Here is a 55,307-nt window from a genome sequence, read left to right as displayed (position 1 = left end):
CAGGTTCTCGCTCGGAGAGGAAAGGTCACCGGAGTACGCCATGGCCACCTCAGCAACGGTGGTATTGGTCTCGAGGACGGCATCGATGGCGGGGCGCATCTGGGAGACGTCGTTAAGTGCATCGAAAATACGGAAGACGTCCACGCCGGACTTGGCTGCTTCCTGGACAAAGCCGCGGCAGACCGAGTCTGGGTACGGGGTATAGCCCACGGTATTGCGTCCGCGCAGGAGCATCTGGATGTTCTGGTTCGGCATAGCCTCGCGCAGCATATCCAGGCGGACCCAAGGGTCCTCGTGGAGGAAGCGCATGGCGACGTCATAAGTCGCACCACCCCAAGCCTCGACCGAGAACAGGTTCGGGGTCATGCGGGCTACGGCTTCGGCTGCAGAAACCAGGGCGGTACTACGCACGCGGGTAGCAAGCAGGGACTGGTGAGCGTCGCGGAAGGTGGTATCCGTAACCATCAGCGCATTCTGCTGGCGGATCTTCTCCGCCCACTTTTGCGGGCCAAACTCGAGCAGGTCATCGCGGGAACCGCGCGGGAGCGGCTCGGAAAGGTCCAGCTCAGGGAGCTTATCAAACGGACGCAGAGCCGTCGGACGCTTACCGTTGGGCTTATTAACGGTGGTCTCTGCGATGTACTCGAGGATGCGACCAGATTCGTCGACTGCCGGCGGAGCCTTGAGCAGGTGCGGGTGTGCGTTGATGAATCCGGTGTCCACGCGGGTCTGAGTGAAGTCCGGTTCGCGCAGCAGGGCGCGCAGGAAGCCGATATTGGTGGCCACGCCGGAGACGGTGAACTCGTTGAGCGCACGCTGGGCGCGCTGCACGGCCTGCTCGAAAGTGACTCCACGGCAGGTCATCTTCACCAGCAGAGAGTCGAAGTTGGGCGAAACCTCAGCACCCACGGACGTTGCACCGTCCAGGCGCACGCCGGCGCCGCCCGGCGAACGATACGCGGTCAGCGTGCCGGTATCGGGACGGAAGCCGTTATTCGGGTCCTCGGTGGTGATGCGACACTGCAGGGCAGAACCGGTGATGGAAATCTTGTCTTGGGCGAGGTGAATATCTTCCAGCGATGCGCCGGCCGCGATATTCATCTGGGCCTTGACGATGTCTACGCCGGTGATTTCCTCGGTCACGGTGTGCTCCACCTGCACACGCGGGTTCATCTCGATGAAGACGTGATTGCCGCGCTCATCGACGAGGAATTCCACGGTGCCCGCGCCCTCGTAATTGATGTGCTCACAGAACTTCACCGCATCCTGGCAAATGCGGTCACGCAGCTCAGAATCCAGCGACGGAGCCGGCGCAATCTCTACCACCTTCTGGTGGCGGCGCTGCACCGAACAGTCGCGCTCGAAGAGGTGCACCACGTTGCCCTGGCTATCGGCGAGAATCTGCACCTCGATGTGCTGCGGGTTGATGACCGCGGTTTCCAGGTACACGCTGCCGTCACCGAACGCCGCCTCCGCCTCGCGCGAAGCCTCGGCCGCCTTTTCGCGCAGCTGATCCTCGGATTCCACGAAGCGCATGCCACGCCCGCCGCCACCGGCGACAGCCTTAACGAATACGGGGAAGTTAAAGTCCTTGGAGTATTCCACCAGCTTATCGACGTCCGTCGATGGCTCCGAGTCCTGCAACGTCGGCAGTCCAGCTTCCTTTGCCGCACTAACTGCCGCAGCCTTATCACCGGTCAGGTCCAACGTGCTTGGGGTCGGACCAATGAACTTAATGCCATTGTCCTCACACGCACGAGCAAGATCCGCGCGCTCCGAAAGGAATCCGTAGCCGGGGTAAATGGCATCCGCTTCGGCCTTCTTGGCGGCGCGGATAATCTCATCAATGTCCAAATATGCCTTGACCGGCTGCCCCTCGGCGCCGATGCGGACGGCCTCATCCGCGAAGGCGCGGTGGAAGGAGTTTCGGTCTTCGCGAGGATAGACCGCGACGGTCTTTGCCCCGGTCTCAAAGGCAGCACGGAATGCACGCACGGCGATTTCGCCGCGGTTGGCTACCAGAATCTTTTTGAACGATGGAAGCGCGGGATTAGCCACTTCGGTGTTCCTTTCAACTCGGAAGGTACTGCGATACAGCACCTCCTCTTGGGTGATCCGTATCTCAGTTTAGAGATCGAAACCTTTCTTGTCTGCCCATTTTCAAGCGGATTTTGCCACACTATCCAGCGCTTAAACCGTTGAACGGGTGGTTTCTGCAGCCCGACCAGTAATAACAGGGTTAGCCGGCCTGTAAATCTTGCAAATTTTTACCTCAACAAAATATGCAGCGGGGACACCTGCGCACCCAAGTGAATCGTTGTTGACCGAACGCCTTCCCGGCTATATGGTTACCCACATAGGTGGTAAACCCATACACCACGAAAGGAATCATATGCCGCATGCACGAGAGGCCGCACCATGAGCGATACCCGGCCCATTTATCAGCAACTAGCAGGAGGAATCAGGGACATGATTATTTCCGGTGAGCTCGCCGAGGGAGAACGCGCCCCTAGTACCAATGAGCTTTCAGCTTTCCATTCCGTCAACCCCACTACCTCCGCAAAGGCACTAACCGTCCTCTTCGAGGAAGGTCTGCTGGAAAAGCGACGCGGCCTGGGCATGTTTGTGCGTGAAGGCGCGCGCGACAAGGTACGCCACCAACGCCAAGAGGCGCTCAGGGAAGACTTCATCGTGCCTCTCCTCAAGGAAGGAGCCGCGCTGGGCTTAAGCGCCAGCGATATCGCCGACCTCATCGAAGCCGAAGGAGACCATCATGACGCACCTTAAGTTGCAGAACGTTACCTGCAAGCGCCGCTTGCACGTGCCGCACCTCGATCTCAACGCCGGCATGTACGGGCTGATCGGCCCCAATGGTACTGGCAAGACCACGCTCTTGCGCGCGGTAGCGGGGTTCCTACCCATTAAAGGCAGCATCGATACCCCACAGGTGGCGATCGCGCGCACCGGCGCCGATATTTTGCTCGCCGGTTCCACCGTGCGCCAGCACCTGCGCGCCGCACAGCATGTGCGCGAGGGATTCGACGTGGGGTATGCGGAGGAGTTGTTGGATAAGGTGGGCGTCGATAAGCGCAGCAAGAACCGCACCTTGAGCACCGGCCAGCGCCAATTGGTTGCCTGTGCCACTGCCCTGGCCGCGCGCACACCGGTCACCCTCCTCGATGAGCCTTTCAATGGCCTGGACGCGCCGACGCGCACCCGCCTGCGTGAGCTCATCATCGCTCATGCCGCAGAAACCCCGGATTGGCTGCTGGTGCTTTCTTCTCACCGCGCCGAAGACCTCGTCGGCTTGGTTGACCAAGTCATTACCGTGCACGACGGCACGGTCAATAAGCCCACCGACCTGGAATTCCAACGGCCGCACTACCCCGTGCTTAGCGGCAGCACCAAAGACGTGGAGCAAGCACTCGCGCTTGCCGACGCCCTCCCCCTCCACCGTTCCTCCCTTGGCTCCACCTCCAAGGTGCACGCCTGGTGCCCGGCCCCGTTCCCGGCCGATACCGCAGCCGCTGCCCACGTCACCGTCTCCTACCTCGACGACGGCCAGCTCATTGATTCCCTTGTCTCCCGCGCCCACGAATCCGCCCACACCTCACAAGAGGAGTCCTAGCCATGCAGACACTCAAGACCTTTAATCTCAACGCCACCAAGGCGCTCACCGTCATAAGCATCATCGTCGTGTTGCTGTGGGTTCTCCCGTATGCCGTCCCCAGTGATCCTTCTACCCTCGGTGCCAATCCGACCGGCTGGGGAATATTCGCAGTCTTCATGTGGGGACTCTATTGTGCCTTCGCCGCAACCGAATACCGTTCCTTGCGCGGCCTAGGGATGCACCCCCGGCAATGGCTTACCAGCATGCACGCGACTCTGTGGCTAGCCGCGCTCATTTTTGGTGCCGTCGCTTGGACCGCTTACTACATCGCACTGCAATCGGGTGCGTATGCGAATTCTTCGTGGGCAATCACCCCCGGCACAGTCGAAGCCAGCCTTCCTTTCTGCTATGCAGCAACCTTCGGTAGCTTCGCCTGTGGCCACCTCATTACCGGATACGTTGGCGCGCTCATCGGTGTGGTGGTCAGTAGCGCAAACCAAAGCTCCCTGTTTGTTCGGCTGCTACTTATCGCCGGCATCATCATCGGTCTATTCCTAGCGGATGGCATTCTCATCACGCTCGTGGAATCTTTTGGGGCTGCAGAAATCGGCGCACCATGGCCCGGCATGTTCTTCTTCGCTGGTTTAGCTGCCCTAATCTGCACCGCAGCAATTCACCTGCTCGCGCGGCGCATCCAGCCTTAACCTGCCCCGGTGTTAAATGCACCAATTCCCCCGGCCTCCAAGAAGACTGCAGTCTCTTGAGCCGGGGGAATTCTTGTCATACGCTGCTGCTGTACTAGTGGCGGAAACGGTGTGGTTTACTCCAGATCGTCGTGGGCAACGAGGCGTCGAGCAGCCTCGGTGATGGTGCCCGACAGGGACGGGTATACGGCGAAGGAGTCGGCCAGCTGGTTCACGGTGAGCTGGTTGGTCACGGCCATAGCAATGGGCAGGATGAGCTCGGAGGCGGTCGGCGCGACGATGACGCCGCCGATAACGCGGCCGGAGGTCGCGCGGCAGAAGAGCTTGACAAAGCCGTGCTGCAGGGAGCGCATCTTCGCACGCGGATTGGTATTCAGCGGCATGGTGATGGTGCGGGCGGCTACCTCGCCTGCCTCGATTTCTGCCTGGGTAAAGCCTACGGCAGCGATCTCTGGGCGGGTGAACACGGCGTTGGCCACGGTCTTCAGGCGCAGCGGAGAAACGCCCTCACCCAAGGCGTGGTACATGGCCACGCGGCCCTGCATTGCGGCGACGGATGCCAGCGGGAAGAGGTCAGAGCAGTCGCCAGCGGCGTAGATACCGGCGATATTGGTGCGGGAGACGCGGTCAACCTGAATATGGCCAGACTTGGCGGTTTCTACGCCCACGTTCTCCAGCTTCAAGTCCTGAGTATTCGGGATGGAGCCGATAGACATAATGACATGGGAACCGGTAATCTCGCGGCCGTCCTGAGTGGTCACCAGCACGTTGCCGTCCTCAGTGCGGTTGACGGTTTCCACGCGGCAGTTCTTTTCCAGCTCAACGCCGCGCTCGCTAAGCACGGTCTCGAGGACGTCGGCCGCGTCGGCGTCGTCATGCGGCAAAATGCGGTCACGGGAGGCAACCATGGTGACCTTAACGCCTAGCTCCGCAAAGGCAGAGACGAACTCCGCACCGGTCACGCCGGAACCGACGACGATGAGGTGCTCCGGCAGCTCGGTGAGGTTATAAACCTGCTGCCAGGTAAGGATGCGCTCACCATCCGGCTGAGCGCCAGGGAGAATGCGAGGGGTGGCGCCGGTAGCTACCAAGACGAGGTCTGCGTTAATGGTTTCTTCGTGGCCGTCCTCGTTGAATACGGCAGTGACCTTATGGCCGCCGAAGGCATCGGCTTCCTGATCCTCAGGGAAGTAGCCGCGGCCGTCGATAACGCGGGCTCCTAGGGATTCCACCGTGGCGCGGATATCGGAGGACTGGTTGCTTGCCAGGTCCAGCACACGCTTATTCAGCGCGGTTAGGGATAGGTCGGCTTGGCCAATGCCCTCGTTGAGCTTCATATCCTCGGCGCGGCGCAGGTCGGTCTTAATATTGGCGCCGGCGATAAAGGACTTGGAGGGAACGCAGTCCAAGATAACGCTGTTACCACCCATGCCCTGGTCTTCAATAATGGTGATTTCTGCACCATATTTGGCGCCTGCCAACGCGGCCTCATAGCCTGCTGGGCCACCGCCGATGATGACGATTCGCTTGGTCTGGTTCAACACGCACTTGCTCCTTTATCGGCTCCACTTTAAAAGTCGCCTACGAGTTTAACGTGTAGAACCTTTCAGCGCGTTAGTCTGTCTCCGCATTCTCCCCTATGAACTGCTCAACCACGGCGCCAAAGAGTTTGATGCCCACGCCGATGGCCCGCTCGTCGACGATAAGATCGCCCATGTGCAGGTCATGCTGTTCGCCCTCGCCGGACCAGCAGCCAAGCCGTGCCATGGAACCGGGGACCTTTTCTAGGTACCAGGAAAAGTCCTCGCCGCCGGAGGACTGCGGAGCTTGCACGACGGCCTGCGGGTCGATGGATTGGGCGGCGGAGGCAAGCAGGGCGGTGGCGACGTCGTCGTTAAGCACCGGCGGAACGCCGCGGTTGTAGGTCAGCTCATGCTCTACGCCTACCGGAGCGAGGATTTGCTCCACCAGCTCGGTAAAGAGGCTTTGCATATCGCGCCAGATGCCAATATCGGCCGTGCGCATGGTGCCGGTCAGGCTGCCGGTCTCCGGAATGGCGTTCGGGGCGTAGCCGGAATTGACCTGGCCAAAGACCAAAACGGTGCCGGTGCGCGGGTCAACGCGGCGGGAGAGCAGCGCGGGCAGTTCGGTGATTACCTTTCCTAGGGCATACACAACGTCGGCCGACAGGTGCGGCCGAGAGGTATGCCCGCCTGGGCCCTTGATATTGAGCTCCACCACGTCGGTAGCAGATGTGATCGCCCCGGCGCGGATACCGATGCGCCCCACGCGCAGCTTGGGCTCGGCGTGGATGGCAAAGATGGAATGCACTCCCTCCAGCGCGCCCCATTCAATGACATCGGTCGCACCGCCGACCCCCACCTCTTCGGCCGGCTGGAAGATGACGCGAATGCCCAGCGGCAGATCGTGGACCCGCTGAAAATCCGCCAACGCACAGGCCAGGCCGAGCGCCACGGTGGTGTGCACGTCGTGGCCGCAGGCATGCATTTTGCCGGGGACTTCGGAGGTATATTCCAGGCCGGTGACCTCGGTGACCGGTAGGGCGTCGATATCGGCGCGGAAGGCCAGCCGGCCTAGTTCCGTATCGGGGCCAATATCTACCATGAGACCGGTCTGTGGGAAGCGCTGTGGCTCCAGACCATAGTCCTGCAGGATAGAGGCGAGGAAGTTGGTGGTTTCCACCTCTTGGTTCGCGGTTTCCGGGTGGCGGTGGATATGGCGCCGCCACGCGATGACCTCCGCACGGTGGGCATTGAACCACTCGTTGATGAATTCCGAGATCATCCGCGTGCCTTCCCTGTCGTTGAAATACGTCTGGGTGCAAAGTCTACAACTAGACCATGCGGTTCAGTAACTCAGGTGGTGATGCGGGGTGCGCTAGCTCAAGGCGCCATTCCACGTGGCAGCAAACCGACGCCGATCCACATAGCCTTGCGGGAAAGGCGCGACGTCCTCGGCAACGGCCACCGCGGAATCAGTCAAATGCCCTTCCACCACGTCCCCGCCGGCCGGCAGCAGCACCGCCGGTGGGATTTCTAGTGCCAAGGCCAGCTTATATACCGTAGACAGCTGCGGATCGGCCATGGCGTGCACGCCATTTTCGTTGCGCTCCAGATTGGAAATTTGGCTGCGAGAGACCCCAGAAATCTCCGCCAGCGCCTGCTGCGAAATCCCCCGACGCTTTCGCACTCGCCGCAATTGTTGCGAAAATCCGTGGCCGTAGCTCGACCACATTAGATGAATGAAACTCATATTCTCCCCCTGGAAAGTGCGGTCGCCTTTCCAGGGAGAAGATTACCTTAAAGGTCGATATTGCGCGGGCCGTAGAGGCGGTCGCCAGCATCGCCCAAGCCCGGAACGATATAAGCATCCTCGTTGAGCGAAGGATCGATAGCGGCGGTGACTAGGCGCACCGGCAGACCGGATTCAGCCAGCGCATCCACACCCGGCTGCGCCGAAACCATGCAGATGGCGGTGATATCGGTAGCGCCACGATCGGCAAGCAGGCGCAATGCGTGCAGCAGGGAACCACCGGTGGCCAGCATCGGATCCACCACGAACACCGTGCGGCCGGTCAGGTCCTCCGGCAATGCCTCCAGGTACGGCACTGGCTCGTGCGTCTCTTCGTTGCGGGCCATACCGATAAAGCCCACCTGCGCATCCGGAATCATGGACAGGGCCGGGTCCACCATGCCCAGCCCAGCGCGGATGATCGGCACGATGATAGGCGGGTCCTGCAGGCGGGTGCCCTGTGCGGTAGAAACCGGGGTGGCACAGTCGAAGTTCTCCACGGCAAGGTTGCGGGATGCTTCATAGACAAGCATGGCGCCCAAGTCTTTCAGGGCGGCGCGGAACGCGGAGTTATCGCTGCGCGCATCGCGCATGAGGGTAAGGCGGGAGGCGGCAAGCGGGTGGTCTACAACGTGGATGTCCATGACCACCACTTTAAACTTTTTGGGAACCAAATGGGCCATCGGGCAGTCCAATAGGGCATGAGACCTTTCACGATCGATACTGACTATGCCCGCCACCTCGCCCGCGACCTGCACGCCCAGTCCCAAGGGGAGAATCCGCCCCACCCCGTTTTGCCTGAAGATTCCACATTCACCGCTTTCAATGAGGCTGTGCATGCCGCGCTCGATAATGTGGGCGCGCGCATGAGCGTGCTGCGCAACGATATGGGACAGGTTGCCCACTCCGGTTTCCAGATGTCGCGCGAGGCAGAAGACACCGATGCCTCGCTAGGCCAGCACCTTGGGGCGGCGATGTAGATGCTCGATACCGCGCTCAAGCAGATTGCCACCATGCAACCGGCGCAGCTTCCGGAGGTTGAGCTTCCCCGCGTGCCGGATCTCTCCGCCGCCGAGCCTTTGGCCGCTATCGCCCACGGCAATCCCGCTCCCCTACTCGAATCGGCGAAAAATATCGATCTCGATAATGCAACCATCTCTGCCGCGCTCGGACAGGCCCGCACCTTGGTGGCGGGCACCATCCGGGATCTGGTGGGCATCGCCACGCAGCTGGTGCGCCAGGCCCTGCCCACCGCGCTGGGTTTCCTGTCGCTGGATCCGTCGGCGCGTGCCGCCGCTCTGGCTCAGCTTCGCGCGCTTATCTCCCAGCACCTGGGCATGGCCACTGCCCGCGTGCAGCGCTTGATGGGCGATCTCAGCGCGGCTGCTCAGTCCCTGCAGCCGGTAGCGCAGCGGCCGGTGCACTCCGCGCTTGCCGACGCCCCCGCAAGCCCCACCGGTGCCCAGCACTCCACCGCTCTTCCAGAACAATCCGCCGCGGGCGCTGATGCTGGCGCCGACGCCACCGCACACGAGGTATCTTCTCCCCCGCCCGCACCAGAGCCTTCTGCCGAGGGCGGTTCGGCCGCCGGGCAGGCCGCGGTCGCTGCGGCGAAGAGCCAAGTGGGCCAGCCCTACGTATGGGGCGGCACCGGAAACGGTGGCTTTGATTGCTCGGGCCTTACCCAATGGGCGTATTCGCAGGCCGGAGTGAACTTGCCCCGCACGGCGGACCAGCAGACGGTTGGTCAGCAGGTCAGCGCGGATCAATTGCAGCCCGGTGACCTGGTGGTATGGGATGGGCACGTGGCAATGTATTCCGGCAATGGCGAAATCGTGGAGGCCGGCGATCCGGTGCAAACCAACCCGCTGCGCACCACAAATATGGGTATGCAATTCAAAGGCTTTTGGCGGCCCACGGCCTAAGGCCGGTGCGGCCTCGCGCGCTGCTTAGGGCGTTGGGTAGACTAAAACGCCATGAGCACCCGCGCAATTGTACCTGTAAAGCTCTCGCTGACCGAGGGCGATTTTTATACCCTCTGGGCACCCAAGTGGCGCCAACATGGCTCCGAGTGGCAGGCCTTTCTGGGCGATGACGAGGCCGTCCTAGCCTTCAACTCGCCCGCCGAGCTGCTGTGCTTCGTGGAGTCTGACACTAAGCACGATTTGCTGGACCACCCGCAGTGGGACCAGTTTGCCGGCCGCGATGCGGACCGCGTTACCCCGGCGGAGCGCGATGAGTATGACCTCATCGGCATGCCGGAGGCGCTGGCTGGTCGCCCGAGCCACCGGAACGTATCCACGGTGGCCCGCAACCTGGAGATGGCCTCCGCGCTTGCCGACGTCGCCGGCGCAGAGCACACCACCATCTTCTTCGCCTCCCACTCCATCCTGCGCAATGTCTCTCGCGGCGCCGACCACTACTCCGGCGAACAGGGCATGAGCGAGTGGTCCGGCGTGGGCCACGTCATCGCCGGCAACTGGAAGAAGGTCATCGAGGACCTGGATGAGCACGTCCGCGTGGTCTCCAGCGATGACTTTGATGCGGCCAAGGTCTCCGATGCCAAGGAGCGCATCTCTTCTGCTGCTGCCGCCTCCGCTGCAGCGGCCAAGGAAGCCGAGGAAAAGCGCAAGGCCGCCGCCGAGGCCGCTGACCCGTACGATAATTCCCCGTGGGCCGCCGCCGGCATCGATCCCATCAAGATCACCGCGCAGTCCAAGTCCGTCTACACCCTGCGTACCTACCTGGACGGCAAGCCCATCTTCTTGGGCAAGTGGGGCGAGATCTTCACCTTCGATTCCCCGAAGACCCTGGTGCGCTGGATCATGGACAACGATGACCACGACCTAGCCCGCGTATCCACCTGGGAAGAGGTTGTCGCCGCCGCTAATGCCGGCGAGCTAGAAGTTCAGGTCCACCCGGATAACCAGTACTCTTTCAACGGCATCGTGCGCGATATCGAAAAGGGCCCGGAGGCCGTCGATTCCGATCAGATGGCCCGCTGCTACGAGGTATGCGCCGATGCCGCTGACTGGGCCGGCGACGATTCCATTAACTCCTATATGCTGGCTCACCCGCGCCTGCAGGACTACTTGGGCTACATGCTCGGCTCCACCGAGCACGCCGGCTACGTACCGTCCAAGCCATATAACGAGCACGCTGAGTCCTGGAAGGGCTTGGAAGATATGCTCATCAAGCGCTTCTCCAAGTTCTAAACCCGTACCAGGTCGCGCGGCCCCGGCCGCGCGTGGCATCCGCCGCCCCGCGCCTTTGCCCCGCTGCACAGCAGCTGGGCGGAGCGGGGCGGCTTTTGCGTTTAATCGCCCGCTGCTTCTTGCTCCTAGCGTCGGCTCCGGGTCCGGTCGCGCATGTATTTGTCGAAAATCAGCCACACGACAAAGGCGCTGAGGCCAACAATGGATCGGCCCAGGGTTCCTATCCCAAAGACCCCGCCCAGAATCAGGCCGAGCACAATAAGGCTGATGAAAGTTACGACCCACGACACGTGCGTGTTGTATTTCATCGCTCGTCCTCCCTTAGTACGTGACTTTAGAGGTGGCGGCGAAGGTGGTCAATGAGGGCGTCGATAAGCTCGCGCGATTGCGGCGCCTTGGGTTTAATCTGGTCAAAGCCGTGATAGGCGCCGGCCCACACGTCGAGGGTGGTGTCCACGCCGGCTGCGTCGAGGGCTTGGGCAAAGGCCACGGATTCATCGCAGAAAAGGTCGATGCCGCCCACCCCGATCCACGTGGGCGGCAGTCCGGAAAGATCACTGCGCGTGGCCGGCGAAGCATAGGGCGGCAGGTCAACATCCAGGTGGTCATCTCCCAGGTACATGGACCACGCGCCGCGGTTCGGGCCCGCCGTCCAGATGAATTGGCCCACCGCACCGGACTTATCCGTGGTGCGGTGATCCAGCATGGGATAGACCAAGCCGAGCGCGCGGACCGGATGGCCCTCATCAAAGGCCCGCTGAACCAAGCCCGCGGCAAGGCCGCCGCCGGCGCTATCGCCGGCGACCGCGATGCGCGAGGTATCCCCGCCCAGCTTATCGCCGTGTTCTTGCACCCAGCGCAGCGCCGCGTAGCACTCATCATGGTCCGCGGGGAACGGCTCCTGGGTGGATTTGTGGTAGCGCGGGGCCACCACGATGGCACCGAGCTCAGCCGCCATGCGGGCATTTTGCGGGTCATACATGGCCGGGCCACCGATAAGATGGCCGCCGCCGTGCGTCCACACGACCACGGGGCGCGGCCCAGCGGTGGCTGTGCCCTGAGCATTGCCGCGTGGGGTAAGCACACGGGCGCTAAAGGCGTGGCCATCGAAGGAAGCGGAAAACTCCGTAATATCCACCGCGTGCCGCACCGGACGGGAGAAATCGATGCTGGCAAAGAAGCGGCTGGCGCGGGCAAAGGTGGCGTCGGCAAGCAGATGCATTGGCAGGTACAAAATCGGGCTGCGCAGCCCCGGTGCCACCTCGCGCAGGTACGGCCGGCGGCTGAGTGCATACGCCGCCATGCCCGCTGCCCCGACCACACCGGTCAGGGCAGCCCCGGCCTTGAGAACTCGCGAAACGCGCATTTAGAAATCGCGCAGGATACGCTGTGCCAGCGGCTCAGAGGAAGCCGGGTTCTGGCCGGTGTACAGGTTGCGATCCACGATGACGTTCGGGGACATCGGATCGGTCTCCTGGTAATCCGCGCCGAGCTCGCGCAGGCGGGTCTCCAGCGCCCACTTGGCGGCGGCGATGACGTCCTCGCCTTCCTCAGCGTTGCTGAAAGCAGTCATCTTGTAGCCCTTGAACGGCCAGTTCTCGTTATCCACGGCCAGCATCGCCGCTGGGGCGTGGCAGAGCAAGGCAAGCTTGCGGCCGGAATCCATGCGAGCCTGCAGAAGCTTCGCGGAATCCTGGTCATAGGCCAGATCCTCCATCGGACCGTGGCCGCCTGGGTAGAAGATGAGGTCATAGTCTTCCTCATTGACATCGGCCAGGTTCATCGGGTTCTCCAGCGCTACGCCTAACTCTGCCAGGTAGTTTTCCTGCGCCATGCGCACGTTATCGGGCAGTACCTCCAGGCTGTACTCGTCTACGACGGGAGCCTTTGCTCCGGGGGTAGCGAAGTGGATATCCCAGCCTGCGCCTTGGAAGGCGCGGTGCGGTGCAATAAGCTCCTCGGCCCAGTAACCGGTCGGGCGCTTGGTGCCATCGGCCAGGGTCCATTCCTCAGCGGCGGTAACAACAAAAAGTACGGAAGGCATGTAATTCTCCTTTAGTCAGTAGTTTCTTCAGCGGCGTCTGCCAAAGACTCTTCAGTGTCTGGGCCTGCCAGCTCGGGGTCTGAAAGTTCCTCGTATGCTGGCAGGATAACCGTTTCTAGCAGATGCTGCCGTAATTCCTGGTCAGCGAAGGAATTCTCCACCGCTTTGACGGTGAGATCGAAAAATTCCTCCAGCCCATAGCCAAAGGTCTCACTAAGCGCGAGGAACTGCTTGGTCAAGGTGGTCTCGCCCGAGGAAATGGTGCAGGTAAAGCCCAGCTGCTGCAGCAGTGGCAGTGGGTGGTCGGTCAGCTCCTCGGCTTCCTCCAGTGGGGTAAAGACCAGGGGGATATGGCGGTCGCGGATGTAGCCAGAGGCCTTGCCGGGCACGATGCCTTCGATATTCGCAGTGAAGTCATCGATCATATTTACCGGGTGGATAAGGCGATTCACGCCGGCCTGGGCGGCGCGCTCAACTTCCGCGAAGTTCTCCCCCACGTGAATCTGGGTGGGCAGGTAGGCGGCGCGGAAGTCCGCGGCCGCGCTCGCCTGGTCCTGCGGCAGGTTGTAACCCACCACGGGGGCGTCGTCAGGCACTGCTGCCTCAGGGACCGTGCCGGCCAGGACTATGCGGGAGTCGAGGGAAGGAATGCGGGCTGCACCGGCGGCTTCGACGACCGCGGCAGCGTCCAGGCCAATCGCTGCTGGATCCAGGTGCAATTCCGCGTAGACCACGCCGTCTGCGGCCAGGGCCTCGTTGCGCTCACGGATGGTTGCGGTAAGTTCCTCCGGCGTAGCGGCCGCGGAGTTAATGGTCTCAAAGAGGGAGACCTTAGGCAGCTTGGCCACCACGTCGGCGGCAGAGTCCTTGTTTTCAGGGCTAATCAAAGGCGCGTCATGCATGCGTCCCATCGTAGGCACAGGCCTAAGATGTGTCATGTCATGAAAAGAATTATCGCTAGTTCTCTCGTTACCGTCCTGCTCAGCGGCGCACCACTCGCGCTGGCGGAAGAGCCGGAAACTCCGACCACCACGCGTACCGCCGCCCCGGATACCGATAAGTGCCCGCACGCCGAGCGCCCGGAAAAGGCCGCCACCACCTCGGAGCGCCTCGCTCCTGGGCAGGCCTCACCCACCCCGCTGCCGCCGGTGGAGAGCGATGAGGCCTGCGGCACCACCCTGCCCGAAGGGTTCAAGGTGGATAAGGATGTGGTGGCCGCGGCGTGGATGGTCTCCGATATCGACACCGGCGAAATCATCGCAATGAAGGACCCTAACGGCCGCTACCGGCCGGCCTCCATCATCAAGGCGCTGCTGGCGCTGGTGGTTATCGACGAACTGGATCTGCACCAGAAGGTCGAGGTGGGCGAAGAATCAGCACAGATTGATGGCTCGGCGGTAGGCATCGGCCCCGGCGGCACGTACACGGTGGAACAGCTTTTGCAGGGCTTGCTCATGGCCTCTGGCAACGATGCCGCGCACGCCCTGGCACAGGAATTGGGCGGGGACGAGGCCACGCTGCGCAAGGTCAATGAGAAGGCGGCCGAGATCGGCACAAATTCCACTTACGCGGCCAGTTACTCCGGACTCGATGCCCCGGGCATGTCTACCTCGGCCGAGGATATTTCCCGCATTTACCGCGCGGCCTTCCATAACCCGACCTTTGCACGCATTGTCGACACGGAGTCTGTGGATTTTCCCGGCTGGGGTGACTTTGACGGTTACCAACTAGGCAACGATAACGGGCTCTTCCTCAATGATCCGGACGGTATTGGTGGCAAGACGGGCTTTACCGATGACGCGCACCATACCTTCGTCGGCGCGCTCGACCGCCATGGCCGGCGCTTGCAGGCGGTCCTGCTCGATACCACCGTGGAGCACGGCCCGCGCGCGTGGGAACAGGCCCAGAAGCTACTGCACGAGGCCTATAAGGTGCATCCCGGTGATGGTGTAGGGCAGTTGCTTGCCGACGCCGACTCCCCTGCGTCCCCTGCAGCAACGCCGGCGCCCGATACCCAGGCGCAATCAGCGAACTCCTCCTTGGCCGGGGTGCAGGGTTGGCTCGGCTGGGTTATCGCCGGCGCCGTGGCGCTGCTGGCTATTTGCGTGGGTGCCTTTTCACTACTTCGGCGTTAGCCCACTCATCGTGGGTGCCACGGCGGTTATTCTTCTCCGAAATGGTGAAGGTATGCACGCCGGCGCCCACCCAGCTGGCGAACGTACCGGGGCCCGGCACGATATTGACTAGGCGCCACCACTGGCGCTTAGCGGACTGGGTGAGGGTGAGCCGCTCTTTGGTGTCGACATCGCGCACCGTGTATCCCATCAGCAGCTTAGCCGGGCTGGCGCCGAGCCAACACTCGGTACCCAAGGTGTAGAGCAGCAAGATGATGGCGCCGCCAATGAACGTCGAAAGCTGATCCACGCCGCCGGAGAGCAGCGCGCCGCCGAAGCTGCCGCTAATGAGCGAAAAGAAGATGAGGTCCAAAATGGCCATGCCGATGCGCGCATCTTGACCGGCACGCTGGCTAATTTCGGCCGCTGGTTGTTGTACCAACGGCGCGGGAACGGCCGCGTTCGCCGCCGCAGGTGGGAAAGGATTGTGCTGCGGGGCAAAGGGATTGCGCGCATACGGCGACCCATAGGGGCTCGCGGTCTGCGTAAATCGCGGCTCCTGCTGAGCGTGGCGCCCTGGCCCTGCCGCCTGACCGGGCTGGAAGGACTGAGCTTGCTGCTGGGCCTGCTGTGTCCGCGGGTTCCACTGGCCTACCGCGCCCAGCTGTCCGAGGTCTCCCCAGGTGGGGCGCAACCCTGCCTCACACGCTTTATCGTATTCCGCCCGCTTTGCAGCAGAACCCACAACGCTGGCGGCGATGCGCAGCTGCGCGCGCCGCGGATCTTCAATGTCTTGGCCTTGCTGCTCTAGCGATAAATCCTTGGACTCCAGTAAGACTAAGAGTTCCCGCTCGCCATCGCGGCGGTCTAGTCCCCATTCTTCATAAAGATTCGGTGCGATGTCATTGGCGTTCATAATGATTCATCCTAAAGCTAAAGGACCGCTGCGTCCTCACCCCTAAGGGGGAGATTTACTTTCGGCGCAACAAGCTCCATGCGCCCACGGCCGCGGCGCCTACAGCGGCGCCAACGCCGAAGGTCGCACCTGCAGGCGCGCCTTCCTTGACCTCGTTGCGGACGCGAATAACGGCCGGCTCTGGGACCGGCGGGTGAGCGTACTTCAGGGACTCGGCGGTGGTGGCGGTCCACGCGGAGACGTACAGCACCACGCGCCAAATCAGATACATGACCACCATGAGCACGATGACTGGGCCGAAGACCGCGCCGGCAGGGCTGCCGGTAGCAGAGGACATAATGAGCGTGGACAGCTGCTTGAGCAGCTCAAAAGCCACGGCACCAATGGCCGCGCCGATAAGGCCGGACTTCTTCGGCACCTTGGTGCGCGGCAGGATCATAATCAGCCACCACATGACGATGAAGTTCGCCAGAAGGCCCACAGCCAAGCCGACATAGAAAATCACCAAGTCCATGCCCGAGAAGGACTCGATTCCTACGCGCTCAAAGATCTTCTGGGTAAGGCCGGAGGAACCGGCGGCGGTCACGCCAAAGGCGATGAGGAATGCCACGATAAGGCCAATGAGGCCCACCAGGTCAGACAACTTCTTCTTCAAGAAGGAACCGCCCTCGTTGGCATCGATGCCCCACATGGCCGAGATACCGATGCGCAGGTTATTCATCCAGCCTAGGCCGGACCACAGGGTGGTCAAACCACCGATGCCGAACATGGCGCCGCGTTGGTCAATGGCGGTATCCAAGATCTCATTGACCGTATCTCCCATATCGCCATCGATAGAACTGGTGATATGGGATTGCAGATCATTGAGCAGGTCCTCGCGGTTAGCCAAGACGGCGGCGACGGTGGCCACGACCAGCATGGCAAGCGGGAAGATGGAGAGCACCGAATAATAGGTGATGCCGGCGGCAAACTGGTTGCCGCCTTCGGCACCGTAGCGCTCGTTCATGCGCATGAGGTGGTCAACGAATCCGGACTTGGAGCGAATCTTATCTACCGCACCGGGATCGTCGGCATTGGCGCGTTCGATGCCGTAGTGGTCCGTCTTCTTCGAGGAGGATTGCGTGGTGGTAGGCACGTGCTTCCCTTCTTGCTCGCACAGTTTTTATCTCACCTAGAGTAACTGGCAGATGCCCACTTGTCCCTTTGCGGGGTGGGGCACGGGGGAAGCGGCCGCTTACTACTTGCGCAGGCGGGGAAGGAAGCCGACCTTTTCATAAACGGCGTCGACAAGCGGCTGGGCAATCTCTTGTGCCGTCTCCGCGCCCTGCGCCAGGATGCGCTCGAGCTCGCCGCGGTCCGCCATCAACTCGTCATAGCGCGCCTTGAGCGGAGTGGTAAATTCCTGCAGCGCGTCGGCGGTATCGACCTTGAGGTGGCCGTAGCCCTGGCCGGCGTACTTTTCCACCAAGGAATCGATGGATTCACCGGTCAGCGCAGACTGGATAACCAGCAGGTTGGACACACCCGGCTGGTTGTCGCGGTCGAAGGCCACCGAGCCCAAATCATCCGTCACGGCGGACTTGATGCGCTTAGCCGAGGTCTTCGGCGCATCAAGCAGGTTGACCAGGCCCTTCGGGTTGGCGCCGGACTTAGACATCTTGGAGGTCGGCTCCTGCAGGTCATAAATCTTTGCCGCACCCTCCGGGATGAATGGCTCCGGTACCTTGAAGGTCTCGCCGTACTTATTGTTGAAGCGCTCGGCCAGATTGCGGGTCAGCTCCAGGTGCTGGCGCTGATCCTCGCCCACCGGCACATAATCCGGCGAGTAGAGCAAGATATCGGAGGCCATGAGGATCGGGTAGGTAAATAGGCCCACCGAGGTGCGATCCGAGCCCTGCTTGGCGGACTTATCCTTGAACTGGGTCATGCGGGAGGCCTCGCCAAAACCGGTAAGGCACTGCAGTACCCAAGTAAGCTCCGCGTGGGCGGGCACGTGCGACTGCACGAAGAGCGTGGACTTTTCCGGATCAATGCCCAGGGCGATGAGCTGTGCGGCACCTGCGATGGTGCGGTTGCGCAGCTCCTCCGGGTTTTGCTCCACGGTGATCGCGTGCAGGTCAGGGATGAAGTAGAAGGCGTCATAGCCGTCTTGCAGGTCAATCCACTGCTTGAGCGCTCCCAGGTAATTACCCAGGTGATAGGAATCAGCGGTGGGTTGGATACCGGACAGGACGCGGGAAACGGTGGAATTGTCTGCAGTCATGGTGCCTTATCCTACCCCCTAGCCCCGACGCACGGTTCACATCCTTCCCCGGCGCCGTCTGAGCGAGGGATCGAAAAATCCCCTGCCCGATTGGGCAGGGGAAGCGGCGCAAGGATTTTAGAGCTTGCGGGAGGTGGGGCTGACCACGTCCATTAGGATGGCCCAACCGGATACCATCAGCGCGCCGCCCACGCCCATGAGCACGATGGGGCCGAGGAAAGCGAAGGACGGACCAACAACGGTCCACCACCAGATGCTCAGGCCGAGGATTACAGCGCCGAGGACGAAAGAAATAATTGCGCGAGCCATGAACTTTCTCCGTTGCAGATTACTGAATTTTTTGACCTACCCATAGTAGCACTACTGCTTGTGTTTGGGTGCCTTGCGCTTGCCGACGTCCCCCTTATTGAAGCTCCACTGCTGCTCCACGTTTACTCCCCTCGCCCCTGGCGAGTGCCGGCCGCTCGGCCGCGTAATCGACTGCCGCTTCGGCCGGCGCGCGATGCGGTTGCTCGACATATCGCTGTAGTCCGTTCCTTCGGTCGCGGTAGAAAACGCTCGAGACTTGTTCCTGAAGGTGCGGCTCAAGGGTCGGCTAAGCGGCCGGGTCAGCGGGCGCGTGATCGGGCTGGCATAGCGCGTGGCCGCGCCCGCCTTGCGCTTGGCCTTGCGGGCGCCATCGCGCACAATGCGCGCAGACAAACGCAGGCGCGGGTCCATCTGCTGCTCGGCGTCGCGGTATTCGAAGACGGGCAGGCCCTTCTTGAAGTAGATCGCGGCCAAGCGAGCAATAAAGCACACGGAGGCGGTGATAATCGCGGTCGGTTCCTCGGCCAGGCCACTGTGGTACAGCGCCATAAATAGCGCCGCGGCGAGCAGCGAGATAGCGGCGTAGAACTCGCCGGAAAAGACCAACGGGATGCGATCCGAAAGCAGGTCACGCAGCACTCCTCCAAAGACGCCGGAAATCACCGCAGAGACCGAGGCAATAATGAACCCGTGGCCCAGATGGACCGCGATTTGGGTGCCGAGCACCGAAAAGACCGCAAGCCCCAGGGCATCCAAGATGAGGAAGAGGTGGCGGAAGTAGTGCATGAGGAAGGACATGCCCACCGTCACCACGGCCGCCACGATGACGATTACCAAATAGATGGGGTGCTCAACCCAGGTAAAGGGAGGGTCATCGAGGATCATATCGCGCACCGTGCCGCCGCCCAGCGCCGTCATGGAGGCAATCATGGTGACGCCAAAAAGATCGAGCTTTTGGCGGCCGGCGGACAAGGCGGCGGTCATGGACTCGGCCGTAATACCAACTACATACAGGACGCTAAATAGTGGCGTCATCAGCGGTACTCCACCAGCAGTGGGGAATGGTCGGACCAGCGCTGCTCCACGGTAGGAGCCTTATCCACCCAGGTGCGCTGCGCGCGCTCTAGCATCGGGCGGGTGGCCGCCTGGTAATCGATGCGCCACCCGGCGTTGTTATTAAACGCCTGGCCGCGGTAGGTCCACCAGGTATAAGGACCGTCTTCGTCCGGATGCAGGCGACGGGCGACGTCGAACCACTGCGGTTCTGCGGCCGGGGACCACGGCTCGCCGCCTACGTACTCGACAACGCCCTGCCACTGCCCCAGGTTCTTCTTTTCCTGCGGCTCAGCATCCGGGAACGCGCCAAAGACGTGATCCATGAAGGCGCGTTCTTCCGGCAGGTGGCCGGCCTTCTTTTCGTTGGCCTTATTATTTTTCAGGTCCTGGGCGCGGTGGCAGATATTCCAGTCGCCGCCGATGACCATGTCGGCGGGGCTGCCATCGGAGTTCGTCCGCGCGGCGTTCTCCGCTAGCACCTCCTGGAACTCATCCAAGAAGCGGTACTTTTCATCCAACTTCGGCGAACCGGTATCGCCGGAAGGCAAGTACAAGGAGGCGACGCGAATATCGCGGGTGGTAGCCGCAATCCAGCGGCCGGCGTCGCTAAAGGAGCCGAAGCCCACTTCGACGTCGGCAAGCGGGGTGCGAGACAGGATACCCACGCCGGCGCGGCCCTTTGCGGCGGCGTCGGCAAGAGCTAAGTGCCAGCCCGCCTCTAAAGCTGGGGCCAGGGCCTTTTCGGCCTGCTCCGGGGTTGCGCGCACCTCCTGCATGAGCACGATATCGGCCGGAGTCTCCTCTAGCCAGGCGTTCATTCCGGGGTTATTTTCGTTGCGCTGCTTGCACGCAGCGCGGATTCCGTTGACATTAACGCTCGCGATGGTAAGGGTCATGCCAACAGCATATCGGTAAGCCTAGGCGCGGCGAGAAAGGCGCTTTTTATCCCACATCGTCGCAGCCCATACCAGGCAACCCGCAGCCGCTAGGGCCGCACCGGCCAGCGCCGGGGCGGAGTAGCCCAAGCCGGCACCCACCACGGCGCCGCCAATGGTCGCACCGGCCGCGTTTGCGATGTTCAGCGCGGACTGGTTAAGGGCTGCGGCCAAAGTCTGGGCGTCGCCAGCCACATGCACCAAGCGCAGCTGCAGCGAAGGAACCAAGGTGGAGCCCATAAACGCCACGCAGCCAAAGCACAAAGTGGCGGGAATGGCATGGCTAGAAAGGAAGTAGAAGGCCGTCAGGATAACGATGAGGCAAGCCAAGGCAAAGATAATGCCAAACTCCAGGTTGCGGTCAGCCAGCCAGCCGCCAAAGGCATTGCCGATGGTCATGCCGATGCCATAGGCCATGAGCACCACCCAGATGAGGCTCTGGTCCATGCCGGCGACCTCGGTCATGGTCCACGAAATATAGGTATAGACGGAGAACATGCCGCCAAAGCCGACCACGCCCATGATGACGGTGAACCACACCTGACTGTTTTTGAACGCACCAAATTCGGTGCGGATATCGGTCTGCTTCATCTCCGTCATGTGCGGCATCAGGAAGAACAACGCAATGGCGGTGACAATACCCAAAGCCACGACCACTAGGTAGGCCGCCTGCCAGCCCAGCGCGGAGCCGAGGGCTTGGGCGGCCGGCACGCCGATAACCGTGGCGATGGCCAGGCCCATGCCCACATAAGCCATGGCCTTGCCGCGGCCGCCAGGGGGCGCCATGGATGCGGCCGAGAGATTAGCCACGGAGAAATAAGCGCCGTGCGGCATGCCCGCAATAAAGCGCGCGACCATGAGGATGGCGTAATTCGGTGCCAAGACCGAGAGGAGGTTGCCCACCACGAGGAAGCCGATGAGCAGCAGGATGAGCCGGCGGCGCGGCAGCTTGCCGGTAAAAGCCGCAATCAACGGGGCACCGACCACCACGCCCATGGCATAGATGGTGATGAGCGTGGAGGCGTTTTCTTCCGAAACGCCAAAATCATCTGCAATAAGCGGCAGCAGGCCCATAGACACGAACTCCGTCGTGCCGATGGCAAACGCGCCCAGGGCCATGGCCACCATGACGATGGCGCGGCGACGGGCGGTAATCTCCGTTTGCAACGGCAGCGGGCGGCGGCGAACGCGGTGTTCGCGTGCGCTGCGCGGGCTTAGCTCATCGATGATTTTCATGGAGAGTGAGGGTACACCCCGTCTGCGCCTGCAGCATGCCCGCAGCGGGGGCTCGTGAATATCTCCACCCCTCCCGCGCATGGGTGACAGCGGCCACGCAACCCTTTTCAAGGGGCGGCAAATGGGGGATCACTTTCAGCAAACTGGCCCACATGCCGCCCACAAAATCGGTAATCTGGGCACTTGAACAATTTTCCAACGTTAATTAGGAGAATCATGGCAAAGATTACGTGGACCCGTACCGATGAGGCGCCGCTGCTGGCGACCTACTCCCTCAAGCCCATCGTGGAGGCCTTCGCTTCCACCGCTGGCATCGACGTGGAAACCCGCGATATCTCGCTGGCCGCCCGCATCGCCGCACAGTTCCCGGAGCGCCTGACCGAGGAGCAGAAGGTCGAGGACGCCCTGGCAGAACTGGGCAAGATGGCTAAGACCCCGGAAGCAAATATCATCAAGCTGCCGAATATTTCCGCTTCCCTGGTGCAGCTGAAGAAGGCCATCGCCGAGCTGCAGGCCGCCGGCTACGACCTGCCTGATTACCCGGATAGTCCTTCCACCGAGGAAGAAAAGGACATTGCTGCCCGCTACGATTCCGTCAAGGGCTCCGCCGTTAACCCGGTGCTGCGTGAGGGCAACTCCGACCGCCGCGCACCGGAGGCAGTCAAGAACTTTGTCAAGAAGCACCCGCACCGCATGGGCGAGTGGTCCAAGGACTCCAAGACCAACGTTGCCACCATGGCGGACAACGACTTCCGCCACAATGAAAAGTCCGTCATCCTGGACAACGAGGACACCCTGTCCATCGTGCTGAAGACCGCCGACGGCGAGCAGACCCTGCTGCCGGAGCTGCCGGTTCTCAAGGGTGAGGTCATCGACGGCACCTTCATGTCCGCCAAGGCCCTGGATGAGTTCCTCCTCGCACAGGTCAAGCGCGCCAAGGAAGAGGGCGTGCTCTTCTCCACCCACCTGAAGGCCACCATGATGAAAGTCTCTGACCCCATCCTCTTCGGCCACGTCGTCCGCGCCTTCTTCGCCGATGTGTATGACAAGTACGGCGAGGAGCTGCTGGCTGCCGGCCTCAATGGCGAGAACGGCCTGGGCGCTATTTACGAGGGCCTGAAGAACCTGGACAACGGCGAAGAAATCAAGGCTGCTTTCGATGCTGTGCTTTCCGACGGCCCCGACCTCGCCATGGTCAACTCCCACAAGGGCATCACCAACCTGCACGTGCCTTCCGACGTCATTATTGACGCCTCCATGCCTGCCATGATCCGCACCTCCGGCCACATGTGGAATAAGAACGACGAGGAGCAGGACACCCTCGCCGTCATCCCGGATTCCTCCTACGCCGGCGTCTACCAGGCCGTTATCGAGGACTGCAAGGAAAACGGCGCCTTCGACCCGACCACCATGGGCACCGTGCCGAACGTGGGCCTCATGGCGCAGAAGGCCGAGGAGTACGGCTCCCACAACAAGACCTTCAAGATCCCGGCTGCGGGCACCGTTGAGGTTCGCAACTCCCAGGGCGAGGTTCTCATCTCCCACGACGTGGAGGAAGGCGATATCTGGCGCGCCTGCCAGACCAAGGACGCCCCGATCCAGGACTGGGTCAAGCTCGCCGTCAACCGCGCTCGCCTGTCCGGCATGAAGACCATCTTCTGGCTCGACCCGGAGCGCGGCCACGACCGCAACATCAAGTCCCTGGTGGAGAAGTACCTTAAGGACCACGACACCGAGGGCCTGGATATCTCCATCGAGGATCCGGTTACCGCTACCAAGACCTCCATCGAGCGCATCCGCCGCGGCGAGGACACCATCTCCGTGACCGGCAACGTGCTGCGTGACTACAACACGGACCTCTTCCCCATCCTCGAGCTGGGCACCTCCGCCAAGATGCTGTCTGTAGTTCCGCTCATGGCCGGCGGCGGCCTCTTCGAGACCGGTGCGGGCGGCTCCGCCCCGAAGCACGTCCAGCAGGTCGAGGAAGAAAACCACCTGCGCTGGGATTCCCTCGGCGAGTTCCTGGCCCTGGCCGAGTCCTTCCGCCACGAGAAGCAGACCAACGGCAACGAAAAGGCCGGCGTCCTGGCCGCCACCCTGGACAAGGCCACCGAGCGTCTGCTCAATGAGGGCAAGTCCCCGTCCCGCAAGGCTGGCGAAATCGACAACCGCGGTTCCCACTTCTTCCTGGCCACCTTCTGGGCAGAGGAGCTGGCTAACCAGACCGATGATGCCGATCTCGCCGCTGCGTTCAAGGACGTGGCTTCCCAGCTGTCCTCCCAGGCAGACGAGATTGCCCAGGCACTTGTCGACGCCCAGGGCAACCCCGCCGACCTCGGCGGCTACTACTGGCCGAATGACGAGAAGACCTCTGCTGTCATGCGCCCAGTTGCTCAGTTTAACGAGATCATCGACGGCCTGAAGAAGTAATTTTTCCCAGGCAAAAGCCGCCCCGCAGCGATTTTTGATTCGCTGCGGGGCGGTTTTGGTGTGTCTGCGTGCTTAGAAGCTGTCGAGCCAGGCGGCGTGCACGCGGGCGTCGCCATTTTCTTCTGGGTGGAAGCTCAGCGCCGTCACGGTGCCCTGGCGCATGCCAACCACCGCGTCGCCGTCCTCGCCCGGCACCGTCGCGATGACCTCGACGCCCTCGCCCACGCGGGTGACCAGCGGCGCGCGAATGAAACTCGCCTCGATGTCGAGCGTCTCCTCCCCCGCCGTCACAGGAACCGTGCGCTCTTCGGAAAAGCGCTGGTTGCCGAAGGCGTTGCGGCGCACGGTGACGTCGATAAGCCCCAGCGTCTGCTGCCCCGGCGCGGGGTTATCGAGCTCGCGGGCGCAATAGATGAGCCCCGCGCAGGTCGCGAGCACCGGCAATCCTGCGGCCGCGGTGTCGCGCAGCGGCGCGGCCAGCCCGAAGCTACGCGCCAGCTTATCGATGACGCTCGACTCGCCGCCCGGAATCACCAGCCCGTCGAGGCTGTCCAAGTCGCGCGGCACCCTCACCCGGCGAGTCGCCACACCAAGCCCGTCCAGAATGCGCAGGTGCTCCTCGACGCCGCCCTGCAGCGCCAGCACCCCGACGGTGGCTACCATCCGCGCTCGGCCAGGCGGTGCGGTGCAGGCACGTCGTTGACGTTGATGCCCACCATGGCCTCGCCCAGGCCGCGGGAAAGCTTGGCGAGCTCAGCGGGGTCGTCGTAAAGCGTGGCAGCCTTCACGATGGCCTCCGCGCGTGCCGACGGGTTGCCGGACTTGAAGATGCCGGAGCCGACGAAGACGCCTTCGGCGCCCATCTGGCGGACAAGGGCGGCGTCGGCAGGCGTGGCCACGCCACCGGCAACGAAGAGCACAACCGGGAGCTTGCCGGTCTCCGCAACCTCTGCAACCAGGTCATACGGCGCCTGCAGTTCCTTGGCCGCGACGTAGAGCTCGTCTCGGTCCAGGTGGCGCAGTCGGGCAATCTCGGCCTTAATCGTGCGCAGGTGCTTCACGGCCTCGGAGACGTCGCCGGTGCCGGCCTCGCCCTTGGAGCGAATCATGGCCGCGCCCTCGGTGATGCGGCGCAGCGCCTCGCCCAGGTTGGTCGCACCACACACGAACGGCACGTCGAAGTCCCACTTATTGATGTGGTTGGCATAATCGGCCGGGCTGAGCACCTCGGACTCGTCGATAAAGTCCACACCCAGCTCGCCCAGGATCTGCGCCTCCACAAAATGGCCGATGCGGGCCTTAGCCATGACCGGGATATCCACGGCCTCGACGATGCCCTCGATAAGCTCCGGATCCGACATGCGGGCCACGCCGCCCTGCGCGCGGATATCGGCCGGCACGCGCTCCAGCGCCATCACGGCCGACGCGCCCGCGTCCTCCGCAATGCGCGCCTGCTCCGGCGTGACGACGTCCATGATGACGCCGCCCTTCAACATATCGGCCAGTCCTCGCTTCACGCGGGTGGTAGCGCGTCCTTGTTCATTTACCTGTTCAGTCATAGGTGCCATAGTGACCCACACAAGTGGTACAAGACAAGAGCCATTTTCAGCGTGTTGGATTAGACCACTTATGATGGGCCCGTGCCCCTTCGCCTCGATCCCTCTGATACGCGGCCGCTGCCCGTGCAAATCGCCGCGGCCCTCCGCACCCAGGTTGCCGCCGGCGTCCTCCTGCCCGGCGAGCGCGTTCCTTCGACCCGCCACTTGGCTTCGCAGCTCAGCGTTTCCCGAGGCAGCGTGGTCACCGCCTACGACCAACTCACGGCCGAGGGCTACCTCACCGCCGAGGTTGGCTCCGGCACCGTCATAAACCCGCTGCTTCCCCACGCGCGTGCCCCACGGCCGGAGCCAGCCCCCGCACCGGCCGCCGAGCCCGAACTGGTGTCACTGACCCCCGGCCTGCCCGACACCGCCGGCATCCTCACCCCTGAATGGAGGGCCGCCTGGCGTGCAGCGGCCGTCGACCCTTCCGGCGATCTGCCCCGCGAGGTCGCCGCCCACCTGCGCCACATGCGCGGGCTCACCGTGGACCCGGCCTGCGTACTCATCACCGCCGGTGCCCGCGACGGCCTCTCCGTGCTCCTGCGCTCCCTCAGCCGCCACCTGCGTGTGGGCGTGGAATCCCCCGGCTATCCCAGCTTGCGCCGCGTACCCCAGGCTCTCGGCCACACGTTGGTGGAAATCCCCACCGACCCCGACGGCGTCACCGTCCCCGCGGCCGATCTCGACGCCCTCATTGTCACCCCCAGCCACCAATATCCCTACGGCGGCTCGCTGCCCGCAGCCCGGCGCGCCGAACTCGTCGAATGGGCCCGCGCACACGACGCCCTCCTCATCGAGGACGACTTCGACTCCGAACTGCGCTACGTCGGCCAGCCACTGCCCGCCCTGGCCGCACTCGCCCCGGAACACACCGTGCTGCTGGGTACCTTCTCCTCGGTCATCTCCCCCTCGATTGCCTGCGGCTACCTCGTCGTTCCACCGCGCCTGCGCCCGGCCGTGGACCACGTGCGCGAGGTCTTCGGCCAACCCGTCGGTTCCATTCCCCAGGCCGCGCTCGCCCACTACCTTTCAAGCGGCGCTTTACGACGCCACACCGGCCGCATGCGCCGCACCTACAAACGCCGCCGCAACCTCGTAGCCGAAACGCTCGGCACCATCGATGGCGCGCAACTCCTCCCCATCCACGGTGGCCTTCACGCGGTATTGCTGTGCGACCCAGCCGTGGTCCCCCGCGCCGCCGCCCGCGGCATTAAGCTCACCCCGCTGCGCGATTATTGGGGCGGCGCCGACGCCGAAGATGGCGTCGTCCTCGGCTTCGGCCACCTCAGCGACGCCGAGCTGCGCACGAGCCTCACCGCGGTCGCGGCCGCATTAGGCGAGTGATACCGTCATCTCAAAGGCCATAAAAGAAAGGTGATAAATGTCCCTCGGTCCGCTTGAATTTCTACTCATACTCATTCCGTTCCTCATCCTCGCCGGAATCATCGCCATCGTGGTCAAGCTCGTGCGCAATAGCAACGAAACTCGCGCAAACACCCGCCGCATTGCCGATCAGCTCGAGAAACAAGACCGCCACCGCTAAGCAAGGCACCCCACCAGACCAAGCGCACACTGACCGCTTGGTCTATTTTTATTCTCGTCCCTGCCAGCGGGTTTCACTAAACCCGTTCGCAAGACATACCGCTTGGTCTAGTCTTGCCAAGCATGACGACGAAATACGATAACTCCAATTCCAACTGGTCCTTCGCTACCCGCTCCGTACACGCCGGCCAAAACCTCGACGGGCACCACAACGCCCGCAACGTGCCGATTTACCAGACCACTTCCTACGTCTTTAACGACGCCGAGCACGCGGCCAACCGCTTCAATCTTTCCGACGCCGGCCCCATTTACACCCGCCTGACCAACCCCACCCAGGACGCGTTGGAAGAGCGACTCGCCTCCCTCGAGGGCGGCGTCGCGGCCGTCGCCTTCGCTTCGGGCCAAGCCGCCGAGACCGCAGCCATTTTGAACCTCGCCTCAGCCGGCGACCACATCGTGACCTCCCCGCGCCTCTACGGCGGCACCTCCACCCTCTTTACCGTCACACTCAAGCGCCTAGGCATCGACGTCACCTTCGTCGAGGACCCGGATGACCCGCAATCCTGGCAGGACGCCGTCCAGCCAAATACCAAGGCCTTCTACGGCGAGACCTTCGGCAACCCCGTGGCCGATGTCCTCGATATCCCGGCCATCGCCGAGGTCGCCCACAACAACCAGGTCCCGCTCATCGTAGATAACACCATCGCCACCGCCGCCCTCGCCCGGCCGCTGGACCTCGGCGCGGACATCGTCGTGGTTTCCACCACCAAGTTCTACACCGGCAATGGCTCGGCCATCGGCGGCACGATTATCGACGGCGGCTCTTTCGACTGGACAGTCACCCGCAACGGCGAGCCCGTCTTCCCCTACTTCGTCACCCCTGACGAGGCCTACCACGGCCTGAAGTACGCCGATCTCGGAGCCCCAGCCTTCGCACTCAAGGCCCGCGCCGGCCTGCTACGCGATACCGGCGCCGCCATCTCCCCCTTCAACGCCTGGCTGACGCTGAATGGAATCGAGACGGTGGGGCTGCGCGTCGAAAAGCACAATGCCAACGCCCAGGCCGTTGCCGAGTACCTGGAAGGCCACGCCAAGGTCACCAAGGTCAACTACGCCGGCCTGGATTCCTCGCCGTATAAGGCCACCAAGGAAAAGCTCGGCTACGCCTACACCGGCTCCGTGCTCTCCTTCGACATCGACGGCGGCCGCGAGGAAGCCTGGGCGTTTATCGACGCCCTCAAGCTCCACTCCAACCTCGCCAATATCGGCGACACCCGCTCTCTGGCCGTGCACCCGGCAACCACCACGCACTCCCAGTCCGACGAGCCTGCGCTCGCCGCGGCCGGCATCACCCAGTCCACCATCCGCCTGTCCGTGGGCATCGAGCACATCGATGACATCATCGCGGACCTCGAGCTGGGCTTTAACGCGCTGGCATGAAGCTAGTTAGCATCGGCGACTTCCACACCGAAGCCGGCGCCACGCTTGCCGACGCCCACATTGCCTACCACCGCTTCGGCCACCTCCTCGGCGATCCCCACGGCCGCAATAACGTCATTGTGGTCGAACACGCCCTGACCGGTGATTCGAATGTGGCCGAGTGGTGGGCCGATCTGGTCGGCCCTGGCAAGGCGCTAGACACGACGAAGTGGTGCGTTATCGCCACCAATGCGCTGGGCGGCTGCGGCGGCTCCACCGGCCCTGCCTCCCCGCACCCAATCGACGGCCGCGCCTGGGGCTCGCGCTTCCCCGCGCTTTCGGTGCGCGACCTCGTCTCGGCCGAGCGCGCCGCGCTCCGCGAGCTCGGCATCACCCACGTCCACGCCATCATTGGCGGTTCGATGGGTGGCGCGCGCACGCTGGAGTGGACGCTGATGCACCCCGAGGCCGTTGATTCCGCTTGCGTCATTGCCGTATCGGCCCGTGCCTCTGCCTGGCAGATTGGCATCCAGTCGGCGCAGATCGCGGCCATCGAGCAGGATTCCTTCTGGCATGGCGGCGACTACTACGCCTCCGCGCAGCGCCCGCGCGAGGGGCTGGCGGCCGCACGTCGCATTGCACACCTGACGTATCGCGGCGAGCAGGAAATCGACGAGCGCTTCGGTGTCCAGGCCCAGACCGGCGAGAACCCACTCGGGCCCTACCGCCGCCGCAATGAGCGCTTTGCCGTCAACTCCTACCTCGACTATCAGGGCATCAAGCTGGCCGATCGCTTTGACGCCGGCTCCTACGTCACCCTCACCGAGGCGCTCAACCGCCACGATATCGGCCGCGGCCGCGGCGGCCTTAACCGCGCGCTGGGCTCATCCGAGGTGCCGACCATGGTCGTCGGCGTGGACACGGATATCTTGTACCCGTATCACCAGCAGGAACACATCTCGCGCAACCTCGGCAACCTGCTGGCGATGGCGAAGGTTGTCTCCCCGGTAGGCCACGACGCTTTTCTTACCGAGTCACGCCAGATGGATCGCATCTTGCGCAACTTCCTCACCCTTTCCCAACCGGACCCGAGCATCGATTCTGCGGCGGGCGATCCCACCGAGTACTCGATTTAAAGGCTCACTGCATCTACGATCGCCGAAGCTGCGCAGCGCGCACCATCGATAAGGTGTGCGGCACGCTGCGCTGGTCCTATGGCCAGTCGTGGCGAGCAGAGGCGGGACGGGGCTCAGCAGTCTTCGGGCGGTGTGGCCCAGGGCGGACGCCAGACGATACCTTCGCCGGGGCGGCGCTCGAGCCGGCCGCGGCGCGGCGGCGCATTGGGGTCATCATCATTGACCCCGTTGTGATACTTGCAGGCCATGGTGAGGTTCTCGGGATTCGTGTCCCCACCGAGCAGCCACGGGGTGAGGTGGTGGACTTGGCATTCATCCGCTGGCGTATGACAGTCGGGCCACGGACACACAGGATTTTCCGCCATCGCCATCTGGCGTTGCTTCCATGTAGCCCGGCGCCGCGATTGATAGAGGTTTACTGGGCCGGTGACGGGGTGGATGAGGGTGATAAGGCCGACGTCGGCAAGCGCGCGGCGGGCAAGGTCCGCACCAGAAATCTGTGCGCCATTGGTCAGCTGCAGGGTGACGTCCTCGCCGTGGGTGACCTTGACCATCTCATTGAGGGTGAGCACCACATTGGTGGTGATTGTGGAGGCGGCGGCACCCTGGGAAAAGACGCGGCGGGCATCGGCGACGGTGGAGACATGGTTATTAATCTCTGCCACCAGTTCGGACTCGGCGGTAATGGTCAGTGTCCACAGGTCGTCGCGGCGGCGGGTCAGGCGCACGCCCTCAGAGCGCTTGGTGGTACGCTCCTCGCGCACCAGGCGGCGGGCGCGCTTTTCAATCTCGCTGGTAGCAACGCGCAGGGCGCAGAGTTCCTCGCGCAGTGCCCAGGCCGCGCGCTGGGTTTTCATCTTCTGCGCGTAGTGCTCGATGATTTTTAGCGCGTCGAGCGGCAGCGTAGTGCGGCGGGCGGTGCGCTGCTTGGCGCGAAAGGAGGTGCGGCCGAAGTAGGTATCAGCAAGGCGGGCAAACTCGGCGGCCTCGCGATCGCTAAAGCCCTTATCGACGAGCTCTTCTACCGACAGCCCAGCGCACTCCTCGATGAGCACCATCGGGGAGTTCACGGCAGCCAGGTAGTTCGAAATCATGGCCCCGAGCCTAAGCCGGCCGCGCAACCCAGCGCGCGGTGGCGGCCCGGAGCTTGTGGATAACCGGCCATATTTCGGCTCTGCGGGCCGGTATCGGTGACGCTTCTACAAAAAGCTGTGGATAACTAGCTCCCGAGCGAGTCCACCGAAAAGGCCAGAAAGGCCATCGTGGCGCCGAGCAGGCCGGTAAAGCAGGCGTCGAAGCGGCGCGAGCGTACGGCCAGCACGCCGACGCGACTGGAATCACACGTCAGTCGGACCACGGTGAGCCACAGCAAAGCCAGGCCGAGGAGGAATGTGGCCCGGCGCCAGTACTCGAAGGCCGCGTAGCCGCCAGAGACGACCACGCCCGCCACGAACATGCCGATAGCCGCCCACTGCGCGGCGGGAGGCAGCGGGGAGGGCGCGAGACCGGCATCGTGCGGGTTGTCTAGATTCACGCCAACTTTTCCGCGCGCTCGACGATATTGCGCACCAAGAAGGCACGGGTCAGCGGGCCGACGCCGCCCGGGTTCGGCGAGACGAATCCGGCCTTGTCCCAGCAGTCTGGGTGGATGTCGCCGGTGAGCTTGCCGTCGACGCGGGAGACTCCGACGTCGAGAAGCGCGGCGCCTTCCTTAATCATGTCCGCAGTGAGCATGTGGGGCTGGCCGGCGGCGGCGATGACGATATCGGCCTCGCGGGTCTCGGCGGCCAGGTCCTTGGTGCCGGTGTGGCAGAGGGTGACGGTGGAGTTCTCGCTGCGGCGGGTAAGCATCAGGCCGATGGGACGGCCCACGGTCACGCCGCGGCCGATGACCACGGTCTTGGCGCCGTCAAGCTCAACGCCGAAACGGCGCAGCAGGTGCAGGCAGCCGTTCGGGGTACAAGGCAGGGGCGCGTCCTCGTTGAGCACGAGCTTGCCCAGGTTGACCGGGTGCAGGCCGTCGGCATCCTTTTCGGGGTCGATGCGCTCGAGGATGGCGTTTTCATCCAAGTGCTTGGGCAGCGGGAGCTGGACGATGTAGCCGGTGCAGGCGTCATCGGCATTGAGCTCATCGATGACGGCCTCAAGTTCTTCCTGTGTGATATCGGCCGGCAGGTCCTTGCGGATGGAGTTGATGCCGAGCTTTTCGCAGTCGCGGTGCTTCATCTTCACATAGGACTGGGAGCCGGGGTCTTCGCCGACCAAGACGGTGGCGAGGCCGGGCGTAATCCCCTTGTCCTTCAGTGCGGCCACGCGCTGGGCGAGGTCGGCGAAAATCTCGTCGCGGTACAGTGTGCCATCTAGTTTGGTAGCGCTCATAGCCACCATCCTAGACTGAAGGCATGAGCCAGCTGCACATTGTCTTTGATAACCCGGTCATTCCTACTAATACGGGCAACGCCATCCGCACGGCCGCGGTAACAGGCGCGAGCCTGCACCTGATTGAGCCGCTGGGCTTTAATTTCGACGATAAACACTTAAAGCGCGCCGGACTGGATTATCACGATCTGGCCGATGTGCAGATTCACAAGGATTTTCAGGCCTGCATGGACGCGCTGCCGGGGGCGCGCGTCTTCGCGTTTACCACGCATACGGATAAGTGGTTTACGGATATCGAATACCAGGAGGGCGATGTCTTGCTCTTCGGCACGGAGCCGACTGGCCTGCCGGAGGAGCATATTAACCATCCGCGCGTGACGGACCGCGTGCGCATTCCGATGGTGCCGGCCAGGCGCTCGATGAACCTGTCGAATTCGGCGTCGACGGCCGTATTCGAAGCGTGGCGCCAGCTGGGATTTAACGGGGCGGTTTAAGCCCTGGCAGCTGGCGGGAGCGCAGGCGGGCAAGGAGTGCGGTGGCGTCGGCAAGCGTGAGGTTGCGCGCGGCCATGCGCACGGGCCCTTGGACTAGGTCGAGGTCGACGGTGGCCAAGCCGAGCGCCTGGGAAATCGGCCCGCGGCGGTAGGTTAGCTCCTGGATATGGGAGGTGTGGATGGCCTTGACGCGGCGGTTGAGCCGGCCGTTGCGCACGATAACGTAGTCGCCGGTGAGCGCGACGGTTTGCTGGCGGTAATCCAGCGGGGAGACCCATTTGGCGCGGGCTGGCGAGGCGTAGGTGGGTGCGGCGTCGGCCGGCAGGAATTGCCGGGCTTGGGCGAGGGTGCCCACCGGCAGGATGCGGGTGGAGCCAGAAGCCTTGCCGCTTGCCGACGCCCCATATCCCGCCACCGAAACCCTCACCTCGTACCAGCCCAGCGGCCGCCACAGGAACGGCTGGGTAATTTGTACGGCGTGGATGCGGTCGAGGCGGATGCTTTGACGGCGGCGGTCGGCCAGACCGTAGGTGATGTTGAGTACCTCGCCGTCGGTGCGGGCGGTGTAGCGCCAGGAGGAATCGAGCACGTTCCAGGCGTTGGGGAGCGCGCCGACGAGGATGGGCAGCGCGGCCGATAGCGGCAGCCGCGTAACCACAACGAGGATGAGGAAGCCGACGAGGAAAAGCGTGGACGTGCGCAACGCGGCCGCAATCAGGGAGCGGGCGATGGGAATTTCGGGCACGAGAGCTGGTTCCTCGGCCGGTTCTTCAGACGATTCCTCGGCCGGCGCCTCGGTTTGGGAGGTGGGAGCGCCGTGCACGCGGGCGAGGATGTCATCGCGTAAGGCCTCGGCATCGGACTTTTTTAGGTAGGCGATTTCGATGACAGATGATTGGCCGCCTGCGGTTTCCACCCGCACGGCCGCAAGACGAAAGAGGCGAGCGATGACGGGCTCGACGACGTCGACGGCCTGGGTGCGGTCATAGCGCGCGGTGCGCAGTTGGGTGGAAAAGAGTCCGCGGCGCAGGGAGAGCTCGTCCCCGCCGAGCTGGTAGCCCATGCGGCGCCACCACAGGCCGGAGGCGAGCCACACGACCGCGCAGACCGCAACGAACGCGGCGAAAGCTAAGGCAGTATCGCGCAGGGCCTCGCCGCGGTGCTCGCCGGTGATGAAGGCGAAGATATCGCGCAGGGCTTCCAGGTTGACGTTGAGGGCGAAGGCCGCGATGAGGGCCAGGATCACTGACCATAGGCGCAGCAGTGGGGTAAGACGGTGGACGCGGCGGAAGCTTGGTTGGGTGCTGGACTGGTCGTTCATAGGCCGCTCATCCGTTCGCGGGCTTGGTGGGCAAGGCGGGTGCGGAGGGCGTCGGCAAGCGGGGCTTCCAGGCCCTTAATGGTGGCGTCCGTGCTGGCTGAGGCCGTGTGGAGCTGCAGCTTTTTCAGCCCGAGGGCGCGGTCGATGGGCCCGGAGGTCACGTCGACGAATTGGATGCGGCCGTAGGGCACCACGGTGAAGGAATGCCAGAGCTTGCCGCGAGTGATAAGCAGCTCGTCGTCGGTCTCGAGCCAGCCCATGTTGCGCACCTGGGCGGGGATGAGCCAGAGCAGCCAGAAGAATAGGGCGACGAAAAGCCCGGCCGCCCAGTAGAACCACGGGGTCCACCAGAAACCTGCCGCACCGGCGGCCGCCGCGAGGACAATCATCCAGCTCAGGTGGTGGATATAGCGCGAGGCCACCAGGCGTGGCGAGACGGGATTCATTTCTTCGCTCATAGTTATTGACAGTATCAATCGGGCCATACCCTTGCGCACCTTATCGTTACTCGATATTATCGAATTGCGACAACATCGAAAGTCGATAAGAAATCGGCGGAAAGGATTGTCATGACCACCCCACAACCCACCTCCAAGGCCGAGCGCCGCGAAATTAACGCGGCGGCCGGCATCTGCCTCCTTACCATCGTCATCCTCGGCCCTACCTACCTGCGTGAGCTTGCCACCGGACGCTTTTCCACCGCACTGAGCGCAGCCATCCCAGAAGGCCTAAGCAAACACAACCTCGACGGCGGACCATTCTGGATGCTCACCGCAGCACTCGTCGTTAAGATTGCGGCTATTTTGATCATCGCGTTCTTTACCTACCGTCTGGTCAAGCCCATGCTTCGCGGGCAGGTCTTCACTACGAAAAATATTCGCTTCCTCAATGGAATAGCCATCGGGATTCTCGTCTGGTTTATCGGACGCTTCCCGCTCGAAGGTATGGGCAACAACTGGGCCTCTTCACAGCTAGGGATCGACTGGTGGTCCAGCCAGAGCGGAACGTCATTTGGCGAGCTCGCGCTGCTTTACCTCTTTGCCTGCGCCCTACAACTCTTCTCAGCCGCCATCAAGCGCGGCTGCAAGCTAGAAGAGGAGGTCGAAGGACTTGTCTGAGCCACAAGGGCCCCAGGTAGTCTGCCACCTCGACCGAATAATGGAAGAGCGCGGCATAACCGGAGCGGCACTCGCTAAAGAAGTAGGTATCACCCCAGTTAACCTCTCCGTATTGAAGAATAATCGTGCCAAAGCCGTACGCTTTAGCACCCTCGCAGCACTGTGTGCGGCGCTGGACTGCCAGCCGGGAGATATCTTCGGCGTCGAATAGCAACCCTTGCCAGGACGTTGGGTTTATGCAATACTTTGACTCATGTCCCCAAAGAAGAAGCCCTCCGCACCCATTTATAACCGGGTACGCGTGCTGCGCGCCGAGCGGGACATGTCGCGCGCGCAGCTGGCTGAGGCCATCGACGTCAATCCCCAGACCGTCGGAGCCCTCGAGCGCGGGGACCACTCCCCCAGCCTGGACCTAGCCTTTCGCGTCTGCGAAGTCTTTGACCTTCCGGTGGAGGCTATCTTTTCCCGCCAGGAATTTGCCCCTATGTCCACTGAAATCTATAGGAAGAATTCCTAATGGCTACCACAATTCCCGCCTCTGTTTCCCGCCGCAAGCGCTTGATCCTAGCCGGCGACATTTTTCTCGGCCTGGCCATCGTGGCGGCGGCCCTGCACTTCTTCGCGCTTGGCTTGTCTAATCTGCTGTGGCCGATAGCTGGCATTGCGGCGACCATGTGCACCACGTGGCTGCGCCAGTCCATTCGGCACCTCGACGTTCCCACTACGGAGATGGATGAGTACGAGCTGCGCCTGCATACCGACGCCCGCGACAAAGGCCTGAAAACCGCATTGGCCACGGCCATAGTGCTCTTCCTCGTCGCCGGCGCCACCGCTTTTGGGCTGCGCTTCTTCGGCGCGGAGCACGTTGCGGTGGAGCAGGCGACCTCGGGGGCCAATATCGCCATCTTCTTTGCCAAGCTCATCTATATCCAGCTGCTGTGGATTCCATTTGCGGTAGCCAAGGAATTGGCCAATAAGCTCAACGCGGACGAGCTGCGCGGCGGCGGCAACTAGCGGAAGTCGCGGGAGCCGCGGGAGAGGAATTCACCAAAGTCCAACGGCTCGAGCTTATCCGCGACCACGCTGACCGCGCCGGTGGCATTTTGCACGATGCCGCGGATAATCATCGCGCGGGCGGTGCGGGCCAGCACCTTATGCCGCGACCACAATCCGGGTGAAACCATCACGTTCATCAGGCCGGTTTCATCCTCCACGCCCAAAAAGGTCAGGCCAGAAGCAGTGCGCGGGCGCTGGCGGTGAGTAATAATGCCGGCGATGCGCACGCGGGTGCCATCGGGGATATGGGGGAGCTGGGAGGCAGGGAGGACGTCGGCAAGCGAGGCACGCACCAGCTCCATCGGCTGCTGATTATGGGTCACGCCGGTAGCGGCGACGTCGGTAGCCATGAGCTCAAACGCGGACATACCGGGCAGGTGCGGCGAAGCCAGGGCGGAGGTACCAGGCAACATGCCCTCGCGCTCGGTGGCGGCGACGCCAGCCTGCCACAGCGCTTGGCGACGATCCAGCCCCAGACACTCCAACGCCCCGGCCGTAGCCAGCGCCTCCACCTGCTCCACGCTGAGATCCGCCCGGCGCGAAAGATCGGACACACTAGTAAAAGGCGCGGCCGCCTCCACACGCTCGGCGGCGGACTCCCCCAGCCCCTTGATGAGGTTAAGGCCCAAACGGATCTCGGACGACCCCGTCGCACGAGCCTGGGCACCGGAGTCATTGATGCTTACCGGCAGCACCTGCACGCCGTGACGACGGGCGTCTTGGATGAGCGACTGCGGGGAGTAGAAACCCATCGGTTGCGCGCGCAGCAACCCCACGCAGAATTCCGCCGGATAGTGGTACTTAAACCACGCGGAAAAATACACCAGCGAGGCAAAGGACTGCGAGTGGGATTCCGGGAAGCCATAGGCGGCGAAGGCCACGATTTTGGCCCACAGCTTTTCTGCCACCTCGCCCTCGATACCGTTGGTCTCGCGCAGGCCGGCAAAGAAGCGGCTGCGCAGCGCGGCCATCTTTTCCGGTGAGCGCTTCGACCCCATGGCGCGGCGCAGGTCATCGGCCTCGGCACCGGAAAAACCGGCGGCGTCGACAGCGATCTGCATCAACTGCTCCTGGAAGAGCGGGATGCCTAACGTCTTGCCCAGGGATTTTTCCAGCACCGGATGGTCATAGGTCACCTCTTCCAAGCCATCGCGGCGGCGCAGGTAGGGGTGCACGGACCCGCCCTGGATAGGACCGGGACGAATGAGCGCGACCTCGACCACCAGGTCAAAGAAGCGGCGCGGTTTCAGCCGCGGTAGCGTGGCTAGCTGCGCGCGGGATTCCACTTGGAATACGCCCACCGCATCGGCGCGGCAGAGCATGTCATAGACCTCCGGCTCGGCGAGGTCGAGCTCCCACAGGTGTACTTCGCGGCCAGTGGTGGCGCGCACGGCATCGATCATGTGGTGCAGCGCCTCCAACATGCCCAGCCCCAAGAGATCGAATTTCACCAGGCCGGCGGCCGCGCAATCGTCCTTATCCCACTGCAGTACGGAGCGATTTTCCATGCGCGCCCATTCCATAGGAACGACGTCCGCAATGGGGCGGTCACACAGCACCATGCCACCGGAGTGGATGCCCAGGTGGCGGGGCTGGCCGAGGAATTGCTCGGCTAAAGAGGAGACGTCGGCAGGCGGCTCGGAGGTACCTTTCGACCACGCATCGGCCGAGCCCTGCGGGTAGCCCAACGCGCGGGCGGCATCGCGGGTAGCTCCCTTGCGGCGATAGGTAATGACATTGGCCACCTGCGCGGCGCGATCGCGGCCGTGGGCGCGGTAGACATACTGGATGACTTCCTCGCGGCGGCCGGACTCGATGTCGATATCAATATCAGGCGGGCCATCACGGTCTGGGGAGAGAAAGCGCTCGAAAAGCAGCTGCGCGGAGATGGGCTCCGCATTGGTAATGCCCAGCGCAAAGCACACCGCGGAGTTGGCGGCCGAGCCGCGGCCTTGGCACAGAATATTCTCGCGGCGGCAAAAATCCACCAGGTCGCACACGATTAGGAAGTAGCCGGGGAAGCCCAGCTGCTTGATGACGCCCAACTCATGCCCAATCTGCTTCCGCGCCGCCTGCCTAATCTCGGCCGGGCGCGAGGCATAGCGGTCCTTGGCGCGGCGCCAGACCTCGTGTTCCAGCCAGCTCATTTCGGTGTACCCCTCCGGCACCGGAAAATGCGGCAGGTTGGGCGCGAGGGCGTCCCAGGTAAAGGAGCACTCGCGGGCGAGCGCCACGGTTTCGGCAATGAGCTCCGGCCGATCCGGCAAGAGTTGCGCCATCTGCTCGCCGGATCGCAGCCAGCCAGCCCCCATGGGGTGGGCATGCGGCGCGGCGGCCGCAAGAGATTCGCGCCGGGCTAGGGCACGCTTGGCGGCGGCGAGCCGAGTTTGGTCGCGGGTCGCGGCCGCGGGCCGTGCGGTTGCGATGGCCCGCAGGTTATTGTATTTATCGAGGAAACGGTGCCGATCCGCATCCTCGGGGGACATGCTGCAAGAATATTCGAGAACTATGCTGTCTATTTTTATTCTTTCGAGCAGGTTATCGATTTCCGCTAGCGCCTCCGGCCCCACCAGAAAGAAGCACTCCCCTTCCAGTTCGCGCGCCACCTCATCCAAGGGCGGATAGGCTACGCGATCCTTCTCCCCGGCTTCCATCCGGGCGCGCGCGATGAGGCGCGACAGGCGGCGATAGCCCTCCGGAGTGCGCGCCAGCACGGTCACCGGAGCCTCCGCGAGCGATAGCTCCGCGCCATATACGGCCGGAAGGCCTGCTTTAGCAGCAGCTTCGGCGAATTTCATGAGTCCATAAAAACCATCGCGGTCCACGATGGCCAACCCCTCAAGGCCTAGCTCCACAGCCCGGCCCACCAGCTCCTCCGGCTCGGCAGCGCCGTCAAGAAAACTATAGGAACTTACCGCATGCAGCTCCGCAAAAGGCACGGCGGAGTGGCCGCGCCGGGCAGGAACCGTTGGCCCATGAAGGTGATTAACCGACACGGGCGCAGCAGATTCACGGCCGGAGAGGATACGCTCCACCCGCGACCACGACAGCGCCTTTCCGCCATTAAATTTCACCCCACACAGCGTAATATCGAATCATTGTTCTAGACAAGCCGGTGGGACGTGATGCCCGCAATAGACAAAGCGGTTCGCTGATTGCTAAGTTGCTAAACAAGCAAATTATTTCAACTCCTACAAGAAGGGGATTCCCCATGCAGATCCGTCGCGTAGTGGCTGCTACCGCCGCCGTAACCATCGCTGCCACCAGCCTGGTGGCATGCTCTTCCGACTCCGATGACTCCAAGACCATCAAAGTCGGCACCACCGATGACGCAAAGAAGGCTTGGGTAGCGTTCGAGCAGGAAGCAAAGAACGCAGGCTATGACATCGATATCCAGCCTTTCGCGGATTACAACACCCCGAACCAGGCCCTGGACCAGGGCGAGCTGGACACCAATAACTTCCAGCACCTGAAGTTCTTGGCGGAGTATAACCACGGCAACGGCACCAACCTGGTGCCTATCGTGGCTACCGAGATCGTGCCGCTGGCACTGTTCTGGAAGGACCACGACTCCCTCGACGGCATCGAGGGCGAAGAAGTCGCCATCCCGAATGACTCCACCAACCAGGCTCGCGCCATCAACGTGCTGGTTCAGGCCGGCCTTCTTACCCTGAAGGACAAGGACAACCTGGAGCCCACCCCGCTGGACATCGATGAGAAGAAGTCCAAGGTCAAGGTCACCCCGGTAGATGCCGCACAGACCACGTCCGCACACGGCGAGGGCACCCCGGCGATTATCAATAACTCCTTCTTGGAGCGCGCCGGCATCGACCCAGCCACCGCCATCTTCCAGGACGACCCGAACTCTGAAGAGGCAGAGCCGTACATCAACGTCTTCGCCGTCCGCGAGGAAGATGCCGATAACGAGGACATCAAGAAGCTCGCCGAGCTATGGCACAGCGACGCCGTCCAGGAGGGCGTTGACGAAGACTCCGCCGGCACCTCCGTCGAGGTGGAGCGCAGCCAGGAGGATCTGCAGAAGATCCTGGATAAGCTCGAAGCAGATCTGGACTAATCACCCTTGCTTTTACCCCGCCGGAGACCCCGGCGGGGTTTGGCACTTTCCTAGCTAAGGACGCAAACACGTGGCAGATTCCACCCACCGCGGCACCCGCATTGAGTTCCGCGAGATCACCAAGATCTTTAAGCAGAAAAAAGCGCGAATTAAGGCGCTCGACCATGTCTCCATGACCATCGAGCCTGGCGAAATCGTCGGCATCATTGGTTATTCCGGCGCCGGCAAGTCCACCCTCGTGCGCATGATCAACGGCCTGGACACCCCATCCTCTGGCGAGCTACTGCTCGACGAGACCAATATCGTTGGCATGTCCGAGCGGAAACTGCGTGGCATTCGCCGCAATATCGGCATGATCTTCCAGCAGTTCAACCTGATGAGCTCGCGCACCGCGGCCGGCAATATTGAATACCCGCTGCAGCTGCAGGGCGTCGGCAAGCAAGAGCGCGCCCAGCGCGTGCAAGAACTGCTGGACTTCGTCGGCCTAGGAGACAAGGGCAAGAGCTACCCGGAGCAGCTTTCCGGCGGCCAGAAGCAGCGCGTTGGCATTGCCCGTGCGCTGGCCACCAACCCTTCGCTGCTGCTTGCCGACGAAGCCACTTCCGCCCTCGACCCCACCACCACGCAGGAAGTCCTCGACCTGCTGCGCCGGGTGAACAAGGAATTCGGCATCACCATCGTCGTTATTACCCACGAGATGGAAGTCGTACGCTCCATCGCCGATAAGGTCGCCGTGATGGAAAACGGCCGCGTAGTAGAACAAGGCAGCGTCTACGAAGTCTTCTCCAACCCGCAGACCTCCGTGGCCGCCAAGTTCGTGGCCACCTCGCTGCGCAACGAACCCGACGTCGTCGAAACCGACGACCTGCTCGCGCACGAAGGCCGCCTGTTTACCATCAACCTCACCGAGGAATCTGGCTTCTTCACCGCCGCCGCTCGGCTCAAGGAAGCCGGCGTGTCCATCGCCGTCGTGCACGGCGGTATCACCACGTTGCAGCAGCATTCCTTTGGCAAGCTGACCGTGCGACTCAGCGGCGATAATAACGCCATCGAAGAGTTCTACCGCACGCTTTCTACCACCACCCAGATTGAGGAGATTGCACGATGACCGTCACCAACCTCGCCCAAGCCAACTGGGATCGCCTTGGCCCCTCGCTCGCCGACGCCATCGTCGACACCCTCATCATGGTCTCGACCACCCTCATCGTCTCCGGCATCCTCGGCCTTGGCCTAGGCATGCTGCTCTACACCACCCGCACGGGCGGCATCCTGCAAAACAGGTTTGTCTACGTCATTGTTAACCTGCTGGTGAACTTCGTCCGCCCCATCCCCTTCATCATTTTGCTGGCCTTTGCCCAGCCACTGACCGTCGCCGTAATGGGAGGTTCCATCGGCCGCGGCCCAGCGACCTTCGTCATGGTCATCGCCGCGACCTTCTCTGTGGCCCGCGTGGTGGAGCAAAACCTCGTGGCTATCGATCCCGGTGTTATCGAGGCCGCCCGCTCCATGGGTGCCTCGCCGTGGAAGATCATTACCTCCGTGATCGTTCCGGAGGCCCTCGGCCCGCTGATTCTGGGCTACACCTTCCTGTTCATCGCCATCGTGGATATGTCCGCCATGGCCGGCTACGTCGGCGGCGGCGGCTTGGGTGACTTTGCCATCGTCTACGGCTACCGCGCCTTTGAGTGGGAAGTCACCGTCGTGGCCACACTCATCATCATCGTGCTGGTGCAGGCCGCCCAGTTCCTCGGCAACTGGCTCTCTTCCAAGGTCATGCGCCGCTAGCCCCCGCTTGCCGACGCCGCCCCCACCCCGCGCAGCCTACCCCGCGACCGGCTCCACGCCGGTCGCTACGATGGCCTGGCCTTTCTTCGGCGCATCGCCGCACGAGGAAACCACGCCTTCTACCTCGCGCTCCTCGAGCGCCACGCGCCAGCGCCGGCCGTCAGCGTGGCTGACCTCGCCGCCGTCGGTGGCGGTGAGCTGGCCATAGGAGAGGTCCTCGCCGGCGTCGATAAGCGCGCGGGCCACCGCCAACTCCGCCACCTGGCCGCGCGGGCCGAAAATACCGCGCCCGCGATTTACCGGGTAGAAATACTTCCCCTTCGCCGCCGCCGCAATCATCTGCGCGGCGGCTTCTTTATTCATGCGGCCAAAGGAATAGGCCCATGGCATGAGCATGACCGACGGCGCGAACCGGTGCCCCTTCGTGTGCGAGGTCTCCCACACCATATCCGGATAATCCGCCACCAGCTCCGCAGCCAGCGGCCGGCCCTTGACCGCACAGCACGTATCGCGCTTCGCATGCGTACACACCAGCACTAGCGGCGTATCCAAAGAGCCGCCCCCATTGCGGCCAGGCCCGGTCAGATCCAGATCGAGGATTTTCTCTGGGCCCGTCAGCAGCACGAGTTCCATCACGCCCTGTTCGGCCCACACCAGGTAGCAGCGGTGCATCTTGCCCACCTGGCGACCGTTGCGGCCCGGCCGGCGAATAAGCTGCAGCCCCGCCGCGCCCTTCAGCTTGGACTTAAGCTGCGCTGTGAGCTCCGGCCCAAAGGTATCGCCATCAAGCACGTCTCGCGACCATCCACCCGGCCACTCGAAAAGCACATAGACGGATTCCTTCTTCGCCGTGCCCGGCAGCGGCTCTACCTGGATATCTGAACAGAACTCGGTCATATACCTAAGCCTAACCTTTCTGCATTCCAGCTCACACCCTTGGCAACAATTCGGCCACGAAGTACCCCCTCAGCTATACAGTTCACGGCCGAAAATATAACCTAGGGGACATGTTGAAAGTCCGTCTCGCCGCAACGCTTCTCGTCGCTGCTTCTCTCAGCGGCTGCGCCGCCCACGAGACGGACCGCACCACCATGGCCGCGTCTGCGGATAACTCCCAGCTCAATCCGCTAGGCCAGGCCAATATGGAGATGAAAACCCTCCGGCCGCAGGCGCCCTCCGAGCTCACGGTGACCGACGTGCGCATCGGCCGGCACGAGGGTTTTGAGCGCGTTGTCTTCGAGCTCGATGGCGGCGGCGCTCCCGGCTGGTTCGTGGATTACGCCGACACGCCCACACAGCAGGGTTCCGGCAAGACCATTGACTACTCCGGCGAGACCGCACTCAATGTCAATATCGACGGCGTGGTCTACCCCTTCGAGGCAGGCAAGGACGATCCCCGCATCGGCGTGGTGGATGCCCCTACGGAAGGAATTGTCACCCAAGTGGTCAATGGCGGCACCTACGAGGGCCGCTGCCAATTTGTCATCGGCATGACCTCTCGCAAGCCTTATTCCGTGCAGGTGCTCGATAACCCCACCCGCCTCGTGGTCGATATTCGCGATTAATAGGTCGCCTCAACCCGCCAGCGACCGCCGGACCATACCAAGAGCCAGGCCCGCTGATGCTCTTCGTGGTCGGATTGGCCCACCACCTGCAGGCGCGCTACGTGTTGCGGGGTATCGGTCCACCACTGCGTATCCACCGGCCACGGCCCGGCCCAGCCCAGCACGCGGAAGCGATGCGCGCCCCAGCCCAAGGCCACCGGCACCCCGGACAAGAGGGCCTCGGCGGTAACGAAGACGGGGCGCCCGGCGGCGTCGATAAGCCGAATGCGCGCGGCCGGGTGGTTCGGCCCACCGCCCAGCCGCGCGGGCAGGGGCGCGGGAATGCGGCCGGGCCACTCGCCCTGCGGCGGGGCGTCGCGCTGCTCGCCATAGGGCACATACTCGATGCGCTCGGCCACCCCACGGCCGCCCACCGCCCGCGGCTGCAGCACACGATCCACCCCCAGCTGCGATTGCACGCGGGCGATCACGCGTTTGACCTGCTCCTGCGATCCTTCCCCGCCCCAGAGACCTGCAGCGGACGGGGCGGCGACCTCCACCGGCTCCAGCGCTAGGCGGCGAATGGCCGCGCCCTCACCAGTAGCGCGCGTGAGCCAGCCATCGAGCTGCCAACGCACCCGGTCCGCGGTAGCCTGCTCCGTCAGCGCTTCCTGCGTGCGCCACACCCGCGCCAGCTCCTCACCGGTGCCAAACTCCGCCACCACGCGCAGCCGCAGGCACACCTTGCCGGCCGCTTCCAAGCGGGCATGCAGCCGGGCCGCTAGCTGACGGGCTGCGAAGGCCGCCGCGTCCACGCGCTCGATGCGCTCTTCCATTTCCACCGCCAGATCCGGGCGCGCCAGCTCTGGGGCCACGCGCCTATCCGCACGGGCCTGGGCCAGTTCGTGGGCACGGCGGCCCGGCTCACCAAACCGGGTGGCTACCTGCTTAAACGGCAGCGCGGCTAAGTCGCCCAGACGCCGCATGCCCAGCTTATCCAGCTGTGCGATAAACCCAGCCTCAAAGCCCAAGGCCTCATCGGCCGCCAGCACGCCTATGGGCTGGGTAGCCAAAAACTCCCGCGAGCCGCCCTCTGGCACCACCGCGCCCACACCGCGGTGCCGGGCCGCGATGACGGCCGTGGCAATCTCATCGGCGACGCCGAGGGTGGAGTCGAAGCCGGCGTACGAAGAGGCGTCGACAAGCATCTCTAGTGCTTTCTCCCCGTGGTAGCGCAGCGCCGCGCCCGCATCCACAATCGCCAGGCCTGGGCGCAGCACCTCCACCGAGGACGCCACCGCATCTAAGCCGGCCGCAACCTCCGCAAACGCCGCGCCATCCCGGTCCGGATTGGCCTCCACCACTGCGGCCTCGGGGCACAGCGCTTGGGCCTGGCGCAGGCGCATCCCACGCCGCACGCCCGCTCGGCGCGCCTTCCTATCGCACACCGCCACCGCGTGATTGCGCGCAATAACCATAGGGCCCTGCCCACCGGCGGCCTGGATGGGCCAATCCGGAAACCACACGGCCGCTACCCTCATACGGCCTCCAACCGGCGACGCTCACCTACCGTGAGCACCCCGCGCGAGGCACCCTGCTTCGAGGTCACCTCCACGTCCATGTCCACTCCGCGAATGCGTCCGCTGCCCTTGCCGACGCCCCGATAGGCACTCACCCGCGCCCCTATCCCCACCGCCGTGCCGGGCAGGCGCGTGCCCACCGTAAGCACCGCCGCGCGCCCACCGCGCACCTTCGCCAGCACCGGCCGAGCCTTGGTAGGGCTCACCTCGCCGGGCGGCCCATGGTGGATAACGAGGTCCAACCCCTCCGCCAATACTCCCGTCACCATCCAGGATTCCAGGCCCGGATCCGGCACGGTTACCACGCGTTCGATAGCGCCTTCCTCGGCCACTTGTGCGAGTAGCAAATCCGGCCACCCCACCACTCCCACATACCCGCCACGGGCGGTGAGGTGACAGATAAGCTCCACCACCAGCGCTGGGCAGCTCGCACAGTGCACCACCTGTCGGCGCGCCAACCCACCTGCGGGAAGCAAGCGCGCCAGGCCAGGGAGCGTATCTACCAGCTCTTCTTCCGGGCCGCGCTCCATAGCGCGCATGCGGGTACGCAGCATCGCCACGCGGTCCGACCTACTTAGCCCGGCCACCGCTTTCTCTAGGCGAACGCTCGTTTGACTCACCCGAATAGTATGAACCCTCACCCGGACACATGCAAGTGTATGTTCGAATGGTAGCCTTAGCGGCATGAACTTCAACGCTGCCTACGGCGCCATGCGCGAGCACACCACCCCCATCCCCACTCCGCCATGGGTGCGCTTGGGCTCGTCCATCCTCATCGGTGCGGCCGTGGCACTCTTGGCTAGCCGCGCGCATATCTTTGCCGCACTGGTTGGGGCGCTCGTATGCCTCGTGGCGGCCTTCGTTCTCGTCTTTGCCCACCCCTACCGCCGCGCGATGCGCGCTTATGCCGACAAGCGCAACGTCACTCTGGTTCCCACCATCGCACAGCTCGTGCCGCTTATGGTCTTGTGGCTTATGGTGATGCTCGCGCCCATCGTGTCCCTGCCTGCATGGGGTGCCGGCCTGGTGTGGCTCGTGGTCTTTGGGCTGAGCTTTTTCGTCTTCCCCCATGTGGATGGCACGCGCCGGCTCGCGTTTGCCTAATCTAAACGACACTTTTCGAGGTTATCCACAGCTTTTCGGCCCACGGCGGGTATGCGGGCCGGGTTATCCACAGAATCGGCCGTAGCGGTTGCGCCGGCCGTGCGCTGGTGTAGGTGCGCGCCGTAGCGTTGCAGGCATGAACGCACTCGAGACCTACCTCACCGCCTTGGGCCCTGGCATGGACATCATCGCCGGGTGCCAAAGCATGTCCGGGTCCGAGCTTATGGACCGCGGCGCGCCCGATGCCATCGCCGCCGATCTGCTTCTTTTGTGCGAAAGCTACTTCGGCCGCACCAAATTTGCGCGCCTGCAGCGCCGCGCTATTGCCGACGCCCGCCGCAACACCCACTCCATCGCCACCCTTGCTGCCCTAGAACGCATTGTTAACCGCGCGCCCAGCAAAAAGCAGGCCTGGCAGCTGCGCGCAGAATGCTGCGCGATGACCGGCTCAATGAGCCACATCCTTAAACACGCCCGACGGCGCCTGCGGGAGATGAAAGACGACACCGTAAGCCCAGGCGTGCGCACTTACCGACGCCCCAATGATTACTGGACGCTTGCCATCACCGGAACATCTAGTTTCATCGCGGATCTCAACGCCGCGCTGGCCGCGACTGGAAAGCAATCGCTCGAGGCAGTAGAAAAGATCTTCTTTGACCAAGCTGCGGCCGCGCGGGCAGAAGTGGTGACCAATGCCATCGTGCCGTTAGACAAATTCATCCGCATCCGCGACGGCCATGGTGATGATATCGAGCTCGATCTGACCAATGGCGCCACCATCACCGGCACCGAATATCTGCGCCGCGTGCTCAACGACGTCGGCTTTTCTGGCGAGAAAGAAACCGGCTACGTCACTCTCGTGCACCCCGAGGAAGGTCCAGTCAATCTCTACCGCACGGCGCGCGTGGCCAATGACAAGCAGCGCATTATGGCCGCTGCAGAAAACCCACGCTGCGCCTGGCCGGGCTGCAACCAGCCGGCAGACCTCTCCCAAGTCCACCACCTCAAGGCGTGGAGCAATGGCGGGGAGACGAATATGAAAAACCTGGTCATGTGCTGCGCCTACCATAATGGCGTCAACGACGATGACCCCAACGCCCCACCTCGGCGCGGCCGCCTCGAGCGGGTGGGCGGACGCGTTGTGTGGCGGCCACCGTTTACCCCGCGCGAGTAAGCGCCGCCCGCTGAAACGAGCGAAAAGGCGCTCAGCACTAGACTGAGCGCCTTCTACGCATGCCGTTTTACTCCCACTCGATGGTTCCTGGTGGCTTGGAGGTGCAGTCCAAGACCACGCGGTTGACGTCCTTCACCTCGTTGGTGATGCGGGTAGAGATCTTCTCCAGCACTTCGTACGGCAGGCGGGTCCAGTCTGCGGTCATGGCGTCTTCCGAGGACACCGGGCGCAGCACAATCGGGTGGCCATAGGTGCGGCCGTCGCCCTGCACGCCAACGGAGCGGACATCGGCCAGCAGTACTACCGGGCACTGCCAAATCTGGTCATCCAGGCCGGCATTGGTCAGCTCGGTGCGGGCAATGAGGTCTGCCTCGCGCAGCGTCTCCAAGCGCTCCTCGGTCACCTCACCGATGATGCGGATGCCCAAGCCAGGGCCGGGGAATGGCTGACGGCTAACGATCTCTTCCGGCAGACCCAGCTCGCGGCCGACGGCACGCACCTCGTCCTTAAACAGGAGGCGCAGCGGCTCGACCAGTTCGAACTCCACGTCATCCGGCAAACCGCCGACATTGTGGTGAGACTTAATATTCGCCGTGCCATCGCCGCCGCCAGACTCGACGACGTCCGGGTACAGCGTTCCCTGGACGAGGTAGTCGACGGTGGAGCCTGCAGGGGCGTCGTCAAGCACGCCTGCAACCGCGCGCTCAAAGGAACGGATAAACTCCGCGCCGATAGCCTTGCGCTTGGCTTCTGGGTCGCTAACGCCTGCCAGCTTATCCAGGAAGGCGGCGCGCTCATCGGCAGTCACCAGCTTCGCGCCGGTGGAGGCGACAAAGTCCTTTTCTACCTGCTCACGCTCGCCGGCACGCAGCAGGCCATGGTCAACGAAGACACAGGTGAGGCGATCACCGATAGCACGCTGCACCAGAGCGGCCGCTACAGCGGAGTCCACACCGCCGGACAGGGCGCAAATAGCGCGGCCTTCCTCGCCTACCTGGGCGCGGACATCTGCGATGAGCTGCTCTGCGATATTATCGGCCGTCCAGTTCTGCTCTAGGCCAGCAACCTCAGTAAGGAAGCGGGTAAGCACCTCCTGACCGTGCGGCGAGTGCTGTACCTCAGGGTGGTACTGCACGCCGGCCATCTTCTTGTCTAGGCACTCCATCGCTGCAACCGGAGCACCGGCCGACGTGGCCGTAACCTCAAAACCTTCAGGAGCGGCAGATACTGCATCGCCGTGAGACATCCACACCTTGTGGGTAGCCTCCAGGCCTTCGTGAAGTACGCCGCCCTTGACATTCATATCGGTACGGCCGTACTCACGCTCGCCAGTCGACGACACGGTGCCACCAAGCGCATGGTTCATGGCCTGGAAGCCGTAGCAGATTCCGAAGACTGGAATGCCGAGCTCAAGCAGCTCCGGCTTCAGGGCCGGGGCGCCGTCGGCATAAACGGAAGACGGACCGCCCGTCAGAATAAGCGCGGCTGGATCCTTTGCTTTGATTTCCTCCACAGACGCGGAGTTGGGGACAACCTCGGAGTAAATCTTGGCCTCGCGCACGCGGCGGGCAATAAGCTGCGCGTACTGAGCGCCAAAGTCCACAACGAGGACGGGGCGCGGGGTAGTATTTGGCTTAGTCACGCCCCATAGTCTAACCCACTAAACTGATAGCTTATGAAGCGCTTGGCTATTGTGCTCGCCGCGAGCCTGCTGTTGTGCGGTTGTGACGCCACCCCAACTACGGCCGAGGTGGCGTCTGCGCTGGATGAACAAGGCCCGCAACAGGTAACACTTCCGGCCGCGGAAGTCTTTGGAAGCGAGTGGGATGAGTGGGTTCCCTTGTGTGGCACTCAGCAGGCAGAGCGTGTGGGTCATCCAGAAGTTGCGCATAATTCGGTGGTTCTACGCGCGAGCGGTGAAGAAAAGGTTGTAGAGCTCAATCCGTCGGGAGTACGCGTGTGCCCGGTCCACAATGCGGGGCAATGGCGGCCAGCGACGGGCAAGACCACGTGGAGGCGCGAAGGCGGCTGGCAGTTGCTCTCGTAACTACTCCCCCTCCCCCGCCAAGTTGTATCTATTCAGCGAAGAAGGAAGCTTAAAAAGAAACGCGGCTGCGCCAAGAAGGCACAGCCGCGTCAGGACTCTCGCGCGGATTAGTAGCGGACGGCGAGTTCGACCTTCTGGAAGGACTTCAGGTCGGTGTAGCCGCACTTGGCCATGGAACGGCGCAGCGCGCCGACCAGGTTGGTGCGGCCGAAGGGCTCGCTGGAGGGACCGTGCAGCACGGTTTCCAGCGACGGGGCGGCCGATTCTTCTGTGGCTTCGGCCGGGGTACCGGTGGTGAGGAAATCGACGTCCAAGTCGGTATCGGCCCCGGAGAACTGGACGAAGCCGCGTGGGAAACGCGGGTGGCCGGCCGTGGCGGGCCAGTACCAGCCCTTGCCGCCGGCCTCGCGGGCCTGGGCAAGCAGTGGGCCGAGAGCAACACCGTCAGCGCCGCAGGCGAAAGCCTTGGCAATATTGCCGGAGTTTTCAAACTCGGTATCGGCGATGATGTGCACGTAGCGGCCGCCGGTCTCGTCGAGGTAGTCGCGGCGGGCTGCGGCGGCGTCGGCAATCGCGGTGCCCATGGCCGAGTCGATGCCGACGGTCTCGGCGTTGGTGGTCACGCCTGCGCCTACGATGACGCCGGCCGCGCCGGTGCGCATCAGGTGTAGCGCGGTGGTGTAGTCGGTAACCCCGCCGGCAATGACGGGAACGTCAAGGGAACCAATGAACTCCTTGAGGTTCAGCGGCTCACCGCCGGTAGCCACGTGCTCGGCCGAGACCAGGGTGCCCTGGATAAACAGCAACTCGGCGCCGGCCGCGATAACCTTCGGGGCCATCTCGCGAGCATTTTGCGGAGAAACGCGCACAGCGACGGTGACGCCGGAGTCGCGGACTTGGGAGATGCGCTCGGCAAGGAGGGCGTCGTCAAGCGGGGCAGCGTGCAGCTCCTGGATGATGGAGTTATCGCCCGGCTGCGAGTAAATGCGGGCCAGGGCGCCCTCGAGGTCCTTGTGGCGGCCCCACAGGCCCTCGGCATTAATGACGCCCAGGCCGCCCTGCTTGCCCATCTCGATGATGAACTCGGGGGTGGCGAGCGCATCGGTGGGGTGGGACACGAAGGGGATGTCGAAGGTATAGGCGTCGATGTTCCAGGTCGTATCCACGTCCTTAGAGGAACGGGTACGGCGCTGCGGCACGATGGATAGTTGCTCTAGATCGAAGGTGCGGCGGGCCTCGCGGCCGATGCCGATTTCGGCGTATTCACGCATGATATTCCTAGCGGTAGTTTGGTGCTTCTGCGATTTGCTGCAGGTGGTGCGGGTGGGATTCCTTCAAGCCCGCGGCGGTGATTTGGACGAAGCGCTTGGTCTTCAGCTCGGCCAAGGTGGCGGAGCCGGTATAGCCCATGGAAGCGCGCAGGCCGCCAATAATCTGGTGCACGATGGCATCGATATCGCCGCGGAAGGGCACGCGGCCCTCGACGCCTTCCGGAACCAGCTTGTCCTCGCTGCGGACGTCGGCCTGGAAATAGCGGTCCTTGGAGTAGGAGCGCTTCTCACCGGAGAGGCCGCGGCCCTGCATGGCGCCCATGGAGCCCATGCCGCGGTAGCGCTTGTACTGCTTGCCCTGGTAGACCACGATGTCACCGGGGGCTTCGGTGGTGCCGGCAAACATGGAGCCCAGCATGACGGTATCGGCGCCGGCCGCCAGGGCCTTGGCGACGTCGCCGGAGTACTGCATGCCACCATCGCCGATAACCGGCACACCGGCCGGGCCAGCTACTGCGGCGGCCTCCATCAGGGCCGTAATCTGCGGCGCGCCCACGCCGGCGACGACGCGGGTGGTGCAAATGGAGCCCGGGCCGATGCCGACCTTGATGGCGTCGGCGCCGGCATCGATCATTGCCTGTGCGGCCTCGCGGGTGGCGAGGTTACCGCCGATGACATCGACCTTGGAGCCGAAATCCTTCTGCACTCGGGAGACCATTTCCAGCACGCGGTTGTTGTGGGCGTGGGCGGAGTCGACGACGAGGGCGTCCACGCCGGCGTCGACAAGCGCGGCGGCGCGCTGGTAGGACTCTTCCCCGGTACCGATGCCGGCCGCAACCAACAGGCGGCCGGCCGAGTCCTTGGACGCGTTAGGGTACTGCTCGGTCTTGACAAAGTCCTTGACGGTAATCAGGCCGGTGAGCTTATTATCCGCATCGACGATGGGCAGCTTTTCCACCTTATTGGCCGAAAGCAGTTCGAGGGCTTCCTTCTTGGATACGCCCTCGCGCGCAACGACGAGCGGCATGGCCGTCATGACCTCGCTGACCTTGCGGTCAAAGTCAGGCTCGAAGCGCATATCGCGGTTGGTGCAAATGCCCATCAGGGTGCCGTCCTCGTCTACCACCGGCAGGCCGGAGATGCGGTAGCGGGCGCACAGCGCGTCTACTTCCCCGATGGTCATATCCGGGCGGGCGGTGATGGGGTCGGTAACCATACCGGACTCGGAGCGCTTCACAATCTCTACCTGCTCGGCCTGGTCCTCGGTGGACAGGTTGCGGTGCAGCACGCCGATACCACCCTGGCGGGCCATGGCAATGGCCATGCGGGCCTCAGTCACGGTATCCATGGCGGCCGAAGCAAGCGGAACGCCGAGGCGGATATTGCGGGTAAATTGCGCGCCAGTATCGACCTCGGAGGGCACGATATTGGATTCGGCGGGCAAAAGGAGCACATCATCAAAGGTCAGGCCGCGCAGGGCTACCTTGTTCGGGTCATCTCCACCAGTATGAATACGGTTCTCGCTCATCGAGGTCTCTCCTTAACAGGTTTAGCGGCTACCACAACTGTAGTGCGTTGCCGGCCGACGACACCATTTGGGCAGGGGGTAAATTGCCTCGGGAGGGTAAGTTCAATAGGCTCGCAGGCGTGAACTTCTTCGCCAATATGCCCCGCGATCCTTTCGCCGATGACCCGAATGACCCCGCCTCCTTCTTGGAGGAGGACGAGCAGGTCATGCCGCTTACCGACGACGACCGGATCGCCATCATCCACGACCTCGCACTGGTGCAGAAATTCGCGTCCATCCTCGGCCCGCGTGGCATCGATGGCATCTTCTTCTTGTGCGAGGATTGCCAAGAAAACCACTTCTACGAGTGGGACATTATGGCCGCCAATATGCGCGCCACCCTTGAAGGCGAGCTAGCGCCGGTGCATGAACCTGGCGCCGAGCCGGATCCCTCCCGCTACGTGCCTTGGGACTACGCCTTGGGTTACTTGGATGGCCTAGAGGGCCGCTAGCTTCTACTGCTGCTGGTCCAACTCGATGGTCGTCGTCGGCTCATCCTCAACGTTGGGGTTGGGCTGCGGGTTTTGCTGCGCCTGTTCCGTGACCACCACGGTTTCGGTGGCGTATTGAGTCTCGGTCACGGTGACCTGCTCCGGCTGCTGTTCCGGTTGCGAAGCTTCTTCCGCCACGGTTTCGGTGGCAGTCTCCGTCACGGTGTGCGGGGTGGGCTTCGGGTGCGCAGCCCGCTTTTGTTCCGCCTCGCGGTTGGCGGCTACGACCTTTTCTTCTTTGCCTTCGGCCTCATCCAGCTTGGCGCGGGCGTCCTTCATCAGTTCGCGAGCGCCTTCAATATCACCTTCGGCCGCGCGAGATTCCATCTCTTCCAGCGTGCCGGCCAGCTCTACGTTGCGGGTCTTATCGCCCTTATCAAAGGTTCCGGCGTGCAGCATGGCTCCACCGGCTCCAGCGATGACTAGCGTTGCGGCCGCCGCACCGATGAGCCCATGTACGAACGGGCCGCCGCGGCGGCGCTTGCGGGCCTGGCCTAGGTCGATGACCGCGGGCTCAGCTTCGGCGCCTTCTACCAGCGGGGCTGGAGGCATCTGCTTATCGACGTCCCCCTTTAACTCCAGCAGCAGCTCCGCCAGGTCATCCTGGCCGTCGGAAGGGTTAGTTCCCTTCGAAAGCTCGGTGAGGAATGCATCATCATCTATCAAGGGCTGGAGCTGGTCTGCAAGGCCGTCATTATCGCCGTGGTGCTTCGGTGCCATGATGGTGTCTCTCCCCCTTCCTTTCTGTTAAGAGATATCTGCTGTAAGAGTCGGCCGCTAGGCCCTTAGCGCGCAGTTTCCTGGGCGGCTTGGAGGGTCTTTCGCAATTGAGCGAGTGCTCGGTGTTGTGCGACACGAACCGCGCCTGGGGTGGAACCCACAATTTCCGCGGTCTCTTCTGCCGACAAACCGTTGAACACGCGCAGAATCACGATGTTTTTCGCCTTGTCACTTAACGTATCGAGCAAGGCGCGCATTCTGTTACTACCGTCGGCCTCTAGCGCCCACTCTTCTGGGGTAGCTTCGTTCGCGGAGTCTTCTGGAATTTCTTCGGTAGGGGTGGACTTATCGCGCCCCATGGCGCGGTGGGCATCGGTGACCTTGTTGAACGCAATGCCGTAGACATAGGCCATAAACGGGCGGCCCTTGTCCTCGTAGGAGCCAATGGAGGTGGCCACTGCAAGACAGATCTCTTGGGCTACATCCTCCGCGGTGGGTTGGCGGCCGCCACCGATGCGGGCGCGGCAGTAGCGCAGCACCTGCGGGTGAATGATCCGCAGAACTTCTTGCAGCGCTCGACGGCTGCCGTCGACGGCATGCGGGACGAGATCCGCTAGCTCCTGTTCCTTATCACTCACGTATGCACCCTCTGACATGTTTTAAACCGGTAACTAACCATATTGGCACACGGGAAGATTATGCAAAGGCAACGCGCGGCCCCAGCGCGTGCGCAACCCGAGCGGAAGAAAATTCACAAACCGTTAACCTTTGTTGTTTCCGCTGGTAAACCGCGGTGCCGGAGGGACGAACAGGGGAAGAATACCTAAAAGTCAAAAATAGGTAACCCATCGTTAACCCACGCGCGAAACACTACGTGAGGTTGCTTCCCGCGACACTGCGGAAGCCGCACTAGAATTCTCGCCCTTACAAAGGAGCTAAGTAACGTGTCTCAGCCTCATTTGCTTCCCGGTCCCACCGCTGACCTGTGGGATTGGCAGCTACAAGGCGCCTGCCGCGGAGAAAACTCGGACGTGTTTTATCACCCAGATGGCGAGCGCGGTCGTGCCCGCGCCCAGCGCGAGAACCGCGCCAAGGCCATCTGCAATTCCTGCCCGGTCATTGATTTGTGCCGCGAGCATGCCCTGCAATCCGCCGAACCTTACGGCGTCTGGGGCGGAATGAGCGAATCCGAGCGCGTCGTTGCGCTGCGCCAACGCCGCCGCGCGGCCGCGCCGGTCAACGCTTAAGGCAGAAGGTTAGGGGGAGACGAGGGCGTCGGCAAGAAAGCACCCCGTCACCGAGTCTTTCTGCTCGGCTAACTCGGCTGGGGTGCCACGAAAGACCAGCTGGCCGCCGGCCGAACCGGCGCCGGGGACCAAGTCGATGGCGTGATCCGCATGCGCGAGAACAGCCAGATTGTGGTCGATGCAGATGACGGTGTGGCCGGAGTCCACCCGCTCATCACGCCTTGCTCCACGTAGACCGCACCCACACCGCTGCGCTTGGAGCAGGCACCCTCGGAATGCGCGGAAAAGAGTGCGGGTTTGATGCCATTGGCCTTGGCGAAGGCCTTGCGAATGGGGTCGGTATCAGCGGTGCCTTGATGTATTCCACGGCCCTTGATTTCTAGCGGTCGTGGAAACACCTGACATGGGTTAGGTGATTGTGTGGAGTCGAAATGGGTTCCGGATTCTGCTGTTGTGGCGCGGTTTGCGTCGTTGGTTCGGGCTGGTAGTTCA

The 55,307-nt window shown here is 63.1% G+C and carries 59 protein-coding genes (1 of these 59 running past the window's edge); 26 read left to right on the top strand and 33 right to left on the bottom strand.

The features are described 5' to 3' along the window. Positions 1–2,058: the 5' portion of a pyruvate carboxylase gene (locus MHK00_RS08460; protein WP_005326749.1), read on the bottom strand. The gene continues 1,374 nt to the left of window position 1, outside the view; only the first 2,058 of its 3,432 coding nucleotides appear in the window; the start codon lies at positions 2,056–2,058; its stop codon lies off the left edge, out of view. 360 nt (positions 2,059–2,418) lie between these two features. On the opposite strand from MHK00_RS08460, the gene MHK00_RS08455 reads away from it, so the two are divergent. The 3 genes from MHK00_RS08455 to MHK00_RS08445 are packed head-to-tail and all read left to right on the top strand — an operon-like array spanning position 2,419 to position 4,314. Continuing rightward, the gene (locus MHK00_RS08455) at positions 2,419–2,787 is read left to right on the top strand and encodes a GntR family transcriptional regulator (RefSeq protein ID WP_150850928.1); all 369 of its coding nucleotides are present in this window, start codon (positions 2,419–2,421) and stop codon (positions 2,785–2,787) included. Continuing rightward, a complete protein-coding gene (locus tag MHK00_RS08450) occupies positions 2,774–3,628 on the top strand; it encodes an ATP-binding cassette domain-containing protein (protein WP_250411313.1) in 855 nt (284 codons plus the stop codon). Before MHK00_RS08455 ends, MHK00_RS08450 begins: the two co-directional genes overlap by 14 nt. A 2-nt stretch (positions 3,629–3,630) precedes the next feature. Continuing rightward, positions 3,631–4,314: a hypothetical protein gene (locus MHK00_RS08445; protein ID WP_005326756.1), complete on the top strand. Its 684-nt coding sequence runs from the start codon at positions 3,631–3,633 to the stop codon at positions 4,312–4,314. A 116-nt stretch (positions 4,315–4,430) separates the two neighbouring features. Here the strand turns inward: MHK00_RS08445 and MHK00_RS08440 are convergent, their stop codons facing one another. The 4 genes from MHK00_RS08440 to upp all read right to left on the bottom strand — a co-directional run bounded on the left by MHK00_RS08440 (position 4,431) and on the right by upp (position 8,270). Beyond that, on the bottom strand, positions 4,431–5,858 hold the full coding sequence (locus MHK00_RS08440; protein WP_250411312.1) for an NAD(P)H-quinone dehydrogenase: 1,428 nt from the start codon (positions 5,856–5,858) through the stop codon (positions 4,431–4,433). A 70-nt stretch (positions 5,859–5,928) separates the two neighbouring features. Next, positions 5,929–7,119: a M20 family metallopeptidase gene (locus MHK00_RS08435; protein ID WP_250411309.1), complete on the bottom strand. Its 1,191-nt coding sequence runs from the start codon at positions 7,117–7,119 to the stop codon at positions 5,929–5,931. Between the two features lie 93 nt (positions 7,120–7,212). Beyond that, entirely contained in the window at positions 7,213–7,587 is a 375-nt protein-coding gene (locus tag MHK00_RS08430) for a helix-turn-helix domain-containing protein (protein ID WP_150851678.1), read from the bottom strand. A 47-nt stretch (positions 7,588–7,634) separates the two neighbouring features. Next, on the bottom strand, positions 7,635–8,270 hold the full coding sequence (upp, locus tag MHK00_RS08425; protein WP_250411307.1) for a uracil phosphoribosyltransferase: 636 nt from the start codon (positions 8,268–8,270) through the stop codon (positions 7,635–7,637). A gap of 57 nt (positions 8,271–8,327) precedes the next feature. Here upp and MHK00_RS08420 point away from each other — a divergent pair, with 57 nt between their 5' ends. From MHK00_RS08420 to MHK00_RS08410, 3 genes are read left to right on the top strand one after another with little or no spacing between them, the layout of a single operon-like run. Continuing rightward, a complete protein-coding gene (locus tag MHK00_RS08420) occupies positions 8,328–8,606 on the top strand; it encodes a chemotaxis protein (RefSeq protein ID WP_250411305.1) in 279 nt (92 codons plus the stop codon). Further along, positions 8,607–9,551: a C40 family peptidase gene (locus MHK00_RS08415; RefSeq protein WP_250411302.1), complete on the top strand. Its 945-nt coding sequence runs from the start codon at positions 8,607–8,609 to the stop codon at positions 9,549–9,551. It begins immediately after the preceding gene. A 51-nt stretch (positions 9,552–9,602) separates the two neighbouring features. Next, a complete protein-coding gene (locus MHK00_RS08410; RefSeq protein WP_250411299.1) occupies positions 9,603–10,841 on the top strand; it encodes a SatS C-terminal domain-containing protein in 1,239 nt (412 codons plus the stop codon). 125 nt (positions 10,842–10,966) lie between these two features. On the opposite strand, the gene MHK00_RS08405 is transcribed toward MHK00_RS08410, so the two are convergent. From MHK00_RS08405 to MHK00_RS08390, 4 genes are read right to left on the bottom strand one after another with little or no spacing between them, the layout of a single operon-like run. Continuing rightward, positions 10,967–11,149, bottom strand: coding sequence for a hypothetical protein (locus tag MHK00_RS08405; RefSeq protein ID WP_150851742.1), 183 nt, complete (start codon positions 11,147–11,149; stop codon positions 10,967–10,969). A 26-nt stretch (positions 11,150–11,175) separates the two neighbouring features. Continuing rightward, positions 11,176–12,207: an alpha/beta hydrolase gene (locus MHK00_RS08400; RefSeq protein WP_250411296.1), complete on the bottom strand. Its 1,032-nt coding sequence runs from the start codon at positions 12,205–12,207 to the stop codon at positions 11,176–11,178. Beyond that, a complete protein-coding gene (locus MHK00_RS08395; RefSeq protein WP_250411294.1) occupies positions 12,208–12,885 on the bottom strand; it encodes a type 1 glutamine amidotransferase domain-containing protein in 678 nt (225 codons plus the stop codon). An 11-nt stretch (positions 12,886–12,896) separates the two neighbouring features. Next, positions 12,897–13,787 (bottom strand): adenosine deaminase, encoded by an 891-nt coding sequence (locus MHK00_RS08390; RefSeq protein ID WP_436232074.1) that lies wholly within the window; start codon positions 13,785–13,787, stop codon positions 12,897–12,899. Between the two features lie 39 nt (positions 13,788–13,826). On the opposite strand from MHK00_RS08390, the gene MHK00_RS08385 reads away from it, so the two are divergent. Beyond that, positions 13,827–15,020 (top strand): D-alanyl-D-alanine carboxypeptidase family protein, encoded by a 1,194-nt coding sequence (locus tag MHK00_RS08385; protein WP_250411290.1) that lies wholly within the window; start codon positions 13,827–13,829, stop codon positions 15,018–15,020. On the opposite strand, the gene MHK00_RS08380 is transcribed toward MHK00_RS08385, so the two are convergent. The 7 genes from MHK00_RS08380 to MHK00_RS08350 form a co-directional block, all read right to left on the bottom strand. Beyond that, positions 14,983–15,915 (bottom strand): RDD family protein, encoded by a 933-nt coding sequence (locus MHK00_RS08380; protein ID WP_250411287.1) that lies wholly within the window; start codon positions 15,913–15,915, stop codon positions 14,983–14,985. The genes MHK00_RS08385 and MHK00_RS08380 overlap by 38 nt on opposite strands. 55 nt (positions 15,916–15,970) lie before the next feature. Beyond that, positions 15,971–17,050, bottom strand: a complete 1,080-nt coding sequence (locus MHK00_RS08375) for a YhjD/YihY/BrkB family envelope integrity protein (protein WP_250411284.1) — start codon at positions 17,048–17,050, stop codon at positions 15,971–15,973. 102 nt (positions 17,051–17,152) lie between these two features. Continuing rightward, complete coding sequence (gene trpS, locus MHK00_RS08370) at positions 17,153–18,178, bottom strand: tryptophan--tRNA ligase (protein ID WP_005322617.1); 1,026 nt, start codon at positions 18,176–18,178, stop codon at positions 17,153–17,155. A gap of 117 nt (positions 18,179–18,295) precedes the next feature. Continuing rightward, a complete protein-coding gene (locus MHK00_RS08365) occupies positions 18,296–18,487 on the bottom strand; it encodes a hypothetical protein (RefSeq protein WP_005322618.1) in 192 nt (63 codons plus the stop codon). A 51-nt stretch (positions 18,488–18,538) separates the two neighbouring features. Further along, positions 18,539–19,522, bottom strand: a complete 984-nt coding sequence (locus tag MHK00_RS08360; protein WP_250411281.1) for a trimeric intracellular cation channel family protein — start codon at positions 19,520–19,522, stop codon at positions 18,539–18,541. Further along, the gene (locus MHK00_RS08355) at positions 19,522–20,439 is read right to left on the bottom strand and encodes an exodeoxyribonuclease III (RefSeq protein ID WP_250411278.1); all 918 of its coding nucleotides are present in this window, start codon (positions 20,437–20,439) and stop codon (positions 19,522–19,524) included. The genes MHK00_RS08360 and MHK00_RS08355 overlap by 1 nt, the downstream gene beginning before the upstream one ends. A gap of 21 nt (positions 20,440–20,460) precedes the next feature. Beyond that, positions 20,461–21,714, bottom strand: a complete 1,254-nt coding sequence (locus MHK00_RS08350) for an MFS transporter (protein ID WP_250411276.1) — start codon at positions 21,712–21,714, stop codon at positions 20,461–20,463. 216 nt (positions 21,715–21,930) lie between these two features. Here MHK00_RS08350 and MHK00_RS08345 point away from each other — a divergent pair, with 216 nt between their 5' ends. Further along, positions 21,931–24,144: an NADP-dependent isocitrate dehydrogenase gene (locus MHK00_RS08345; RefSeq protein ID WP_250411274.1), complete on the top strand. Its 2,214-nt coding sequence runs from the start codon at positions 21,931–21,933 to the stop codon at positions 24,142–24,144. A 72-nt stretch (positions 24,145–24,216) separates the two neighbouring features. On the opposite strand, the gene pdxT is transcribed toward MHK00_RS08345, so the two are convergent. Together pdxT and pdxS are read right to left on the bottom strand one after the other, a co-directional pair. Further along, entirely contained in the window at positions 24,217–24,807 is a 591-nt protein-coding gene (pdxT, locus tag MHK00_RS08340; protein ID WP_250411272.1) for a pyridoxal 5'-phosphate synthase glutaminase subunit PdxT, read from the bottom strand. Then, positions 24,801–25,703: a pyridoxal 5'-phosphate synthase lyase subunit PdxS gene (pdxS, locus tag MHK00_RS08335; RefSeq protein WP_250411270.1), complete on the bottom strand. Its 903-nt coding sequence runs from the start codon at positions 25,701–25,703 to the stop codon at positions 24,801–24,803. The genes pdxT and pdxS overlap by 7 nt, the downstream gene beginning before the upstream one ends. 81 nt (positions 25,704–25,784) lie before the next feature. Here pdxS and pdxR point away from each other — a divergent pair, with 81 nt between their 5' ends. From pdxR to metX, 4 genes are all read left to right on the top strand, one after another. Beyond that, positions 25,785–27,089, top strand: a complete 1,305-nt coding sequence (gene pdxR / locus MHK00_RS08330; protein WP_250411267.1) for a MocR-like pyridoxine biosynthesis transcription factor PdxR — start codon at positions 25,785–25,787, stop codon at positions 27,087–27,089. A gap of 37 nt (positions 27,090–27,126) precedes the next feature. Next, entirely contained in the window at positions 27,127–27,288 is a 162-nt protein-coding gene (locus tag MHK00_RS08325; RefSeq protein ID WP_005322637.1) for a hypothetical protein, read from the top strand. Positions 27,289–27,410: 122 nt separating this feature from the next. Then, positions 27,411–28,727: an O-acetylhomoserine/O-acetylserine sulfhydrylase gene (locus tag MHK00_RS08320; protein WP_250411265.1), complete on the top strand. Its 1,317-nt coding sequence runs from the start codon at positions 27,411–27,413 to the stop codon at positions 28,725–28,727. After that, positions 28,724–29,842 (top strand): homoserine O-acetyltransferase MetX, encoded by a 1,119-nt coding sequence (gene metX / locus MHK00_RS08315; protein WP_250411262.1) that lies wholly within the window; start codon positions 28,724–28,726, stop codon positions 29,840–29,842. The genes MHK00_RS08320 and metX overlap by 4 nt, the downstream gene beginning before the upstream one ends. A gap of 113 nt (positions 29,843–29,955) precedes the next feature. Here metX and MHK00_RS08310 read toward each other — a convergent pair whose 3' ends face one another. From MHK00_RS08310 to MHK00_RS08300, 3 genes are all read right to left on the bottom strand, one after another. After that, positions 29,956–30,936 (bottom strand): HNH endonuclease signature motif containing protein, encoded by a 981-nt coding sequence (locus MHK00_RS08310; protein ID WP_250411260.1) that lies wholly within the window; start codon positions 30,934–30,936, stop codon positions 29,956–29,958. A gap of 125 nt (positions 30,937–31,061) precedes the next feature. Then, entirely contained in the window at positions 31,062–31,376 is a 315-nt protein-coding gene (locus MHK00_RS08305) for a DUF3017 domain-containing protein (RefSeq protein ID WP_250411257.1), read from the bottom strand. Beyond that, positions 31,373–32,221, bottom strand: coding sequence for a bifunctional methylenetetrahydrofolate dehydrogenase/methenyltetrahydrofolate cyclohydrolase (locus MHK00_RS08300; protein ID WP_150850691.1), 849 nt, complete (start codon positions 32,219–32,221; stop codon positions 31,373–31,375). The genes MHK00_RS08305 and MHK00_RS08300 overlap by 4 nt, the downstream gene beginning before the upstream one ends. Positions 32,222–32,244: 23 nt before the next feature. Between MHK00_RS08300 and MHK00_RS08295 the strand changes: the two genes are divergently transcribed. Continuing rightward, positions 32,245–32,715 (top strand): tRNA (cytidine(34)-2'-O)-methyltransferase, encoded by a 471-nt coding sequence (locus MHK00_RS08295; protein ID WP_005322648.1) that lies wholly within the window; start codon positions 32,245–32,247, stop codon positions 32,713–32,715. On the opposite strand, the gene MHK00_RS08290 is transcribed toward MHK00_RS08295, so the two are convergent. Both MHK00_RS08290 and MHK00_RS08285 read right to left on the bottom strand, forming a co-directional pair. Next, entirely contained in the window at positions 32,699–34,036 is a 1,338-nt protein-coding gene (locus MHK00_RS08290; protein ID WP_200435845.1) for a PH domain-containing protein, read from the bottom strand. The two genes, MHK00_RS08295 and MHK00_RS08290, sit on opposite strands and share 17 nt — an antisense overlap. Beyond that, entirely contained in the window at positions 34,033–34,494 is a 462-nt protein-coding gene (locus MHK00_RS08285; RefSeq protein ID WP_250411254.1) for a PH domain-containing protein, read from the bottom strand. Before MHK00_RS08285 ends, MHK00_RS08290 begins: the two co-directional genes overlap by 4 nt. A gap of 111 nt (positions 34,495–34,605) precedes the next feature. Between MHK00_RS08285 and MHK00_RS08280 the strand changes: the two genes are divergently transcribed. Genes MHK00_RS08280 through MHK00_RS08265 form a run of 4 tightly spaced genes read left to right on the top strand, consistent with a single transcriptional unit; the run spans position 34,606 to position 36,168 of the window. Further along, the gene (locus tag MHK00_RS08280) at positions 34,606–35,154 is read left to right on the top strand and encodes a hypothetical protein (RefSeq protein WP_250411252.1); all 549 of its coding nucleotides are present in this window, start codon (positions 34,606–34,608) and stop codon (positions 35,152–35,154) included. Then, the gene (locus MHK00_RS08275; RefSeq protein WP_040424873.1) at positions 35,147–35,365 is read left to right on the top strand and encodes a helix-turn-helix domain-containing protein; all 219 of its coding nucleotides are present in this window, start codon (positions 35,147–35,149) and stop codon (positions 35,363–35,365) included. Before MHK00_RS08280 ends, MHK00_RS08275 begins: the two co-directional genes overlap by 8 nt. A 42-nt stretch (positions 35,366–35,407) precedes the next feature. Next, complete coding sequence (locus MHK00_RS08270) at positions 35,408–35,671, top strand: helix-turn-helix transcriptional regulator (RefSeq protein ID WP_005322660.1); 264 nt, start codon at positions 35,408–35,410, stop codon at positions 35,669–35,671. Continuing rightward, entirely contained in the window at positions 35,671–36,168 is a 498-nt protein-coding gene (locus tag MHK00_RS08265) for a hypothetical protein (RefSeq protein ID WP_250411250.1), read from the top strand. The genes MHK00_RS08270 and MHK00_RS08265 overlap by 1 nt, the downstream gene beginning before the upstream one ends. On the opposite strand, the gene MHK00_RS08260 is transcribed toward MHK00_RS08265, so the two are convergent. After that, positions 36,165–39,284, bottom strand: a complete 3,120-nt coding sequence (locus MHK00_RS08260; RefSeq protein ID WP_250411248.1) for an error-prone DNA polymerase — start codon at positions 39,282–39,284, stop codon at positions 36,165–36,167. The two genes, MHK00_RS08265 and MHK00_RS08260, sit on opposite strands and share 4 nt — an antisense overlap. Positions 39,285–39,421: 137 nt before the next feature. Between MHK00_RS08260 and MHK00_RS08255 the strand changes: the two genes are divergently transcribed. The 3 genes from MHK00_RS08255 to MHK00_RS08245 all read left to right on the top strand — a co-directional run bounded on the left by MHK00_RS08255 (position 39,422) and on the right by MHK00_RS08245 (position 42,070). Continuing rightward, complete coding sequence (locus MHK00_RS08255) at positions 39,422–40,285, top strand: MetQ/NlpA family ABC transporter substrate-binding protein (RefSeq protein ID WP_200435848.1); 864 nt, start codon at positions 39,422–39,424, stop codon at positions 40,283–40,285. A gap of 70 nt (positions 40,286–40,355) precedes the next feature. Continuing rightward, positions 40,356–41,393: a methionine ABC transporter ATP-binding protein gene (locus MHK00_RS08250; protein ID WP_005322668.1), complete on the top strand. Its 1,038-nt coding sequence runs from the start codon at positions 40,356–40,358 to the stop codon at positions 41,391–41,393. Further along, the gene (locus tag MHK00_RS08245; RefSeq protein ID WP_005322670.1) at positions 41,390–42,070 is read left to right on the top strand and encodes a methionine ABC transporter permease; all 681 of its coding nucleotides are present in this window, start codon (positions 41,390–41,392) and stop codon (positions 42,068–42,070) included. The genes MHK00_RS08250 and MHK00_RS08245 overlap by 4 nt, the downstream gene beginning before the upstream one ends. Before the next feature lie 36 nt (positions 42,071–42,106). Here the strand turns inward: MHK00_RS08245 and MHK00_RS08240 are convergent, their stop codons facing one another. Continuing rightward, positions 42,107–42,967, bottom strand: coding sequence for a sucrase ferredoxin (locus tag MHK00_RS08240; RefSeq protein WP_250411246.1), 861 nt, complete (start codon positions 42,965–42,967; stop codon positions 42,107–42,109). A 110-nt stretch (positions 42,968–43,077) separates the two neighbouring features. On the opposite strand from MHK00_RS08240, the gene MHK00_RS08235 reads away from it, so the two are divergent. Beyond that, entirely contained in the window at positions 43,078–43,635 is a 558-nt protein-coding gene (locus MHK00_RS08235) for an AMIN-like domain-containing (lipo)protein (RefSeq protein WP_250411243.1), read from the top strand. Here the strand turns inward: MHK00_RS08235 and MHK00_RS08230 are convergent. Then, the gene (locus MHK00_RS08230; protein WP_250411241.1) at positions 43,632–45,155 is read right to left on the bottom strand and encodes a Y-family DNA polymerase; all 1,524 of its coding nucleotides are present in this window, start codon (positions 45,153–45,155) and stop codon (positions 43,632–43,634) included. The two genes, MHK00_RS08235 and MHK00_RS08230, sit on opposite strands and share 4 nt — an antisense overlap. Beyond that, complete coding sequence (gene imuA' / locus MHK00_RS08225) at positions 45,152–45,814, bottom strand: DnaE2-dependent mutagenesis accessory factor ImuA' (protein ID WP_494546135.1); 663 nt, start codon at positions 45,812–45,814, stop codon at positions 45,152–45,154. Before imuA' ends, MHK00_RS08230 begins: the two co-directional genes overlap by 4 nt. 64 nt (positions 45,815–45,878) lie before the next feature. Between imuA' and MHK00_RS08220 the strand changes: the two genes are divergently transcribed. Both MHK00_RS08220 and MHK00_RS08215 read left to right on the top strand, forming a co-directional pair. Continuing rightward, complete coding sequence (locus MHK00_RS08220) at positions 45,879–46,298, top strand: hypothetical protein (RefSeq protein ID WP_250411239.1); 420 nt, start codon at positions 45,879–45,881, stop codon at positions 46,296–46,298. 136 nt (positions 46,299–46,434) lie between these two features. After that, the gene (locus MHK00_RS08215) at positions 46,435–47,472 is read left to right on the top strand and encodes an HNH endonuclease signature motif containing protein (RefSeq protein ID WP_250411237.1); all 1,038 of its coding nucleotides are present in this window, start codon (positions 46,435–46,437) and stop codon (positions 47,470–47,472) included. A 67-nt stretch (positions 47,473–47,539) separates the two neighbouring features. Here MHK00_RS08215 and guaA read toward each other — a convergent pair whose 3' ends face one another. Further along, positions 47,540–49,114, bottom strand: a complete 1,575-nt coding sequence (gene guaA / locus MHK00_RS08210) for a glutamine-hydrolyzing GMP synthase (RefSeq protein ID WP_250411235.1) — start codon at positions 49,112–49,114, stop codon at positions 47,540–47,542. 33 nt (positions 49,115–49,147) lie between these two features. Between guaA and MHK00_RS08205 the strand changes: the two genes are divergently transcribed. Then, positions 49,148–49,519 (top strand): hypothetical protein, encoded by a 372-nt coding sequence (locus tag MHK00_RS08205; RefSeq protein ID WP_250411232.1) that lies wholly within the window; start codon positions 49,148–49,150, stop codon positions 49,517–49,519. A 107-nt stretch (positions 49,520–49,626) separates the two neighbouring features. Here the strand turns inward: MHK00_RS08205 and MHK00_RS08200 are convergent, their stop codons facing one another. Both MHK00_RS08200 and guaB read right to left on the bottom strand, forming a co-directional pair. Continuing rightward, positions 49,627–50,790 carry a GuaB3 family IMP dehydrogenase-related protein gene (locus tag MHK00_RS08200; RefSeq protein ID WP_250411229.1) on the bottom strand — a complete coding sequence of 388 codons (1,164 nt, stop codon included), beginning with the start codon at positions 50,788–50,790 and terminating at the stop codon, positions 49,627–49,629. A gap of 7 nt (positions 50,791–50,797) precedes the next feature. Further along, a complete protein-coding gene (guaB, locus tag MHK00_RS08195) occupies positions 50,798–52,318 on the bottom strand; it encodes an IMP dehydrogenase (RefSeq protein ID WP_250411226.1) in 1,521 nt (506 codons plus the stop codon). A 119-nt stretch (positions 52,319–52,437) separates the two neighbouring features. Here guaB and MHK00_RS08190 point away from each other — a divergent pair, with 119 nt between their 5' ends. Further along, positions 52,438–52,809 carry a DUF5319 domain-containing protein gene (locus MHK00_RS08190; protein WP_005326826.1) on the top strand — a complete coding sequence of 124 codons (372 nt, stop codon included), beginning with the start codon at positions 52,438–52,440 and terminating at the stop codon, positions 52,807–52,809. Positions 52,810–52,812: 3 nt separating this feature from the next. Here MHK00_RS08190 and MHK00_RS08185 read toward each other — a convergent pair whose 3' ends face one another. Further along, a complete protein-coding gene (locus MHK00_RS08185; protein ID WP_005322694.1) occupies positions 52,813–53,568 on the bottom strand; it encodes a hypothetical protein in 756 nt (251 codons plus the stop codon). Positions 53,569–53,633: 65 nt separating this feature from the next. Beyond that, positions 53,634–54,206: a sigma-70 family RNA polymerase sigma factor gene (locus MHK00_RS08180; protein ID WP_040424956.1), complete on the bottom strand. Its 573-nt coding sequence runs from the start codon at positions 54,204–54,206 to the stop codon at positions 53,634–53,636. A 306-nt stretch (positions 54,207–54,512) separates the two neighbouring features. On the opposite strand from MHK00_RS08180, the gene MHK00_RS08175 reads away from it, so the two are divergent. Continuing rightward, positions 54,513–54,815, top strand: coding sequence for a WhiB family transcriptional regulator (locus MHK00_RS08175; RefSeq protein WP_005326832.1), 303 nt, complete (start codon positions 54,513–54,515; stop codon positions 54,813–54,815). 9 nt (positions 54,816–54,824) lie between these two features. On the opposite strand, the gene MHK00_RS08170 is transcribed toward MHK00_RS08175, so the two are convergent. After that, the gene (locus tag MHK00_RS08170) at positions 54,825–55,022 is read right to left on the bottom strand and encodes a daunorubicin resistance protein (RefSeq protein WP_250411224.1); all 198 of its coding nucleotides are present in this window, start codon (positions 55,020–55,022) and stop codon (positions 54,825–54,827) included. Positions 55,023–55,307: the final 285 nt, after the last annotated feature.

Source organism: Corynebacterium tuberculostearicum, assembly GCF_022347385.1.
GTDB classification, from domain to species: domain Bacteria; phylum Actinomycetota; class Actinomycetes; order Mycobacteriales; family Mycobacteriaceae; genus Corynebacterium; species Corynebacterium tuberculostearicum_M.
The sequence above is the reverse complement of the archived record's forward strand: the minus strand, read 5'-3'. Positions and strand labels throughout refer to the sequence as shown.

Coding starts and splice junctions, on each gene's coding strand:
- MHK00_RS08455 (WP_150850928.1), top strand. CDS start 2,419: ATGAGCGATACCCGGCCCATTTATCAGCAACTAGCAGGAGGAATCAGG.
- MHK00_RS08450 (WP_250411313.1), top strand. CDS start 2,774: ATGACGCACCTTAAGTTGCAGAACGTTACCTGCAAGCGCCGCTTGCAC.
- MHK00_RS08445 (WP_005326756.1), top strand. CDS start 3,631: ATGCAGACACTCAAGACCTTTAATCTCAACGCCACCAAGGCGCTCACC.
- MHK00_RS08435 (WP_250411309.1), bottom strand. CDS start 7,119: ATGATCTCGGAATTCATCAACGAGTGGTTCAATGCCCACCGTGCGGAG.
- MHK00_RS08430 (WP_150851678.1), bottom strand. CDS start 7,587: ATGAGTTTCATTCATCTAATGTGGTCGAGCTACGGCCACGGATTTTCG.
- upp (WP_250411307.1), bottom strand. CDS start 8,270: ATGGACATCCACGTTGTAGACCACCCGCTTGCCGCCTCCCGCCTTACC.
- MHK00_RS08420 (WP_250411305.1), top strand. CDS start 8,328: ATGAGACCTTTCACGATCGATACTGACTATGCCCGCCACCTCGCCCGC.
- MHK00_RS08415 (WP_250411302.1), top strand. CDS start 8,607: ATGCTCGATACCGCGCTCAAGCAGATTGCCACCATGCAACCGGCGCAG.
- MHK00_RS08410 (WP_250411299.1), top strand. CDS start 9,603: ATGAGCACCCGCGCAATTGTACCTGTAAAGCTCTCGCTGACCGAGGGC.
- MHK00_RS08405 (WP_150851742.1), bottom strand. CDS start 11,149: ATGAAATACAACACGCACGTGTCGTGGGTCGTAACTTTCATCAGCCTT.
- MHK00_RS08400 (WP_250411296.1), bottom strand. CDS start 12,207: ATGCGCGTTTCGCGAGTTCTCAAGGCCGGGGCTGCCCTGACCGGTGTG.
- MHK00_RS08395 (WP_250411294.1), bottom strand. CDS start 12,885: ATGCCTTCCGTACTTTTTGTTGTTACCGCCGCTGAGGAATGGACCCTG.
- MHK00_RS08390 (WP_436232074.1), bottom strand. CDS start 13,787: ATGCATGACGCGCCTTTGATTAGCCCTGAAAACAAGGACTCTGCCGCC.
- MHK00_RS08385 (WP_250411290.1), top strand. CDS start 13,827: ATGAAAAGAATTATCGCTAGTTCTCTCGTTACCGTCCTGCTCAGCGGC.
- MHK00_RS08380 (WP_250411287.1), bottom strand. CDS start 15,915: ATGAACGCCAATGACATCGCACCGAATCTTTATGAAGAATGGGGACTA.
- trpS (WP_005322617.1), bottom strand. CDS start 18,178: ATGACTGCAGACAATTCCACCGTTTCCCGCGTCCTGTCCGGTATCCAA.
- MHK00_RS08365 (WP_005322618.1), bottom strand. CDS start 18,487: ATGGCTCGCGCAATTATTTCTTTCGTCCTCGGCGCTGTAATCCTCGGC.
- MHK00_RS08360 (WP_250411281.1), bottom strand. CDS start 19,522: ATGACGCCACTATTTAGCGTCCTGTATGTAGTTGGTATTACGGCCGAG.
- MHK00_RS08355 (WP_250411278.1), bottom strand. CDS start 20,439: ATGACCCTTACCATCGCGAGCGTTAATGTCAACGGAATCCGCGCTGCG.
- MHK00_RS08350 (WP_250411276.1), bottom strand. CDS start 21,714: ATGAAAATCATCGATGAGCTAAGCCCGCGCAGCGCACGCGAACACCGC.
- MHK00_RS08345 (WP_250411274.1), top strand. CDS start 21,931: ATGGCAAAGATTACGTGGACCCGTACCGATGAGGCGCCGCTGCTGGCG.
- pdxT (WP_250411272.1), bottom strand. CDS start 24,807: ATGGTAGCCACCGTCGGGGTGCTGGCGCTGCAGGGCGGCGTCGAGGAG.
- pdxS (WP_250411270.1), bottom strand. CDS start 25,703: ATGACTGAACAGGTAAATGAACAAGGACGCGCTACCACCCGCGTGAAG.
- MHK00_RS08325 (WP_005322637.1), top strand. CDS start 27,127: ATGTCCCTCGGTCCGCTTGAATTTCTACTCATACTCATTCCGTTCCTC.
- MHK00_RS08320 (WP_250411265.1), top strand. CDS start 27,411: ATGACGACGAAATACGATAACTCCAATTCCAACTGGTCCTTCGCTACC.
- metX (WP_250411262.1), top strand. CDS start 28,724: ATGAAGCTAGTTAGCATCGGCGACTTCCACACCGAAGCCGGCGCCACG.
- MHK00_RS08310 (WP_250411260.1), bottom strand. CDS start 30,936: ATGATTTCGAACTACCTGGCTGCCGTGAACTCCCCGATGGTGCTCATC.
- MHK00_RS08300 (WP_150850691.1), bottom strand. CDS start 32,221: ATGAGCGCTACCAAACTAGATGGCACACTGTACCGCGACGAGATTTTC.
- MHK00_RS08295 (WP_005322648.1), top strand. CDS start 32,245: ATGAGCCAGCTGCACATTGTCTTTGATAACCCGGTCATTCCTACTAAT.
- MHK00_RS08290 (WP_200435845.1), bottom strand. CDS start 34,036: ATGAACGACCAGTCCAGCACCCAACCAAGCTTCCGCCGCGTCCACCGT.
- MHK00_RS08285 (WP_250411254.1), bottom strand. CDS start 34,494: ATGAGCGAAGAAATGAATCCCGTCTCGCCACGCCTGGTGGCCTCGCGC.
- MHK00_RS08280 (WP_250411252.1), top strand. CDS start 34,606: ATGACCACCCCACAACCCACCTCCAAGGCCGAGCGCCGCGAAATTAAC.
- MHK00_RS08270 (WP_005322660.1), top strand. CDS start 35,408: ATGTCCCCAAAGAAGAAGCCCTCCGCACCCATTTATAACCGGGTACGC.
- MHK00_RS08265 (WP_250411250.1), top strand. CDS start 35,671: ATGGCTACCACAATTCCCGCCTCTGTTTCCCGCCGCAAGCGCTTGATC.
- MHK00_RS08255 (WP_200435848.1), top strand. CDS start 39,422: ATGCAGATCCGTCGCGTAGTGGCTGCTACCGCCGCCGTAACCATCGCT.
- MHK00_RS08245 (WP_005322670.1), top strand. CDS start 41,390: ATGACCGTCACCAACCTCGCCCAAGCCAACTGGGATCGCCTTGGCCCC.
- MHK00_RS08240 (WP_250411246.1), bottom strand. CDS start 42,967: ATGACCGAGTTCTGTTCAGATATCCAGGTAGAGCCGCTGCCGGGCACG.
- MHK00_RS08235 (WP_250411243.1), top strand. CDS start 43,078: ATGTTGAAAGTCCGTCTCGCCGCAACGCTTCTCGTCGCTGCTTCTCTC.
- MHK00_RS08230 (WP_250411241.1), bottom strand. CDS start 45,155: ATGAGGGTAGCGGCCGTGTGGTTTCCGGATTGGCCCATCCAGGCCGCC.
- MHK00_RS08220 (WP_250411239.1), top strand. CDS start 45,879: ATGAACTTCAACGCTGCCTACGGCGCCATGCGCGAGCACACCACCCCC.
- MHK00_RS08215 (WP_250411237.1), top strand. CDS start 46,435: ATGAACGCACTCGAGACCTACCTCACCGCCTTGGGCCCTGGCATGGAC.
- MHK00_RS08205 (WP_250411232.1), top strand. CDS start 49,148: ATGAAGCGCTTGGCTATTGTGCTCGCCGCGAGCCTGCTGTTGTGCGGT.
- MHK00_RS08200 (WP_250411229.1), bottom strand. CDS start 50,790: ATGCGTGAATACGCCGAAATCGGCATCGGCCGCGAGGCCCGCCGCACC.
- guaB (WP_250411226.1), bottom strand. CDS start 52,318: ATGAGCGAGAACCGTATTCATACTGGTGGAGATGACCCGAACAAGGTA.
- MHK00_RS08185 (WP_005322694.1), bottom strand. CDS start 53,568: ATGGCACCGAAGCACCACGGCGATAATGACGGCCTTGCAGACCAGCTC.